The following is a 56646-nucleotide window of genomic DNA, read 5'->3' on the forward strand; positions in this document are numbered from 1 at the left end:
ATACTGAACCAGGCGCGCATCAGAACCTCATTTTTTCAATCGATTTAAGACGATAGTGAAATACCGGGAGTCGCAGAAAGATCCCGCGGATTTCGGCCTGTATAGGCAATCACCCAGGCCAAGAAAACCTTTAAGATCCTGTTAGGTGTTTTTTTCCCGGAGTGGGGCAAAAATCTCATTCGTTGCAAATTTTTAGTTAACTTGTGGCCGCTGATACACTATGCACGGGGTCGCTCAATACTGCGGCGTGACAGAGCGCCTTATTGACAGTTGTTCATAACACCTTTGCGTGTAAAATTATAAATCTGATTGGCCGGAGCCTTCCATGACTGCTGTCATCGCCATTGCCGCCTGTATTGCCAGTGCCGCTGTTGCGATATGCCTCGTGCTGACGCGGAATCTGCACGGACGTTTCACACTTGATAATCAACCCGGAGTGCAGAAGCTCCACGAGCGGCCCACGCCGCGGATCGGGGGACTGGCCCTCATTGCAGGGGCGCTGGTTGGGGTTATTTTTCTTGAACCTGAGGCTGCGGCACTCTGGGGTCTTATCTGTCTGACCGCGGTTCCGGCGTTTGTGTCGGGCCTCATTGAAGATATTACCAAAAAGGTCGGCGTAAAGACGCGGCTTTTCGCAACAATTATCTCGGGCCTGCTGTTTTGCATTTTCACGGGCTATGCGGTGCGCGAAACGTCAATCCCCGGTGTGGATACACTTCTTGGCTTTGCGCCGGTTGCGGTTCTCTTCACCGCATTTGCGATCGGCGGCATTGCCAATGCGATCAATATTATTGACGGGGTGAACGGCCTTGCCTCGGGCGCTGCCATCATCATCCTGCTTGGCTTTGCCGTTGTGGCGGGGAATGCCGGCGATGGCGCACTGCAGGGGATCTGTCTGGTTGCGGCCGGCTCAATCCTTGGGTTTTTCCTGCTGAATTATCCGATGGGGCTGATCTTCTTTGGCGATGCCGGGGCCTATACGGCGGGCTTTGTGGTGGCGGTGGTCGCGGTCCTGCTGCCCGCGCGCAATCCGGAACTCTCGCCGCTGATCGGTCTTCTGGGGCTTTCCTATCCGGTGATGGAGACCATGGTGTCGATCCACCGCCGCCTCGTGCGCGAGGGGACGAACCCCGGCCAGCCTGACCGTCTGCATCTGCACAGCCTGGTCTACCGCAGCTTTGCGCGCCGCGCCGCTCAGGCCATCGGGCTTCCGGCGATGCGCAATCCGATGACCAGCACCGTGATGTGGTTCTTCCCCTTCCTCTCGGCGCTTTTGTGCACCATTGCCGCCGAAAGCACTCCGGCCGTTCTGGTGGCAACCGCCATCGTGGTGGTCAGCTATCTTCTGGCCTACCGCCGCGTGGCACTGCTGCGCAGCCTGCGCCGCAAAGACGATGAAGTTCCGGCCTGAGGCCCTGACGACATCTGACAGAAAGGCCGCCCCACGGGGCGGCCTTCTTCGTCTCAGCCTTCGACAAAGCCGGGCCAGACCGTCGCCATATAACTCACAAAGCGCTCTCCGAGTGCCTGGCTGCGCAGATACTCCGCCGTGACCGGCAGATCGCGCGCCCGAAAGCCCGCATCCGCGGCCATGGCCTGCGGGAAATCAGCATGCAGAATGCCGCCGCGCCCGATCAGCACAAAATCCGCCCCCGCCGACAGGCACGCGCGCACATCCGCCGCTGCGTAAATCTTACCGGCGACCCCAAGGGCGCAGGTCCCGCGCGGCAGATCCATGAAGGCATCCAGAAGCCGCCCCGTTCCGGTATCCTCGGGCGCTTTGGCGTAATCCCACAGCGACACATCGAGATATTCCAGATCGCCCCCGGTCATCATTTCCGTGGCAAAGCGCTGCGCTTCTTCCAGCGCAATCCCATAGCGCTCAGGCGAGAGGCGCAGACCCAGCGTGAAGTCTGCCCCGCAGGCTTTGCGGATCCCGCTGACAATCTCGCGCACAAGGCGGGTGCGGTTGTCATAAGAGCCGCCCCAGATATCGCTGCGGGTGTTCTGATCGCTCAGAAACTGCGTCAGCAGATAGCCATGCGCGCCATGCACCTCAACGCCGTCAAACCCGGCCTTCTGCGCCCGCAGGGCCGAAGCGATGAAGGTGTCGCGCAAAGCCTCCACTTCGGCGCCGCTCATGTCCCGCGCGCCGCGCCCCTCCACCGCCGAGATCATCGGCAGGCCGGACAGCTCCGGCCGTGAGCGGTTGCCGCCGTGCTGAAGCTGCAGCGCGCTCTGGGTGCCGCTGGCTTTCAGGCGCGCGGCAAGCTCTGCCAGACCCGCATCATGCAGATCCGTGGCCGCGCCCAGTTGCCCCTCAAACGACTGACCATCGCGCTGCACATAGGCCGCAGCGGTCATCACCATGGAAAAGCCGCCTTCCCCCCGCGCTTCCAGCCAGCGGATCTCATCATCGCTCAGGACGCCGTCTTCATGGCTCTGCCGGTTGGTCAGAGGGGCCAGCGTGATGCGGTTCTCCCAGGTGACGCCATTGCGCAGGGTAAGCGGTTGAAAAGCAGTCTCAGTCATCGAAATTCGGTCCTCCGTTGCGCGGGCAACAGACACCGCCCTGCCGCGGGCCGCAAGAGGGGGAGGCGCGCGGGACCGAAGCCAATGACGCTACGATGCGACATCCTGTCACGCTAAAGGCTTGTCATCCGGGGTTCCAGAAGCAATAAACCGCAAATATTACCCCATGACCCCGCAATGATTGCAAGAGAGGTGACCTGATGATGAAATTTGCTGCTGTGGCCCTGACGGGCACGCTGATCGCAGGCGCTGCTTTTGCCAATGCGACGGAAGTGAAAATCGGCTACGCCCTGGCCGAGCATTCGCATTATGGTGCAGGCTCCAAAGCCTGGATCGAGGCGACCAAAGCCGCCACCGGTGATCGTTTCACTTTTGTCGAATTCCCCTCCTCGGCGCTCGGCGGTGAGCGTGAGGTGCTGGAAGGCCTGCAGCTCGGCACCGTTGAGGCGACCATCGTCTCCTCGGGCGTGCTGTCGAACTTCGTGCCCGAGATCGGCGTTTTTGACGTGCCGTTCCTGTTTCGCGACTTCGATCACGCCCGCGCGGTCCTTGACGGCCCGATCGGTGCAGAGATGCTGACGAAATTTGCCGACCACGGCCTCGTGGCTGTGGCCTGGGGGGAGCAGGGCTTCCGCCATATCACCAACAACCGCGGCCCGATCGCAGCCCCCGCAGATCTGGCCGGTCTGAAGCTGCGCACCATGGAAAACCCGGTCCATATCAAGGCGTTCCAGACCCTTGGCGCGGCCCCGACCCCGATGGCATGGCCCGAAGTTGTCTCCGCACTTGAGCAGGGCACCATCGACGGCCAGGAAAACCCGCTCTCGGTGATCGTCTCGTCCAAGCTGAACGAAGTGCAAAAGCACCTGACCCTCTCGGGTCACGTCTATGCGCCGAACGTGCTCTTTGTCTCGTCGATCTTCTGGGATGGTCTGTCGGATGAAGACAAAGAGGCCTTCCGCAAGGGCGCCGTTGAAGGCGGTCTCGCGATGCGCGCCTTTGTCGACAATGCAGAATCCACCGGCGCTCAGGCGATGAAAGACGCCGGCATGGCAGTCGGTGAGCTGTCGGCTGACCAGAAAGAGGCCATCAAGGCCGCGCTGGCTCCGGCCTATGAGGATTATGCGAAATCCTTCGGCGCAGATCTGCTGCAGCAGATTGCCGATGTGAAGTAAGCCTGCCCGGGCCCCGCCCGTCCTGTGACAGGCGGCCCCCAGGCGGGGCCGCCTGCTGTCGTTTCCGCAGCCTCTCCGTCCGGGGGCGGCTGCTTTACCCCGGAGTATCCCATGAGCCCCTGGCTTTCCCGTGCGGAACAGCTCTTTCTTGGCGTCAATCGCTGGGCCGTGATCCTTGCCCTTTCGGCGATGGCCTGCCTTGTCTTCGCCAATGTCACGCTGCGCTATTTCACCAATAACTCCATCGTCTGGGCCGAAGAGGTCGCGCGCTATCTGATGATCTGGATGACCTTTCTGTCAGCCGGCCTTGCGCTCAGGGGCGGGCTGCTGGTGGCGATCACCCAGGTGCATCTGCGCTTTTCCCCCTCGGTGGGCCGCGCGATCCGTGTCCTGATGCTGGTGATCCTTGCGGGCTTTTGCCTTTGGATGATCTGGTCGGGCATCGGCTATATGAATCGCATGGGCCGTCAGCTGACGCCCGCCACGCGGGTCTCCTTTTGGTATATCTATCTCGCCATGCCTTTGGGCTTCGGGCTGATGACGGCGCATATCCTGCTGCTCGCCCGCCGTTTTGTGACCACGGGCCGTTTTGATGACGGCCAGGACCAGTCTTCCGCGGTCGGCGGCTGAGGGATAAGATCATGACCCTGACCCTTGTCATAATTTTCGCAGCCCTGCTGATCATCGGCTTTCCGGTGGTCTTTGCCCTTGCGATCTCAGCCTTCGGGGCGGTGCTGATCCAGGGCAAATATCCGGTCGTTGTGGTGGTGAAAGAGATGTTCACCGGCCTCGACAGCTTCCCGCTGATGGCAGTGCCTTTCTTCGTTCTGGCGGCAGAGCTGATGACCGGCGGCGCGATGACCCAGGTGCTGCTGCGCTTTGCCGCGCAGTTCTTTGGCCGCGTGCGCGGTGGTCTTGGCTATGCCAATGTCTTTTCCTCGGCGATGTTTGCGGGCATCTCGGGCTCGGCGCTGGCCGATGCCGCAGGCCCCGGCGCCATGATGATGAAGATGATGGACAAAGAGGGCTACCCCAGGCCCTATGCCGCCGCCCTCACGGCCTCAGCCTCCATCGTGGGGCCGATCATTCCGCCTTCGATCACCATGATCATCTATGCCATGCAGGATGAAAGCGTCTCGGTGGGGCGGCTCTTCATGGCCGGTATTCTGCCGGGCCTGCTGATCTGCGTGATCTATGCGGGGGTGAACTGCATCCAGTCGCACCGCTTTGGCTGGCGCGGACAGACCCCGGTGCCGCCGCCCGGGGTGTTTATGATGAACACGGTGAAGGCGCTGCCGGCGCTGATGCTGATCGTCTTTGTGATCGGCGGGATCCGGGCGGGCTTCTTCACGCCAACCGAGGCCTCGGTCGTGGCGGTGTTCTATGCGCTTTTGTGCGGGATGTTCGTCTACCGCACGCTGAAGCTCTCGGCGCTGCCCGCGATTATCCTCGCCTCTGCGGTGACGTCGGGCGCGATCCTGATGATCCTCGCCTCGGCGCGTGCCTTTGCCTGGGTGCTGATCATTGAGCGGATGCCCCAGGCGGCCGCCGCCTGGATCGTGGCGCTGGAGCTGTCGCCCATCGTCTTCCTGCTGCTCGTGAACGTGATGCTGCTGGTCTTTGGCTGTTTCATGGACCCGCTGCCGGGCGTGATGATCCTGGTGCCGATCCTTGCGCCGATCGCGCATAGCATGGGCATTGATCCGACCCATTTTGCCATCGTGGTGATTGTGAACCTGACCATGGGACTTGTGACCCCCCCGGTGGGGAGCCTGCTCTTTGTGGTCTCTTCGGTGGGCCGGATTCCGGTGCCGCAGATCCTGTCGCAGATGCCCGCCTTCCTGATCGCCAATCTGCTGATCCTGCTGGTGCTGACCTATATCCCCGCGGTCAGCACCTGGCTGCCCCGGGCCTCCGGCATGTAACCGCCCATCCGCGCCCGCCCCTCCGGCGGGCGCGGATCTTTTGCGGAACAGATCCCTTCGCCGCAGCGTTCCTCTCTCATGGACTGCGGAGACGAGAGATGACCCTTGAAAGCCTGATCGCCACTCTCAGCGATCCCGGCCTTGCCCTTCCCATGATCGGCAGCCTTGTCGCCGGTCTGCTGATCGGGGCCGAGCGGGAATTCAGCGGCAAGCCCGCAGGTCTGCGCACCCATACGCTGGTGTGTTTCGCCTCGGCGCTGATGACCCTCGCGGGGGTGCGCATGGCGGAATGGACGGTGGCTCTGCCCGCCGACACCCAGATCGTCTCAGATATGGCGCGGATGCCCCATGCCATCCTGACCGGGATTGGCTTTCTGGGCGCCGGGGTGATCTTTCGCGAAGGCGTCAATGTCCACGGGCTGACCACCGCCGCCTCGCTGTGGTTCACTTCGGCGCTTGGCATCATCTGGGGCACCGGGCTGACCGAGCTTGCGGTGATCGGCACGGTTGCGGCGCTGCTGGTGCTGGCCTTTCTGCGCGCCATCCAGCCCCGTAAAGTTGAGCTGCAAAGCTGGCAGCTTGCGCTGAGCTATTCCTTAAACACCGCCCCGACGACCGCCGATCTGACCGAGCGTCTGCGCGCGGCAGGCTGGACGTCCGGCCCCGCCGGGGTGGAGGAAACCTCAGAACAGCGCCGCTACACCCTGACCCTCAGCCCTGCCGCCCCTGGCGCCCCCGATCCCGCCGCCCTGATCGGCGCTTTGCGGGCGGCGACCCATCCCGAGCATCTGTCGCTGCAGCCGGTCCTGGCCGATCCGGTCTGAGCCGGTCTGGGGCCCTGCCCCGGCCAGAGGGAACGCGGGGGGAACATTTGCGCTTTCCCCCCTCTTTTGTTCCGCTATACTGGCCAGAGGTCCCCTCTGCGCAAAGGCCGTCCATGACTGATCGCTTCCGCTCCGCTCTCAGCCCCCATGCCGCCTCTGAGCATCAGCCTGCGTCGCTCTCAGGTCTGGCGGCCCAGGCGCGCGACTATGCCGAAGCGGCCACTTCAGCCAATACCCGCCGGGCTTATGATGCGGACTGGCGTCACTTTTCCGCCTGGTGCAGGCATGAGAACCTCGACCCGCTGCCCCCCCATCCGCAGACCATCGGGCTTTATCTGACCGCCTGCGCCACCGGGGCAAAATCGGTGGGCGGCAGGCGCAATGCCGTCTCCACGATTGAGCGCCGCCTCTCCGCCCTTTCGACCGTCTATATGAGCAAGGGCCTGGTGCTTGAACGCCGCGACCGCCATATCGCGCTGGTCATGGCCGGGATCCGCAACACGCACGGCCGCCCCCCGGTCCAAAAAGCCGCCCTGATGCCGGAAGATCTGATCGCCATGCTTGCCGTTTGTGAGCGGGAGACGCTGCGCGGGCTGCGCGACCGGGCCATTTTGCTGATCGGCTTTTCGGGCGGGCTGCGCCGCTCGGAAATCACCGGGCTGGACGGCGGGCGCGACCAGACCTCGGACGGCCTCGGCTGGGTCGAGTTCATGGAGAAAGGCCTGCTGATCACGCTGCGCGGCAAAACCGGCTGGCGTGAGGTCGAGATCGGCCCCGGCACCACCCCCGCCACCTGCCCGATCACCGCGCTTCGCGACTGGATGAAACGCGCCGGAATCCGCCAGGGGCCTTTGTTCCGGCGCATCTGGCCCGATGGGATGGAGATCGGGCCGATGCGCCTGAACGACCGCGAAGTGGCGCGGGTGGTCAAACGCCTGGCCGTTCTGGCAGGCGTTGCGGACCCCCGCGATGAGCGGATGTATGCGGGCCACTCGCTGCGCGCAGGCCTTGCAAGTTCGGCTGAGGCCGATGAGCGCCTGGTGCAAAAACAGCTTGGCCATTCCACCGCCGAAATGACCCGCCGCTACCAGCGCCGCCGCGACCGTTTCCGCGTCAACCTGACCCGCGCGGCGGGGCTTTAATCCCCGCGCCCCTCCCCCGTAAAGAGCAGGCCCGTCACAAAACTTTCCTGCAATACGCCCTCGCGAAACGCGGCCATGGCGCTATAGTGCAACCATCGGCCCATGCCCGAGGAGTTTATTGTGACCGTTAAATCCTTTGTATTTGCAGGACTTGCCCTGCCCCTTCTGATCCCCGCCACCGCCTTCGCGCAAAATGCCCCCCCGGCCTGCCTTGCCGGTCGCGAAGCGGTCTGGCTTGGCGGCGCAGAGGTGGCTGAACTCAGCGGCGCGGCGCTGCAAAGCGAGGTGAGTACCGGTTCAGGCGGCAGCCTGCTGGCCGCCTTCCGCGTAACCGGAGACGAGCGGCCGCTGCGCATTGAGCTGGGCAATCACAGCCAGGGCGACCCCCATCTGACGCTCTATACCGCCTCCGGCACCATGATCACCGAGATGGATGATTATGAAGGCACGCTTGCCAGCCGCATTGAGCACAATCTTGCGCCGGGCGATTACTGCGCGCTCGCCCGCGATGTCTCCAACGGTCCGCTGACCGCCACGCTGCGCGTCTCGGAGATGAGCGACACCCCGATCGTCACCGCCCAGGGGCGCGCCTCGATGGCGGCCTGCACCGCCGCGACCGAGGCCGTGACCCTTGATGATGCGGCGCTTGCCAAAGCGCTTGGCGATTACACCTTCCTCTCCGAGACCTTCAGCGCCGATCAGGGGCCGAAATATCTGCGCTTCAACCTGCCCGGCAACGCCGGCCTGCGCCTGACCGCCACCTCCTCTCAGGCCGATCCGGTCATCACCCTCTACAACGCCGCCGGCGAGCAGGTGGCTGAGAACGACGATGCCGATGGCACCAACGCCCGCCTGGATCTTCTCGGCAATCTCGCGGCCGGAACCTATTGCCTTGGCGCCACGTCAATTGGCGGCGGCAGCGGTGAGATCCGCGTCTCCGTGGGCGGTGTCGATCCCGCCGAGGTGCTGCGCGATGCTTACCGCCAGGGCCAGATCCCGCCGCCGTCTTCGGCGAACTACCCGGTTGAGGCGCTCGACCTCACCTCGGCGGAGCCGCAGGTGAAACTGCTCGGCGGCTCGGCGCTGTGGTTCAGCTTTGACATTGAAGAGCGTCAGGTGGTGATCCTGAATGCCTATGCCGCCGCCACCGGCATGGACACCCGCATGGCGCTGTTTGACGTCTCGGGCCGCCAGATCACCGAGAACGACGATGCCAATGGCTCCACCGATCCGCAGATCGGCCCGGTCCTGCTGGAGCCCGGCAGCTACCGCCTGGCGCTTGTGCAGCTGGGCGCGGACAGCACCACCGGCCAGATGCGCGCCGCCTCGCTCAGCGCACAGCGCTATCTGCGCGCGAAATAACCCGCAGAGGGGGCCTTCGGGCCCCCTGCCCTCCCGGCTTTGGCTTTTCTTAAATACTCATCTTCGCCCGTGCCGCCTTCGCCCCGGAATGCGGAAGTCACAACCGCAAAGCCTGAACCATCAACCCTATCCCACGAGAGGGCGGCAGGGTCAGACGCTCAGACCGTCTGACAGGTCCCCCCCCCACTGCCCTGCACCGCCCGCGTGTCGCCAGACCGCAACAGCGATCCGCAACAGCGATCCGCCAAATTCAGCGCAGCCTGCCCACAACAGGTTTTCGGATCACCGCAGGGAACGGACTGAGAGCAAGCCCCCCGCTCAGCTCGCGCAGAAGCTCCGTGGCCGAGGCGGCTTCCCCGCTGCTCCCGAAAGCAGCGGGGCCTGCCACCACGCCCGCAGGATCGGCCTTTTCAGCCCCGATTGCGGGCGGTATAGCCCTGCATCGCCGTAATCCAGGCCTCATAATCGCTGGCCTTTTTCGCCATATAGCGCCGCACGCGCTGATGCGGCGTCACCAGAAACTGCCCCGCCTCCACACCGTCAAAGCCCAGACGCGCCACCTCTGCCGCGCTCATCACACCATCCGCGCGGGTCGCCTCATCCTTCACATCGGCCAGCATCGCGGTATCGACCCCCTGGGGGCACAGCGCCGTGACGCCAATGCCGTCGCCGCCATGAGCAATCGCAATGCTTTCCGCCAGCCCGAGGGCCGCGTGTTTCGTCGCACTATAGGTCGCGGCCCCAGGCGCCGTCAAAAGCCCCGCCGCCGAAATGGTCTGCAACAAATGCCCGCGCCCGCGCGCGATCATGCCCGGCAGTACCGCGCGGCTCAGCCGCACATGCGACAGCACATTCACCTCCCAGGCCAGCGACCAGAGGGCATCGTCGGGCGATGTAATCACACCCGCTTCCACCCAGCCCGCCGCCGTTCCGGCATTGCAGCATAAAATCCCGATCGGCCCCGCGCGCTCTTCTGCATCCGCCACAAGGCGGGTGATAAAGCCCGCGTCGCGCAGATCCCCGGCAAGCGCAAGGCCACCGGTCTCTGCAGCAATCGCCTCAAGCCCCGGCCCCGCCAGATCGCTCAGCACCAGGGCCTTAGCCCCCCGCGCCTTTGCCTCTCGCGCCAGCGCCTGACCAATGCCACCGCCCGCTCCGGTGATCAGCACCACTTCGCCCGCAGTTTTCATCCATTCCCCCCTGGTTTTCGCCTTAGTGAGACCCGGAAGTCCTGCCCTGTCAAATGCTTCGCAGCCAAAAAGCCTGTCCGGCTCCCCTTTGATCCTGGCGCTGCGGTGACTATCTTACCCCCCAAGGCGCCCGCCCGGGCGCTTCATGACGAGCCGCCTGCGGAGACTGCCTTGGAAAAGATCACCCTGACTGAACGCCCCGACCTGAAAGACCAGGCCGAGGCTGCGGGCTTCAGCTTTCACACCATGTATGATGAGCCCTATTGGGATGAAACCTCGGTCTATGCCTTCAGCCTTGAGCAGATCGAGCAGGACCTCGAAGGTCCCGCAGAGGCGCTGCATGAAATGTGCCGCGAGGCGGTGCCCTATATCCTGCGTCAGGAAGCGCTGCTGGACCGGCTGGAAATCCCCCGCGCCCACCGCGGCTGGATCGCCGACAGCTGGACCCGCGGAGAGCCCGAGCTTTATGGCCGCTTTGATTTTGCCTATGACGGCAGGGGCCCGGCGAAGCTGCTGGAATATAACGCCGACACCCCCACCACGCTGTTCGAAGCGGCCTCTTTCCAGTGGAAATGGCTCGAAGACATGCTCGGGCGCGGGCAGCTTCCCGAAGGCTCGGACCAGTTCAACGGCATCCATGAGGCCCTGGTAGAGCGCTTTCGCGAGATCATTGAGCAGGGGGAAAACATGCATTTCACCTCTGTCGCGGGCGCGACCGAGGATTACGGCACCGTTGAGACCCTCGCCTGGATGGCCAATGAGGCGGGGATCATCCCGCATTACATGGAGCTTGATAAGATCGGCCTGACCGAAGAGGGCCAGTTCGCCGACAACGAATCCCGCGTCATCGGCACGCTCTTTAAGCTTTACCCCTGGGAAGACCTGCTGCGCGATGACTTCGCGGCGAATCTCGCCACCTCCGGCTGCCGCTTTGTTGAGCCGCCGTGGAAGGCGCTGCTGTCGAACAAGGGTCTGCTGCCGGTGCTGTGGGAAATGTTCCCGGATCACCCGAACCTGCTGCCTGCGTATTTTGCCAATGATGTGCCGGAAGCGGCACAAAAACTCTTTGCAGAACAGGGCGTTGTCGAAAAGCCGATCTTCTCGCGCGAAGGTCAGGGCATCAAAATCACCGCCCCCGGCCTCTCAGAGGCGGCAGAACCCGGCCCCTATGACAGCCACCCGAAAATCCTGCAGGCCTACCACCCGCTGCCCGAGTTTGACGGCTTTAAACCCGTCATCGGCTTATGGATGGCAGGCGGCGCATGTTGTGGTATGGGCATCCGTGAGGACAAAAGCGCCATCACCGGCAACCTCAGCCGGTTCAAGCCCCATTTTATCCGACCCGGTGCCTGATCTCACAGCCTGATCTGACCGCCTGAGGAGAGTAAGAGATGAAACGCAACCGCCTGACCCGCCCCGCCACCATCGGTCTGATCGGCCTGACCGCCTTTACGCTGGCAGCCTGCCAGGAAGAGGTCATGGATGTGCCGATGATCTCTTCGGCCTCGGAATGCACCACCTCGATCCCGGGCGCCACACCGGCAGAGTGCCAGACCGCGATCGATCAGGCCAATGCCGAGCATCAGGCCACGGCACCGCGCTATGACGCGGTCGCCGTCTGCGAGGCCGAGCATGGCGCGGGCAATTGCGTGGCCGATAATTCCTCGGGCGGCGGGTCGATCTTCATGCCGATTCTGATGGGCTATATGATGGGCTCGCTGATGTCGAAACTCGGCGGCGGCGGCGCGGCGGCGGGGGCGGCCAATGCGCGCTCGGTGCCGATGTATCCCGGGGCCGGCGGCGGCATGCAGACGGCGGATGGCTCGACCAAAGTCGCCGCCGGATCGGGCACCGCGAAAGTCGGCCCTCAGGCCTTTAAGGCCCAGCCCACCACTCTGGGCAAAGCCCCGATGAGCAGCTCTTCGGTGCGCTCTACCGGTGGCTTTGGCAATTCCTCCACCTCGGGCGGGCGCACGTCATCGGGTGGCGGTGGTTTTGGCGGCTGATCTGCCGCCACGTCGGACTTGCCAGCGCGGCAGGTCGTGACACTCTCTCCCCCGGGGCGCATCACCACGCGCCAGGGGGAAAGAGATGACGACGACTGAGACCGCAGGCCAAAGCACTGGCCGCAATACCATTCAAGATGCCCTGTCCCGCGCCGCCCGCCGCTTTGGCGCGGCCACGGCGCTGAGCTATGAAGATCGCAACTGGAGCTTTGCGGGGCTTTATCAATCAGCGGGCCGTATCGCGCTGTCGCTGCAGCAGGCCGGGCTGAAAAAGGGCGACCGCGTTGCCGCCTACGGCACCAATTCCGATGCCTTTTTCCTGTTGTGGCTGGCCTGCGTGCGGGGCGGCTTTGTGCATGTGCCGATCAACTACGGCCTTGTGGGGCGCGAGCTGGAATATATCCTGGCGAACTCCGGCGCCTCTGCGCTTTACTGGGATGCCGCGCTGGCCGACAAGGCCAAAGCCGTCAGCCCCGCCCTGCCCCAGCTCAGCGTCACCGGGCTGCTGAGCGATCTTCTGCCCCTCGCCCTCGCCGGGACCCCGGTTCCCGGGGATCTCTGCCCGGATCTTTGCGACGAGGATCTTGCGCAGCTTCTTTACACCTCCGGCACCACGGCGGCCCCCAAGGGTGCCATGATGACCCACCGCGCCCTGCTGGCAGAATACACCAGCTCAATCATTGAGCTGGACTTCAGCCGCGAAGACCGCGCGCTGGCCGCCCTGCCGCTTTACCATTCCGCGCAGATGCATGTCTTTGTCATGCCGCAGCTTTTGATGGGGGCGCATTCCCGCCTCATCGCCACACCGCAGCCCGAGACCTGCCTTCAGCTGATCGAAGCCGAGCAGATCACCTCGTTTTTCGCGCCGCCCACCGTCTGGATTTCGCTCCTGCGCAGCGCCGATTTTGACCGCCGCGATCTGTCGTCGCTGAAGTTCGTCTATTACGGCGCTTCGATCATGCCGGTCCCGGTGCTGCAGGAGCTTCGCGCCCGCCTGCCCAATGCGCGCCCCTACAACTGCTACGGCCAGTCCGAAATCGGCCCCCTCGCCACGGTTCTTCGCCCCGAAGAACACGACGCCCGCCCCGCTTCCGCCGGAAAACCGATCTTCAATGTGGAGACGCGGCTGGTCGATGAGCAGATGCAGGACGTGCCGCCGGGCACCCAGGGCGAGATCGTCCACCGCTCGCCGCAGCTTCTGACCGGCTATTGGGCCGCACCGGAGGCCACGGCCGAGGCCTTTCACGGCGGCTGGTTTCACTCCGGCGATGTCGGCATCATGGATGAAGACGGCTATCTGACCGTCGTCGACCGCGTGAAAGACATCATCAAAACCGGCGGCACCATCGTCGCCTCGCGCGAAGTCGAGGAGGTGATTTTCACCCATCCTTCCGTCAAAGAGGTCGCCGTGGTCGGCCTGCCGCATCCGAAATGGATCGAGGCCGTGGTCGCCTTCGTCGTGCTGCGCCCCGGTGAGACGCCCGACAGCGCCGCCATTCTCACCCATGCCAAATCGGGGCTTGCCCCCTTCAAGCTGCCAAAAGCGGTGATCTGGCTGGAGGATCTGCCGCGCAACACCGCCGGAAAGATCCTGAAGCGCGAGCTTCGCCGCACCTATGAGGCCGAATTCGCGCAGGCCTGATCCATCGGGGGTTGGATTCCTGACTGTCTTGCCTGCCCCCGGATTGTTAAGCCCGGTCCAGTGATACGGGCTTAACAATTATCCATATGATTACCATAGACCGTCCTTTCGTGCTGATCCGCCATGGACAGACCGACGCCAGCCGCGGCGGCAGTCTCATGGGGCGGCGCGAGGCCCAGCTGACGGATGCCGGCACCAGCGCCGCCGAAGCCCTCGCGGCTCTGCCCTGGGAGGGGCCGCTTTACGTCTTCGCCTCGCCGCAGAAACCCACCCATCAGACCGCCGCCCTCGCCTTTCCCGAAGAAGAGATCCTGCTGCATGAAGGCCTGCGCGCGCAGTCATGCGGCGATCCGGAAGGCCAGCCGATGCCCGGCGGTGAAAGCGGGTCCGATCTGCAGGCGCGGGTGGCCGCCACCATCAGTGATTGCCTGGCGCGCAGCCCGAAACACCATCTGACGGTTCTTGTCGTGCCGTCCGGCATCCTCTGCGCTGCCCGCGCTGTCACCGGCGGCGATCCCGGTGGTGCCGCTCCGGCCCATGCGGTGCCGCGGCTTTTCTCTCCCTTGGGCGGTGGGAAATTTCGCGAAAGCGGGATTTTTTCAAGCCCCCCCGTTTCGGGGGGCTATGCGAAAGTATAGTCACCCTCTAGATTACGGACATTCTTATATCTCTGATTGTTCGCGCCATGAAATTTCTACCTCAGGAATCTGTGCTGCCCGGTCTTCTCATCGGGTTTGCGCTGCTCATCACACCACCGGCTCAGGCCCAGGCCGCCCAGGAAACGGCCCAAAGCCTCTCGCGGCTGGGGCAGAGCCTCTGTCAGATCGCCTTTGAGGGGGGGCTGCCCTCGGTGGACGCTGCGCCTTTGCGCAAGTCTGCCCGCTCTGCGCCGGAGCGCGCCGGGGTTTGCAGCTGCACCGCAAAAAGCCTGTCGGGCGCGGCCCCGTCGCTTTTAAGCGGCCTGCAGGCGGAACTGGCGCAGGATTTCCTCAGCCATGCGCTGCTCGACGATGTGATCGACGATCACCTCACCCCCTGCCTGCCGCAGAACCGCAGCACCGCCGCACAGACCGGGGGGAGCGACGAAGGCGTCGGTGACTATCCTTTCGTGATCCCCGCGCAATGCGAGATGGCCCTTGAGGGAGAGGTCGCCGCCTGGGGCGTGATGCCCGCCCATTTCACCGAAGCTCTGCGCAGCGAAAGCCGCAGCCGTGAGATGTTCTGCGCCTGCACCACCGATCAGATGGTGCAGAACTACCGCGCCCTCTCCCGCGCGATCCAGACGGAACGGACTGAAGGCGAAGCCTTTTCGCGCTATCTCGGGATTTCCATGACCCATTGCCTGCGCTACCCGCAACCCGCCTCTGCGCGCCCCGCCATCAGCGCCGAGGCGCTGGCGATCTGCGAAGCGGCCTTTGCAGAGGGTCTGCTCAATGGTCTCGACACGGTGGAGCTAAGCCGCTGGATGCGCGGCTCGGGCCTCAGTTCTGAACAGCTTTGCGACTGCGCCGCCTCGGGCGCCGTGATCCGCGAGCCCGACGCGCTTGGCCGCGAAGACCGCAGCGAAGTGCTGCGCGCGGTGGCCGATTGCCAGCGCATGCTCTGGCGGGGATGACCGGATGCCTGAAACCCTGATCCATCGCAGCGCACCGCCTGTCGCCCGGCCGCCCCCCACGCCCGTTACGGCCCTGGTTGCGCGCCCCCGGCTGACCACGGCGCTGCTGAACGCGGCTCAGGGGCTGACCGTGCTCGCCGCCCCCCCGGGCTGCGGCAAGACCAGCCTTCTCACCCTTCTGGCCGCAGAAGCGGAGGCGCGGGGCATGGTGGTACACCAGCTCACCGCGCCCTGTCCCCAGGCCCTGCTGGCCGGGCTCGCAAAGCCGGGCGTCACGCCGGGCCTCTGGCTCATCAGCGGCACGGCCGGGATCGACGACGACAGCTTCGCCGCCCGCATCGCCCCGGCCCTGCTGCAGGCCGCCGCCACGCAGCGCCTTATCCTGGCAGAGCCGCGCCTGCGCAGCGCCGCCCTGCGGCAGGCCTGGCTGCGCCAGGACCTCAGCGTGATCAGTGCCGCCGATCTGCGCTTTGATGAGACCGAGGCCCGCGCCCTGCTGGGCCCCGATCTCAGCGCCGCGGATCTGCGCCATCTGCTGGACCTCAGCGGCGGCTGGATCGCAGCCCTGCGCCATCTGCCCCCCGGCACCGGCCGCGAAGCCCCCCTGCCCCCGGTGCTTTCCGCCTGGTATGAAGAGGAAATCTGCGCCCGCCTTGATCCCGCCACCCTGCGGCTGGTGATGGATCTGGCCCTGGCGCAGCGCTTTTCGCCCGCGCTTCTCGACGCCCTGCCCCCCCACCCGGAGGGGCCGCTTGCCGGATGGGAGGGCCTGGCCCCCCTTCTGCGCGACGGCGTTCTTTTGCAGCGCCACGGGCGCAGCCCCGGCGAATTCCGCCTGCAGCCCGCCTTCGCGCACCACCTGCGCGAGCGGCTGCGCAGCCATCTGCCGACCCGCGCCACCCTGATCGGGGACCTCATGCTCCGCTGGTGGGAGAGCCGCGACAACCGCGCGGAACTGGCCCGTCATGCCCTCAGCCTCGACGACACCACCCGCGCGGCCGAACTGCTGGAGGCGGCGGGCGGCATCACCACCGATATGAGCGACGGCCCCGATTTCGCCCGCGATCTGCCGGTCTGCACCGAACTGGCCCGCGATCTGCCGCTGCTCTTTTTGTCGCAGATCTATCACCGCAGCCGCACCGGACGGCTGGCCGAGGCGGAGCTGCTCTTTGAACACGCCCGCCGCGGCACGAAGGGCTTCACCGACCTGCGCGGCACCGCAGATCCCGCAGAGGTTCTCGCCTGGGCCCGGATGCTGGAGATGATCTTCGTCTCGGGCTCTGACCGTCCGGTGCCTGCGTCGCTGATCACCGATCTGCGCGACAGCCTTGCGGCCTTTGTCGGCCGTCACCCGGTGGTGGCGCTCTCCATCGCCTCGGTGCTTGCCTGGGCAGAAGTCGAGGATAAGGATTTCTGCAGCGCCCGCCGGACCATCACCCTCGGGCAGCAGCTTCTGACCCGCGCACCTCAATCTAAGTGCATGATATTTCTGAATATCTATCTTGCCCGCTGCGAGCTGGCCACCGGCAGCCTGCCAGAGGCGCTCAGCGCCGCTGCGCGCGCCGTGGCCCAGGCCGAAGCCTGGTGCACCCCCGGCGGATATGAGGTCATCAACGCCCGGATCTGGCAGGGCATCTGCCTTGCAGAAGCCGGTCAGACCGCCGGCGCGCGCCCCATCCTGAGCACCGCTCTGGCGGCCGCCCCGCGCGTCTTTGGCTATGTCACCCTCTATGCCGAGGGCTGGAGCGCGCTGGCCCGCATCCTGGCAACAGAGGACGGCCCCGAGGCGGCCCGCGCGGGTCTCAGCGCGGCGCGCCGCTTTGCGCACAACAGCGAACTCCCCCGCCTGGCGCTTTGTCTGGACCAGCTGATCGCCCTGAATTGCGACGGCCTTCTGCCCCCCGCTGCGGCGCCCCTGGCCCAGGCTGCGCTGGCGCTAAAGGCCGGTCGCGCGGCTGAGGCGGCACAGCTCCTCGACACCCTGCCTGCCGCGATCCCCGATCAACGCGAGCGGATCACCGCCCTCATCCTGCGCATCCGCGCCGGGCTTGGCCAGCGTCGCTATAGTGCGGCCCTGACGGCGGCGGAAGAGCTGCTGCCGCTTCTCAGCCAAAGCGGCAACCGCAGGCTTGCGGCGGAGGCCATGCCCTGGCTTTTGAGTGTGCGCAGCCAGTGTCATCGCGGCGGCCGTGCCCTCAGCCCCCATGCGCTGGCAATCCTCGACCGGCTGAGCGCCGAGCTTCCCGCCGCCGCGGAAGCCGCGGTGCCCAGCGTCAGCGGTGCGGGCCTTCTTTCCCCGCGCGAGGGCGAGATTATCGCTCTGGTGGCTGAAGGGCTGATTACCAAAGAGATCGCCCGGCGGCTCGGGATCTCTGAAGGGACCGTTAAAAGTCACCGTAAAAAGATCCATGAAAAGCTCGATGTCACCTCACGCTCGCAGGCGATCCTGAAAGCGCGGGAACTGCAGCTGATCTGACCTTCCCCATGGGGAAGATTTCACGCCTGCAGCCGGACCGGCCCGCCCCAGAGATGCTCAAGCCGCGTCAGATAATGGGTCTGCACATAGCTGGCATGAAACCCCGAGGGCGCGCGCAGGATCAGCTCCCCCTCTTCGCAAATCGGCGTCAGCCCCGCAAACCAGGCCTGCCAGACCGCGCGGTCCTGTTCTGCCAGCACCCGCGCAATCCGGCCCCAGCGGGTGTTGCCGATCTGCGGAAAGGCAATCACCTTTTCCTCAACCGCCGTCACCGCCACAGGCGCAGGCTTTTGCAGCCTCCGCGCCAGCGCCGTGCCGCTGACCTCCCAGGTCTCAGCGGTATCCGCCAGGATCCGCGTCACATCCAGCCCCAGCCAGGCCGCCTGCCCCCGCACCGAGCGGCGCTTCTCATAAAGCCAGCCTCTTTCACGAATGGCCGCCAGTTCGCGCTTCACCGTGCGCACATCCACAGACCAGAGTTTCGCGATCAGGAGCTGGCTGACGCTCAACCGATCCTCCTGCCAGTTGTAATGCGCGGTGATCAGACAGATCAGCCGCAGAACCTGCCGCTGCAGAGTCCGGTCCTGCGACAGCCCCCAGGCCCCGAGCGCCGTCAGAAGGTCATATTTCTGCACCGCGGACAAAGCTGCGCCAGTCGCCCTCGTCATTCCTCACGCCCCCCACTGGCGCTGTTTCCCCACATCCGTGGCTGAAACGTCTCACTTTCGATTTGCCCCGACCTCTGCGCTGAATCACTCAACGCTGTTGCCGGGAATTTCTTCATTTGCGTCCTGTAACACGATTCTGTCAAGCGCTTCAGAGCGGGTAGCACGTGGTTTCCTGTTTTTTGATCTCTTTGTAAGAGTTTTAAAGGTATTTAGGTAATAGGGGACATATATGATGTCACCAAATAGGGCGCATAATGTCACCCTATTTGCCCTTGGACGGCCTAAGATGTCCCCCCGGACAGGATACCTCTCAGCTCATTCTAAGACGAAGTGCCATCTCCGGGGATGGATCAGGCGTAAAATCCGGAGTTCGCTGTATTTACGCTTTAGTGAAACTTTCTCTTTTGCGCTTTCATTGTTTTGCGCGTAAATTGGAGCGCAGAAACAATCTACGTCCAGAAACGGGATCGGGCATGTATAACCATGAGAGCCTCGCGGCGCTGCAGGCGCAGTCGCTGAAGATGCAGAGCCACATCCGGCGGCAGACCTTTTCTCCCGAGCATGAGAAGACCCTGCGGCGCTTCTCGTCCTGGGAGGTGTCGGAGCTGATCTTCCGGATCAATCAGTCCACCTTCCGCGGCCGCCTTGGCGCTGACCCCGACCTTCCCGGCGGGGAAGTTGAGGAGGATGGCCGTCAGCGCTGGTTCACGCTGCAGGAAATCAATGAGCTGCGGCGGAAGATGAAGATCAACCGCACGTCTTTGATGCCCAAGCGCCCGGCGAACAAGCGCGCGATCCGGGTTGCGATCTCGAACTTTAAGGGCGGGGCGGGCAAGTCAACTGTCGCCCTTCATATGGCCCATGCGGCGGCTCTGGATGGCTACCGGGTGCTGGTGGTCGACTTTGATCCGCAGGCAACGCTGACCCATGCCATGGGGCTTCATGATGTCTCAGAGGAGCTGACGGTCTGGGGCATCATCGCGCGCGATCTGGTGCATGAGACTGACCGGATGAACTCCGCCCCCCGCGCGGCAGAGAGCGGCACGGCGATCCCGCAGCGTCGGTTGCCGGCTTCTGTTCGGGATCTTGGGCTGGGGACGTTGCGGGTGACGGACTTTATCAAGCCAACGGCCTGGCCCACGATTGATATCGTGCCCTCCTGCGCCAATGCGGCCTTTGTGGAGTTCGCTTCGGCGCAGTATCGGCACCTGAATCCGGACTGGTCGTTCTTTGCTTCTGTCTCGCGCTATCTCGATCAGATCCCGGACGACAGCTACGACCTGATCCTTTTCGACTGCCCGCCGGCGATTGGCTATCAGTCGATGAATGCGGTCTTTGCGGCCGATGTCCTCTATATCCCTTCGGGACCGGGCTATTGGGAATATGACAGCACCACAAGCTTTATTGGTCAGCTGGCCGAAGCCCTGGGGGATCTGGCAGAGGGGTTTGACGGCGCCTTCCCCACGGGGAAGATGGCGCTGCCGAAAGCCTTCCTCGACCTGCGCTTTCTGATGACGCGGTATGAGCCGGGCAATGAGCTGCACCGCGCCATGTTTGAGGCGTTCCGCAAGGTCTTTGGCGACACGGTCGCGAAAGAACCCATTGAAATGACACGGGCTGTTGAGCAATCGGGGCGGTTTTTGTCCTCGGTCTATGAGATCGATTACCGCAGCATGACGCGGGAAACCTGGCGGCGGGCGCGCGCCTCTTTTGACCGCGCTTATATCGAGTTTCGGGACTGCTTCCAGAATGCCTGGGATAAGGTGGAGGAGACAAAATGAAAAAGCGCCGCACCTTTGGCATTGATCTGCCCGATGAGGAGGGCGTGAACACCTTCCCCGCGGGGAAGGAAACGCCTGCGCCCGCGCCTGGGGCTCCGAGCCGCCGCTCGCCGATGGCGGCGGCAATCACGGAAAATGCGGACAGCCTGCGCGATCGTCGCGCGATGGAAGAACAGATCCGCGCCGAAAATGACGCCCTGGCGGCGGAACATGTGCGGATGAAAAAGCTGGGCCTGATCGTGGATCTGGTGCCGCTCGATCAGATTGAGACCTGGAAGCTGGTGCGCGACCGGGTTCAGGGCGATGACTTTGAGCTGGCGGAGCTGGTCACCTCGATCCGGGATCTGGGCCTTTCGAACCCGATCCGGGTCGAGCTGCGCGAAGATGGGCGTTATGAACTGGTTCAGGGGTTCCGGCGGCTGAGTGCCTATCGCCAGCTTCTGGCGGAGACCGGCGATGCGGACCGCTGGGGGGTGATCCCGGCGGGCATTCTTCCCCGCGGGGAAGACCTGGAGGGGCTTTATCGGCGGATGGTCGATGAGAACCTGGTGCGCAAGGACATCTCTTTTGCTGAGATGGCGATGCTGGCGCTGAACTACGCGCGCGATCCGCATACCGGTGAGAACGACCCGGATAAGGCGGTGGCGCAGCTCTTTCAGTCGGCGGGCTATCAGAAGCGCAGCTATATCCGGCAGTTCATCCGCCTGATGGAGCGGCTGGGGGAGGATTTGCAGTTTTCGCAGCATATTCCGCGCGCGCTTGGGCTGCAGCTTGTCACGGCGCTGGAGGACAATCCGGAGCTGGCCGATGAGATCCGGGCGCGGCTGAAGGGCTGGGACAACCGTTCGGTGAAGGATGAGCTGGATATCCTGCGCCGCGTTCTGGGCCGAGGCACCCCGCGCGAGGGGGCGGTGGTCGAGGATGAGGGCGCGGCCCCGGCGAAGCCCGCGACGCCGAGCGGCAAGGCCAAGACCACCTTCCAGCTGCCCTCCAGACTAGGGCAGGCGAAATGCACCGCCGCGAACGGGCGGCTGGAGATCCGGCTGCCGCAGGACTTCACCACCATCGAGCGGCGGCGGCTGGAACTGGCGCTGGAGCGGATGCTGAACGACCTCAGCTGAGGGGCAGGGATCTTCCCCACGGGGAAGACGGAGGGGCATCCATCTGCCGGGTGCCCCTTTCGCATGGCAGGCCTTCCCCGCGGGGAAGGGGGGGCTGTGGGGAGCCGCCCTGGTGGGGCGGGGGCTTAAATGATTAAAATTGAGAATATCGCTGTTAGCGCTATCACTGCGGGCGATCTCGGGGACGGGCAGAGGTGGCGCGACGGTCTTTGGCGGGGCAGGGGAACCGTTCGGGCGGCAGCTGTGTTGCCGCTCAGGCCGGTTCTGACCCGGGCCTCAGGGGGGCGACCTCGGGCCGCCTGTCGGTTGATTGACGCTAACATGTCCGCACTTTATTCTGATGCATCGAAAATTTACCACGCGCCTGCCAGGACGGGTTGATCCCGTGCACCTGCGTAAAGGAGAGAACATGACACTTTCGGCGAAATTTTTTGCCGCCACGGCTTTTGCTGCCCTGATGGGCGCGAGCTCTGCACAGGCGCTTGTGGTCTATAGCACCACCGAAGAAGGGTCGGCGGCGCGGCTGCTGGCGGCCTTTACCGCAGAGACCGGCGTGAAGACGCAGATGGTCTTTCTGTCTTCCGGCCCGGCGCTGTCGCGCATTGAGGCGGAATCGGATCGCCCCCAGGCGGATGTCTGGTTTGGCGCGCCCTCCGAGAACCATATCCTCGCGAAAGAGCGCGGCCTGACCCAGGCCTATGTCTCGACCAACGCGGGCGATCTGGGGGAGACGTTTAAAGACGGCGAGGGCTTCTGGCACGCCATCTATACCAACCCGCTGGCCGTGGGTGTGCGCACCGACATTTTGGAAAAGCGCGGCGCGCCGATCCCGGCCTCCTGGGAAGATCTGAAAAATGAGGCTTATAAAGGTCTGATCCAGATGCCCTCGCCGCAGTCTTCGGGCACGGGGTATACCTTCCTTCTGACCCTGCGTGAAATCATGGGCGAAGATGCGGCCTTTGAGTTCATGGCGGCGATGCACCCCAATGTGCAGACCTATACCCAGTCGGGCACCGCGCCCTCGGGTGCGCTTGGGGTGGGGGAGACGCCGATCGCGCTGCAGTTCTCGCCGGGCTTTCTGAAGCTGGTGGATGAGGGCTTCCCGGTGAAGGTGGTCTTCCCGACCGAAGGCGTGGGCGCAGAGGTTTCGGCCATGTCGATCCTGAAGGGCGCGCCGAACCCGGAAGAGGCGCAGACCTTCGTCGACTGGATGACCTCGGCCTCGGGCCAGGAGCAGCTGTCGGTGGCGAAGACCTATTTCATGCCGATCCGCTCTGATGTCAGCGCGGGAGAAGGTGTGCCGGCTCTTGATACCATCAAGCTGATCTCTTACGACCCGGCCTTCGCCTCGGAAAACCGGGAGCGTCTGGTCGACCGCTGGGTCGACGAAGTTATCAGCCAGTAATCCTGACGAGGGTCCTTGTGTTTTCCAAATCCCGCTCGCAGTTGCGCATCATGGCGCGCGACCCGGTGCTGCTTGCCCTGGTCGTCGTGATCTTTGTTGCCATCGCGATTTTCGTAGTCTTCCCGCTGGCGAAGGTGCTTATAGCCAGTCTTCAGGTGCGGGGCGCCTGGACTCTCGACAACTATGGCCTGCTGGCTGAGCGCCGTCTGTATCGGACGGCGCTTGCCAACTCGTTGACGGTGGGGGTGCTTGCCTCGCTCTTCAGTGTCTTCATCGGCTATGTCGCGGCCTTTACGCTGACGCGCCTTGATGTGCCGGGCAAAAAGATCCTGCATCTGGTGACGATCCTGCCGATCGTGTCGCCGCCGTTTGTTTCGGCGGTCTCTATTCTTTTCCTGTTTGGTTTCAATGGCTTGATTACAAATCAGCTGCTGGGCCTGCAGGATTTCAACATTTATGGCTTCCATGGCGTGCTCTGGAGCCAGGTCTTTACCTTTGCGCCGATTGCCTATCTGGCGCTGCGCGGGGTTCTCGCCTCGATCAGCCCGACGCTTGAAGATGCGGCGCTGAATGTGGGCGCGTCCAAATGGCAGGTGTTCTGGAAGGTGACCTTTCCGCTGACCCTGCCGGGGATCGCTTCGGCTTTCCTGATCGTGCTGATTGAATCGCTGGCCGATTTCGGCAATCCGCTGGTGCTGGCAGGGGCGTCCTTCCCGATGCTGGCCCCCCAGGCCTATCTGGAGATCACCGGCTCGTTCAACCTTGCGCGCGGTGCGATGCTGGCCATGGTGCTGGTGGTGCCTTCGCTGACGGCCTTTGCCATTCAGCGCTATTGGATCGCCAAGCGGCAATATGTGACGATCACCGGCAAGCCCACGGCCTCGACCTCAAAGATCGTCTCGGCGCCGGTGAAATGGCTGCTCTATGGCATCGTTCTGGCTTTTGCGGCTGTGGTGGTGATGTTCTATGGCGTCATCATTATGGGCTCGCTGACCAAGGTCTGGGGCTCGGATTACACGCTCTCGTTTGATCACTTCCGCTATGTGCTGACGATCGACTGGGAGACGGTGACCGATACGCTGCTGGTGGCTGTGGTGACCACGCCGATCTCGGGCGTGCTGGCCATGCTGATCGCTTTCCTGATCGTGCGGCGGAACTTCCCCGGCAAGTGCGCTTTGGAATTTGGCTCGATCCTGTCTTATGCGGTGCCGGGCACCGTGATCGGGATCGGCTATATTCTGGCCTTCAACGGCGCGCCTTTCTATCTGACGGGCACCTTTGCGATCCTCGTTTTGTGCTTTGTCTTCCGCTATATGCCGGTGGGCATTCAGTCGGGCGTGGCGGTGCTGCGTCAGATTGACCCCTCCATCGAGGAGGCGGCGCAGAATCTTGGCGCGACCACGCTGCAGGCCTTCCGCAAGGTGACCCTGCCGCTGATCGCACCGGCCTTCTTCTCGGCGCTGGTTTACGGCTTTGTCCGCGCCATGACGGCGATTTCGGCGGCGCTTTTCCTGGTGTCGGCGAACTGGAACCTGATGACGGCGCAGATCCTGGCGCAGGTCGGCTCTGGCCGACTGGGGGTGGCTGCGGCCTATTCCATGCTGGTGATCCTGATCGTTCTGGTCGCCATTGTCGTCATCAACGCCATTGTCACGCGCATGACGCGGCATACGAATAATGTGAGGTTCTGATGGCACAGCCCGTCGTAATCCGTAATCTGAATAAACTTTTCGACAGCCCCGACGGCAAGGGCAACCGCGTTCATGCGGTGCAGGACATCAATCTGGTGGCCAAAGCCGGGCAGCTGGTGACGCTGCTCGGGCCTTCGGGCTGCGGCAAAACCACGCTTTTGCGGATGATCGCAGGCTTTGAAGAGCCGAGCTCGGGCGATATCCTGTTCGGCGAAAAGCGCATGAACGACATCGCACCGAACCGCCGCGATGCGGCCATGGTGTTTCAGTCCTATGCGATTTTCCCGCATCTGACGGTCTATGAGAATGTGGTCTTCGGCCTGCGTCTCAAGGGTCTTTCGGCGGCAGAGCTGAAGACCCGCGCCGAGAGGGTGATGGAGCTGACCGGCCTGACCAAAATGGCGCAGCGCTCTCCGAACCAGATGTCGGGTGGCCAGCAGCAGCGCGTGGCGCTGGCGCGGGCGATCGTCATGGAGCCTGCGGTGCTGCTCTTTGATGAGCCGCTCTCAAACCTTGATGCCAAGCTGCGCGAGACCATGCGGGTTGAGATCCGCGCGATCCAGCAGCGCCTGGGGATCACCGCGCTTTATGTGACCCACGACCAGGTTGAGGCCATGAGCATCTCGGATCTGGTTGTCGTGATGAACGGCGGTGTGGTGGAGCAGATCGGCGCGCCGATTGAGATCTACACCCGTCCGGCCAGCCGCTTTGTCGCTGATTTCATTGGCAAAGCGAATTTCGTCGCGGCCCGGGTGACCGGTGCAGGGGAGCTGGAGATTGCGGGCAACCGCTATGTCACCGGCCAGGACGATCTGCCCGCGGCGGGCAGCGAGGTTTCGGCCGTGCTGCGCCCGGAGGCGATCACCCTGAGCGCTGCGGGCGGCGAGTTCCGCGGCAGCGTGAAGCGCGTGACCTTCCTCGGCAATGTCGCGGAATATCTGATTGAGGTGGAGGGCCAGGGCGAATGGCTGGTCGATATCTCTAATCCAGGTATGGCGGGCGTCTTCCCCGAAGGCAGCCAGGTCGGGCTGAGCCTCGTGGCCCGCTCGATCCACGCGCCGGCGCGCTGAGCCGCCAACGACGGATGACAGACAGGGCGCCGCGGATTCCGCGGCGCCTTAATCATTTTTTAACCCTGAAGCAGCAGTCTGAGACCGGGCGTTGTGTCGGCTGACACTTTGTCCGGAGTTTGACGCAGGTCTGATGACGGGCCCTGCCGGAGTTTGTTGCGGGCCTGCCAGCGGGCTGGCAGGGGCTTGCGGACACAGATGCTGGAACACCGCTATCTCCTTGCCCCCGAGGTCAAGGATGTGGCCAGACTGACCTATTGGGCACTGCGCACCAACTCCCTTGTTTTTGTTGAGAAAACACCCTTCGGGACGCTGCCGGATTATTTTCTGAAGCCCTGGCTGCATTCTGTGCCGATCGCGCCCGGGCTGACGGATCTGCGTGAGACATTTGAGTTCTGCCAGTCTGATCCGGGTTTTTGTCAAAGGATCATGGCTCAGGCTCAGGCGGCCGCCCGTCGGATGCACGACAGCAGGACCTGGCAGGAGGCGGAGTTGAAGATCCTGGACCGTCCGGGGCTGCGGAAGTGCGGCTCAGCTCAGCCCAGAAGCTGACGCAGATCGCGGGTGGGCAGCTGGCCCCCTGAGAGATCGAGCGTATCTTCGACATGGCTCAGGTGATGCTGCATGGCGCGCAAAGCCCCCGCCGCGTCCCGGCGCGCGATGCAGGCGACCACTTCGGCGTGCTCATCCGGGCCGCAGTCGTGCTGGTGGCGAGGGCCATACATGGTCGAGATCAGCGAGGTCCGCGAGACCAGATCGCGCAGCACATCATGCAGATAGGCCGAACCTGCAAGCTCTGCGATCAGGATGTGAAACCCGCCCGAAAGGCGCACGATGCTGGCGAGATCGCCCTCGGCAGCCGCTTCACGTTCCTGGGCAATGTGATCGTGCAGATCTTCGAGATCGGTCTCGGTGGCGGTCTCGCAAAGCCGCTCCAGCAGACCGCCTTCGACGAGGCGGCGGGCGAAGAAAACGTCGCGGGCCTCTTCAATGGTGGGCTCGGCGACGAAGCCGCCGCGGTTCGGGATCAGGGTCACCAGGCGGTCACGTTCGAGCAGGGTCAGGGCCTGACGGACGCGGGCGCGGGAGGAGGAAAAAATCTCGGCCAGTTCTTCTTCTTTCAGCCGCGTGCCAGGCTTCAGACGGCGTTCGGCAATGGCAAGCCAGAGCTTATCGCGAATCTCACTGACGCTGGCGGTCGACGACGAAGAACTCATGCTGAAAATCGCTTTCTTTTCCTGTGCCACAGTGCTGGCACGTGGGTCGGTCAGCTGTCAACATCTGCGCAGAGAGATCAAGGAACAGGCAGTCGCGTTATTTTTAACAATATCGCCAACTGAATTGTTAGCAATCTCGTTGGCAAATTTTTAAGCAGTTCATAAGCTGGTGTCAGACCATGAGGATCGTGTGATGGATTTTGATTTCTCTGCCCTGGCACCGGAGGAGCGTTACCGGCTGCTGACCAATTTCATCGGGCCGCGCCCGATTGCGCTGGTGACGACCGAGGATAAGGACGGTCGCCGCAATGCCGCGCCGATGAGTTTTTTCAACGTGTTTGGCCATGACCCGGCGATCCTGGCGCTTGGCATCCAGCCGCGCCTTGACGGGCGCGAGAAAGACACCGTCGTCAATATCCGCGCGGGGGGTGAATTTACCGTTCATGTCGTTGATAAAGATCTGGTTCAGGCCATGCTGGTCACCGGTCTGGGCGTGGAGCCTGAGGTGGATGAATTTGACCTCGCGGGGCTTGAAAGCCTGCCGGGCACCCAGGTGCGCGCGCCGCGTATCAAGGGCGCGGCCGTCGCGATGGAATGCCGGGTGGAGCGCATCATCGACTGGCCGAAACGCGCGCTGATTTTGGGCGAAGTGGTGCATATGCATGTGCGCCCGGACTGCCTTGATGCTGAGGGGCGCTATGTGAACCCCGAGGTTTATCAACCCGTTGCCCGGCTTCATGCCGATAATTATGTGACCTCTGAGCGCCAGCATGTCTGGCCTGCCGCAAATCTGGCCGATGTGCTGGCGGCGAAGAAAGACGCCTGATGAAAATTCTGCTGGTAAACCCGAATTCCACCGCCTCGATGACGGAAACGGCCCGGCTTGCGGCCCTGCGCGTGGTGGCACCCGGGACTGAGATTCTGGCCCGCACCGTCAGCACTGCGCCGGTCAGCATCGAAGGCCATGCCGATGAGGCGCGCGCCGTGCCCGGCATGCTTGAGGTGATCTGCGCGGCTGAGGCCGAGGGGGCGCGGGCCACGGTTCTGGCCTGTTTTGATGATCCGGGCCTGGGTGCGGCGCGCGAAGTGGCGGCGGGTCCGGTGATCGGCATTGCTCAGGCGGCGATCCAGGTGGCGGTGACGCTTTCGGCGCGGTTCTCGATCATCACCACGCTGCCGCGCTCGGTGCCGATCATTGAGGATCTGGTGGATCACTACGGGGCCGGGCGGCAGTGCCGCAAAGTGCGCTCGGTCGATCTGCCGGTGCTGGATCTGGAGGAACATCCCGAGCGCGCCTATGCAAAACTGCGCGATGAGGTGCTGGTCGCGGCGCGCGAAGACGGGGCAGAGGCCATCGTTCTGGGCTGCGCGGGCATGGCTGAGATGTGCGGTCGCCTGGAAGAAGAGACCGGTCTGCCGGTGATCGACGGGGTGGTCGCGGCGGTGAAACTGGCCGAGGCGCTGGCCGGGGCGGGCTATCGCACCTCGAAAGTGTCCAGCTATGCCTGGCCGCGCGTGAAGGGCTGAGAGCCGCAGAACCGACAAAGCCGCCGGTTTCCCGGCGGCTTTTTTGTTTGGCTTTTGCCCCGGGGCAGGGGGATCAGGCGCTGAGGCTGTTCGGCCCGGTGAGTTCGCGGGCGCTGTCGCCTTCCGCTTCTTCGACGCGGTGGCAGGCGACGCGGTTGCCGTCTTTCAGCGTCAGAACGGCCGGACGTTCCGCGGAACAGCGCGCATCGGCCAGCGGGCAGCGCGGATGGAAGGCGCAGCCTTTCGGCGGATTGAGCGGTGAGGGGACCTCTCCGGTGGTGACCTCGCGGGCGCGTTTGGGATGCTCGATATTGGGGATCGTCTGCATCAGCAGCTGGGTATAGGGGTGACGCGGATTGGCAAAAAGCGTTTCCGTTTCAGCCTCTTCCACGATGCGCCCGAGATACATCACCGCGATACGGTCCGACATATGCCGCACGACCGACAGGTCATGGCTGATGAAGAGATAGGTCAGCCCCATCTCATCCTGCAGGCGGCGCATCAGGTTCAGGATCTGCGCCTGGACCGAGACATCGAGGGCCGAGGTCGGCTCATCGCAGACCAGAAAGCGCGGCTCGGTGGCCAGCGCCCGGGCGATGGAAATGCGCTGGCGCTGACCGCCTGAGAACTCATGCGGGAATTTGCCGCCGTCATTGGGCGAGAGGCCGACGGTGGTCAGCAGCTCGGCCACGCGGGCGAGGATCTCTTCCTCAGTCTCGCGCAGTTTCAGCTCGCGCAGGGGTTCTGCGATGATGTCGCGGACCTTCCAGCGCGGGTTCAGCGAGGCATAGGGGTCCTGGAAGATCATCTGCGCCGAGAGCGGCGCGCCGTTGATATCGGGGGTGAACTCCAGGCTGCCGTTTGAGGGCGGGTAAAGCCCGGTCACGAGGCGGGCGACGGTGGATTTCCCGCAGCCCGATTCCCCCACCAGCGACAGACAGCCGCCTTTGGGCACGTCGAAGGACACATCGTCCACGGCCATAACATATTGTTTTGGCTTGCGTTCCACGACGCGGTTCAGCCAGGGGGCCGAGACGTCGAATTTGCGCGAGAGGTTGCGGACGCGCAGCGCGAAGGGTCGGGTCATTGCACACCCCCTTGAACATGCCAGCAGGCGGCCTGGCCCTGGCCTGCGGGGAAAAGATCAGGACGATCCTGAAAACAGCGCGGCCCCGAGACCTGGCAGCGCGGGTTGAACGCACAGCCCTGCGGGATGGCATTCAGCCTCGGCATCGAGCCGTCGATCTGGCGCAGCATCTTCACCCGCGCGCCAAGCGCCGGGATCGAGCCCATGAGGCCACGGGTATAGGGATGCGAGGGGTTCGACAGCACCTCGCGCACCGGGCCGATTTCCGCCAGACGCCCGGCATACATCACCGCCACGCGGTCGGCGGCCTCGGCGATCACGCCCATGTCGTGGGTCACCAGCATGACGGCGGTGCCGAGGTCATCGCACAGCCGGCGCAGCAGCGCGATGATCTGCGCCTGGATCGAGACATCGAGCGCGGTGGTCGGCTCATCGGCGATGATGAGTTTCGGGTTGGCGGCCAGGGCCAGGGCGATCACCACCCGCTGGCGCATGCCGCCGGAGAACTGGTGCGGATAGTGGTTAACGCGCTCTTCCGGGGCGGGGATGCCCACCTGTTTCAGGAGTTCCACCGCGCGGGATTTCGCCTCGCGCTTTGACATATCGAGATGCAGGCGGATGGTTTCCGAGAGTTGCGCGCCCACGGTAAACAGCGGGTTCAGCGAGGTCAGCGGGTCCTGAAAGATCGCGCCGATCTCGCGGCCGCGGATCTTTTGCATCTCGGTTTCCGACAGATGATCGATGCGGCGGCCGTTCAGGATCACCTCGCCCCCGGCGATGCGGCCCGGCGGCTCCAGCAGGCTTTGCACCGCAAGGCCGGTCATGGATTTGCCCGCGCCGCTTTCCCCCACGACGCCGAGGATTTCGCCCGCGCGGATCTCGAGCGAGACATCGTTCAGCGCCGTCAGCACACCGCCGCGCACGGGAAATTCGACGCGCAGATTGCGCACCGAGAGGACAGGTTCAGTCATCACAGACCTCCAGAGGGTAGGACGGAGGGAAAATTTCCGCGACCTTTGGGTGACCCCAGGTCCGGTCAGGGTAGCGCTCAACCAGGCCGTCGAACTGCTTTTGCGCCTGAATGCGGGCGGCCTTCAGATCAAAGCCCGCCACTTCGCCGTCGCGCATTGAAAGGCGGCCGTCGACAAAAGTGGCCTTCACCACCCGGCCTGAGCCGCCTGCGATCAGCGTGGTGATCGGGTCGATCGTCGGGGCCATATAGATGTCACTGAGGTCAAGCACCGCGATATCGGCGCAGGCGCCAGGCTCCAGCCGCCCCAGATCGGGGCGCTGCAGCGCGCGCGCACCGCCAAGGGTGGCGGCATCCCACAACTCAGGCGAGAAGACGGCATCGGCGCGGCCTTCAGTCATCCGCGCCATCATCATCGCGGCCTGCAGGTTCATCACCATATCGGCGGGCGCGGTATCGGTGCCCATGGCGATATTGACGCCCATTTTACGCAGTTTGCCGAAAGAGTTCAGCCTGCCGCCAAAGCGCGAGGAGACCAGGGGGCAATGGATCACCGAGACGCCGTGCTGCGCGTAAAGCGCCAGATCTTCTTCGGTGGCCCAGGTGGCATGCGGCGCCAGCAGGCGCGGCGACAGAAGCCCGAGAGAGGCCAGCCACTCGGGCGCGGTTTTGCCGTGTTGCAGCGCCATGGCCTCGCGCTCCATCAGCCCCTGGGCCATATGCAGGCGAACCGGGACATTCAGGGCCTCAGCCGCTTTGAACGTGCGCTTCAGCAGGTCTTCTGAGCAGGTCTCCACCCGGTCGGGGGCGAAAAGGCCGCGGATCAGGCCTTCGCCCGCGCCGTCCCATTTTCTCACAAAGGCCTCAGCCTCGGCCAGACCTTCAAGGCCACGGGCCTCATTGAGGATGGGCTTCAGCACGCCCGGTTCCGTGCAGACCATGCCGCCCGCGCGGTAGGCGGGGCCGAGATAGACCCGCAGGCCGAGATCCATCGCGGCCTCAGCGGCGGCGTCAAATTCCGCGGTGGTCTCACCCCATTCGCGATAGAACAGCGAGGCAATGGGGGCTGCGGTGGTGATGCCTGAGAGCAGGAGTTGCGCGAAGGCGAATTTCTTCTGAAAGGCCAGCTCTTCGGGGGAATACATCTCATAGGGGCCGCGGGTGATATAGCTTTGCGGCCAGACCCGGCCCGCTTTCCAGCCCACCGGATGGTCGATGGCCAGCACCGTGGTGTCGAGGTCAGAGAGCGCATCAAGGTCGATAAAGCCCGGCGAAATCAGCACATTGCCCAGATCGATGCGCCGCGCGACTTCACCTTCAAAGCGGCGGCCGATGTGCAGGACTTTGCCGCCTTCGATCACCACTTCGGCGTTTTTGAGAAGGCGGGGGCCGCCCTCTCCATGACCCAGAACATAAGCTGCGCCCAGAGCGGTGCGGCCCGTAGGGCGCGCACCAAGGGTGAGATCCGAGAGCGTCACGGCGCCTCCACCACGGCTTTGCCCGCGCGGGCCACCACTTTGCCGCCCTTGATGACCAGCGGGCGCGGATCGCGCAGCACCACGGCATGGGCCAGGGTCTCGCCGGTCAGCAGGGTCAGATCGGCCAGCGCACCCACCTTCACCTCATGGCCATAACGACCGCAGGAGGCCGCACCGCCGGTCGAGGCGATATCCATCAGCAGTTCCAGCTCATCATCGCGGCGGAAGCGGTTCTTCATGCCGACGATGCGGGCGCGCTCCAGCATATCCGGATCGCCCCAGGGGCCCCAGGTGTCGCGGATGCCGTCGCAGCCGATGCCCACGCGCACACCCGCCGCGCGAAGCTGTGCCAGCGAAGGGGTGGTGGCCGAAGGATGACCGGTCGAGAAGATCGCCACATCGAGCTTCGCCAGACGATCCACCAGCCCCGCAGCGCGCGACTCGGAAACTGAGCCGAGGCAGAAGGCGTGGCTGACGCCGACTTTGCCCTGCATGGACAGGGCTTCGGTGCGATTGAGGATCTCTTCCATGGTGAAAGCGCCGAGTTCCCCCGGCTCATGCAGGTGAATGTCGATCTGCGCGCCGTATTTATCGGCAAGCGCGAAGATGAAATCGAGCTGGCCCTTCGGGTCGCGGTCCATCGACGAGGGGTCAAGCCCGCCCACCACATCGGCGCCCGCTTTCATCGCCGCTTCCATCAGCCTGTCGGTGCCAGGGCGCACCATCAGACCCGATTGCGGGAAGGCGACGATCTCAATATCGATCAGGCCCTTCAGCTTGTTGCGGGTCTCAATCTTGCCCTCCAGCAGCGAGAGGCCGTGGTCGGTGTCGATATCGACATGGCTGCGGATATGGCAGGTGCCGGTCTCAATCAGGCCCACCGCATGGCGCATCGACTGGCGGTGCACATCAAGGCCGATGGGATTGCGCTCATTGCGCTCATTGTCGATCAGATCCTGCAGCACGCCGCCCTTGCGGCCCTGATACCAGGGCATGCCCCAGGTGGTCTTGTCGAGATGGGTATGGGCCTCAATCATCGCGGGGATGACGATCTGGCCTGCGCCCTCCTCTACCGCCACGCCCTCGGCGGCGAGACCTGCGCCCATGGCGGCGATTTTGCCGTCGCGGATCAGGATATCGGTGGTGGCGCCGGCCAGCGGGCGGACATTTTTCAGAAGAAGATCAGACATGTAAGCCTCCGGAACGATCAGCGCAGTTTGGGGTTGAGGGCGTCGCGCAGCCAGTCACCCAGCAGGTTCACCGAGACGACGAGCAGGCAGAGTTGCAGCACGGGGAAGATGACCATCCACCACATCCCTGAGAAAAGATACTGATTGCCAAAGCGGATCAGCGTGCCAAGCGAAGGCTGGCTCGGCGGCATGCCGATGCCAAGGAACGAGAGCGTGGCCTCGGACAGGATCGCCATGCCGAAGTTCAGCGTGGCGGCGACCAGGATCGGCGTCATGGTATTGGGCAGGATGTGGTTGAACATGATCCGCCGCGCCGGAACCTTCAGCAGGCGGGCGGCCTGGACATATTCCTTGCCGCGCTCAACGGCGGTCTGGGCGCGCACGGTGCGGGCATATTGCACCCAGGCCGACAGCGAGAGCGCGAGGATCAGCACGAAGCCTGCGCCCACATCCTTCAGATGATCGGGCAGCGCCGCGCGGGCCACGGCCGAGACCAGCATGGCGATCAGGATCGTCGGCACCGAGAGCAGCACATCGCCAAAGCGCATCAGCGCATTATCGACCCAGCCGCCGAAGAAGCCCGCAATCAGGCCCAGCCCGATGCCGACGAAAAGCGACAGCACCACCGTGCCCACGCCGATCAGGATCGACATCCGCGAGCCGTAGAGGATCGCCGACAGGATATCGCGCCCCTGGTTGTCGGTGCCAAGGATAAAGGGCCATTGGCCGTCCTCCATCCAGATCGGCGGCAGCTCTGAGTTCCACAACTCCAGTTGCGCCGGATCAAAGGGGTTTTGCGGCGTGATCCATGGCGCAAAGACGGCCGTCAGCACCAGGATCAGCAGCAGCAGGGCTGCGCCCTGGGCGGTGCGGTGGCGGGTGAAGCTGTACCAGAGGTCCGAGGATTTCACGCGGGCGAGGAAAGTGGTTTCCGTAGACATCGGGACCTCAATGCGTGGCATTGCGCAGGCGCGGGTCAATCAGCGCATAAGCGATATCAACCAGCGTGTTCAGCGTCACAAAGATGAAAGAAACAATGACCAGATAAGCGGCCATGACGGGAATATCGACGAAGGTCACTGCCTGGATGAAAAGAAGCCCCATGCCCGGCCATTGAAAGACCGTCTCGGTCACCAGCGCAAAGGCGATCAGCGAGCCGATGTTCATTGCCGTCATGGTCACCACCGGCATCAGGCAGTTCCTGAGTGCATGGCGGTAATAAAGACGGTGCGCAGGCACGCCGCGGGCGCGGGCGAATTTCACGAAATCCGAGCGCAGCACTTCCAGCATCTCGGCGCGCACAAGGCGCATCACCAGGGTGATCTGATAAAACGACAGCGCCACCGAGGGCAGGATCAGCGCCAGAAGGCCCGATTTCGTCAAAAGACCCGTGCTCCAGAAACCGAAGTCCACCACCTGGCCGCGCCCAAAGGCCGGAAGCCAGCCCAGGTTCACCGAAAAGGCAAGGATCAGCAGAATGCCGATCACGAAAGACGGCAGCGAGACCCCGATGATCGAGGCAAACTGGATGCTTTCGGTGAACCATTTGCCGCGGTGAATGGCGGTGATGACCCCCAGCGGCAGACCCACCACCAGCGAGATGATCGTGGCCAGCAAAACCAGCTCCATGGTGGCGGGGAAACGCTCACCGATCAGCGACATAACGTCGGTCTGGTTGCGGTAGGAAATGCCGAAATCGCCCTGCACGGCCTTGCCGACAAAGCTGGCGAATTGAACCAGAACCGGATCATTCAGGCCCATGCGCTCGCGCAACTCAGCCCGCTGCGCCTCGGTGGTCTGTTCATTGACCATCAGTTCCACCGGGTCACCGACAAAACGGAAGATCGTGAAAGCCATCAGCGAGACGGCCAGCATGACCAGCGCCGCATTGGACAGGCGTTTGATCAAAAAGACGAGCATGGGGTCCTCCGGGGAAACAGAAAAGTGGCGTCAGAGACCCGGGAGCGGGGCCTCTGACGCGGGGGGAGGGCTTACTTCGCCATCACAGTGAGCCAGTGGCGGGGCTTGTTGTCCGCCTGCTGCAGGATCTCGGTGACCTTTTTCGAGGTGGCCCAGGCCATCGGCTGCTGGTGCAGCGGCACAAAGAGCATCTCGTCACGCGCCTGTTTCAGCACTTCGGTCTGATAGCCAAGGCGGGTGTCGCGATCGAGTTCGACCGAAGCCTTCTGGATCAGAGCGTCCCACTCGGGGTAGTTCCAGTCACCCCAGTTGAAAACGCCCGCGGTGCCGTCACGCGAATGCAGGGCCTGCACCAGGATCGAATAGCTGTCGAGCATCGGCTCATTGGCCCAGCCGAAGATGAACATATCCGACTTGCCGGAAGACATTTTCGGCGACTGCACCGCGCGCGGCCCGATATCAAGGGTCGGTTGCAGACCCACACGGGTCAGCATGGAGACGGCGGCTGAGCAGAGCTCTTCTTCGTTCACCCAGGATTCGTAGGAACACGACAGGCTGAACTTCAGCCCCTCCGCCCCGGCGTCCTTGATGAGCGATTTCGCCAGATCGGCGTTATATTCCACCGGCACATCCAACTCGGCCTGATAGCCGGGGATCTGCGGCGCGACCAGGGTGCCTGCATTGCGCGAGGACCCGCGCATCACGCGCTTCTGGATCAGGTCGAGATCAATGGCATGGGCCAGGGCCTGACGCAGCTTCAGATCGTTGAAGGGGTTGTCGCGACCGTCCTCCAGCTTTTCGCGGCGGTTAAAGCCGAACATCACGGTGCGCAGGGCATTGCCCTCGATCACCTGCACATCAGTTGAGCCTTTGAGGCGCGGCAGATCCTGGATCGGCGCGCCCTCAATGAAGTCGATCTCATTCGACAGGATCGCCGCCACGCGGGTCGCCGCCGAGGTGATCGGGGTAAACTCGATGCGGCTGATGTTATGGACCGGCTTGTCCCACCAGGCCGCGTTCACATTCATCGTGGTGCGGCTTTCGGGCACGCGCTCATCGATGACGAAGGGGCCGGTGCCATTGGCGTTGAAGGTCGCATAGCCCTCGACACCTTTGGTGACATCGGTCGGCAGTTCCGCGCCGTTGTCTTTCAGCCAGGTGGCGTCGAAGATAAAGATATTGGTCAGATCGTTCAGCAGCAGCGGGTAAGCGCCGGTCAGCTTGATGTCGATGGTGTGGTCATCAACGATCTCAGCCGATTTATAGGACGGCAGGTTGCCGCGCAGGGGCGAGCTTTCGTGGCTGACGCGGTTCAGCGAGGCGAGCACGTCTTCCGCCGTGAACTCAGCGCCGTTGTGGAATGTCACGCCCTGACGCAGCTTGAAGCGCCAGGTGTCATCCGAGAGGATCTCCCAGGATTCCGCCAGCGCCGGTTCGATCTCAAGATCGCCGTTGTAGCGCACGAGGCCTTCATAGACGTGGTTCAGAAAGGCCAGCGTGAAGGTCGAGCCATAGCTGTAGGGGTCCAGCGAGGTGACATCCTGCGAGCCGCCCCAGCGGATGGTCTCAGCTCCGGCAGCTCCGGCAATGAGGCTCAGCGCGGCAGCGCCGCCGAGAATGTGACGTTTCAATCCGGCCATGATCCTGCAGTCCTTTCGATCCCTGTGAACGCCGCCTTTTTGTTGCGGCCTGAGATCATGTTGCGAAGAACGCCGGAGAGTTGGAAACGATATTGGGAAAATGGGTAACAAAATTGCTAACAATTTTGTTCAGAGCCGGGTTGGGCGCCTGATGAGGCGGCTTTTTGCCTGATTATTGTGCAAATCCCGCACAGCGGGCCTCGGGAAGCACCCTCTTCGCCGGGTAAAACCAGCCTGAGAGCCTTGGTAGGAAGGGGGAGACGCCCCCACGGTCCCTCTCTTTGAAGACGAAGGAGATGAGCCTTGCCCGTCTTTGAACCGCGAGATCCGCCATGCCGGATCCCTGCGGTCGCGGGGCCTCGGGGAGACGTGATGCGAGGGAGGGCCCCGGCTGACAGAACGAAGCGCGTTCTGTTGGCTTGCGGGCAATGAGATGTCATGTGCCGACTACGGCCAGGCAGGTGGCGCTGGTCGTAACCTTTGGTGGCGGGCGGTTTCGGAGGGACAGGCGGTGTGGCGCTGGCCCCATTGGTCCCGGCAGATCCGGTGGCCTTCGCGCGCCAGGCTGCGCGGAAGGGGGACCGCGAGCATTCGGGCGGCGCTGTGATATCAGCAGGACCCGAGGCGGCCTGAGGTCGGGCCGCGGGATCCGATCCGGCCTCAGGTGCGGTGCCGTGCGAGGGGAATTATCCGGCCTTTCCCTCTTTCAGCGCCTCAAGGCAGGCCGCTTCGTCACCGGCTGCAAGGGCGGCTCGGGCCTTTTCCACTGCGGCGCTGTGGTCCTTTGCTGTGCCCTTGTCGGCGGTTTCTGCTGCCGTTTTACCGCCGCTTTGCTGTGCCTGGGCGTCCTGGCCGGACATGGCCTGCCCGGGGCTTGCGTTCAGTGGCGTGCCGGAGCCGTCTTTTGCCGCACCGGCGGTATCGGTGGCGGATGGTGCCTCAGTTGCGCTGCCTGCCGTGCCGGTGGCTGCAGGTGCCTCCTGCAGCGGGGCAAGCGTGCCGTCTTTGCTGATGCCGCCGCCCGTCCGCCCTGCCTCTGCCTCAAAGACGGCGAGTTCGGATTTGCAATCGGCATAAGCGGCCGCAGAGGTCAGGGTGAGCGCGCAGCCCGTCATAAGAGAGATGTACCAAGTCATGATCGCGTCCTTCCATGAGGTCCCGGCTCATCACCGGTGCCTCAGAAATCGACCCCGCGCGCGATTGTTCCCGCAGATAAAGCGGCTGCGCGGCGGCTGGCCTGGTGCGGCGGGACCCAAGGGCGCCTGACAGGCACCCTGCCGCCGATTTCAAAGATCGGTCAGGGTTCCGAGGTAGCTTTCTGCGGCAAAGGCGAGGGTTTCTGAGAGCGTGGGATGGGCATGGATGGTGAGCGCGAGATCCCCGGCCGTGGCACCCATTTCAATCGCAAGGCCTGCCACGGCGATCAGCTCTCCGGCGTTCTGGCCTGAGAGGCCCGCGCCCAGAATGCGGCCCGTGGCGGGATCAAGGATCAGCCGGCTGGTGCCGGGCCCTGCGCCCGCCGACAGCGCGCGGCCAGAGGCGGCCCAGGGGAAGGCGGCGACTTTCACCGCGATGTTCCGGGCCTTTGCTTCGGTCTCTGTCAGGCCCGTCCAGGCCACTTCGGGGTGGGTATAGGCCACCGAAGGGATCGCGCGCGGGGCAAATTCGACCTTTTCGCCGCAGGCCACTTCTGCCGCAACCTTGGCCTCATGCACGGCTTTATGGGCCAGCATCGGGCCTTCGGTCACATCACCGATCGCAAAGATATGCGGCTGTGCGGTGCGTTTGTCGGGCGTGGTCGGGATGAAGCCGCGCTCGGTCAGCGCAATCCCCGCCGCCTCCGGGGCCACCTCTGCGCCGCGCGGGCGGCGGCCGATGGCCACAAGGATGCGGTCAAACCGACCGGGATCCTGCGCCCCCGCGGTGACCCAAAGCCCGTCTGCCTCTGCCCGCACCGCGCTGACAAGGGTCGACAGATGCACCTCCGTGCCCTGCTGCAGCCGCTCGGTCAGCGGGGCCAGAAGGGCTGGATCCGCGCCTGGGATCAGCTGCGGCCCGGCCTCGGCAATCACCACCTTCGCGCCAAGCGCGTGATAGACCTGGGCCATCTCCAGCCCGATGATGCCGCCGCCGATGATCAAAAGCCGCTCCGGCACATCCGCCAGCGCCAGCGCCCCGGTGCTGTCCATGATGCGCGGATCCTGCGGCAGATGGCCAAGGCGGATCGGCTCAGATCCGGTGGCGATGATCGCCTGTTGAAAGCGCATCCGCGCGGGGGGGGCACCGGGCGCAGTGACCTCCAGCTCATGGGGCGAGGTAAAGCGCGCCATGCCCTGCACCACATTGATTTTGCGCCGTTTTGCCAGCCCCGCAAGCCCGGTGGTCAGCCGGGTCACGACGCCGTCTTTATGCGCGCGCAAAGCGCCCAGATCGATCTGCGGTGGCCCAAAGCGCACCCCGGCCCCGGCGGCGGCAGCGGCGCTCTCAATCCGCTCGGCGACCGAAAGCAGGGTCTTGGACGGAATGCAGCCGCGGTTCAGGCAGACGCCGCCCAGACGGTCCTCCGCCTCAATCAGCGTCACGCTGCGGCCGAGATCAGCGGCACGGAAGGCGGCGGTATAGCCGCCCGGGCCACCGCCGATGACAATCAGATCATGCTCAGACATCGCAGGGCCTCACAGCAGAATGCGGCGAAAATCGCCCAGATAGTCCGAGAGGCTGCGCAGGAATTTCGCCGCCGCCACCCCGTCTGAGGCGCGGTGATCCCAGGACAGCGCCATGGGCTGCATCAGCCGCGGCACAAAGCCCGCCCCATCCCAGACCGGGCTGATTTTGGCCCGCGCAAGACCAAGGATCGCCACCTCAGGTGCGTTGATAATCGGCGTAAACCCGGTGCCGCCGATCCCGCCCAGCGAGGAGATCGTAAAGCCCGCGCCCTGCATGGCGGCGGGCTTCAGCCGCCCGGCGCGGGCATCGGCGGCCAGCTCTGCCATCTCATCGCTGATCTCGCGCACCGATTTGCGGTCGGGATCGCGCAGCACCGGGACCACCAGCCCCTCAGGGGTATCAGCGGCGATGCCGATATTGATATAGCGGCGCAGGATCAACTCTCCCCCGTCAAGCACTGCGTTGAATTTGGGATGCGCCTTCAGCGCCGCGGCACAGGCTTTGGCGATATAGGGCAGGATCGAATCCTTGCGCCCCTCTGCGGCATTGACCGCTTTGCGCAGGGCATCAAGGTTGGTCAGATCGGCCTCATCGAAATTGGTGACATGGGGGATCAGCACGGAATTGCGCTGCAGCGCCGGCCCCGAAAGCCTGCCGATCCGCGAAAGCGGCAGGCGCTCAACCGGGCCGAAGGCCTCGGGGTTGAGTTTGGGCCAGGGCGCAAGGCCGAGGTCTGCGCCCCCTGGCGCGGGCGGTTGCGAGAGGCGGGTTTTGACAAAGCCCTCAACATCTTCAGGCGTGATGCGACCATTGCGGCCGCTGCCCGTGACCTGCGCCAGATCAGCCCCCAGACGAAAGGCCATCCGCCGCACGGAAGGAGAGGCATAAAGTGCTGCCTCCGGATCCGCCGGGGGTTTTGACGCAGGGGTAAGGACCTGAGCGGTGGCCTGGGCCTGTACCGGCTGAGGCGCAGGTGCCGCAACTGGCGCAGGCGCGGGGGGGACAACACCCGCCTCTGCCGCAAGGCGCAGCATGGGCTGACCGGCGCTGATCTGATCGCCAACCGCCACCAGCACCTCGAGCACCCTGCCGCCGCTGTCGGAGGGCACATCCAGCGTGGCCTTATCAGCCTCGATGACCAGCACCGTCTCGCCCGCGGCGATGATCTGCCCGGGCTTCACCGTCACTTCCACCACCGGAAGCGCGCCGGGAACACCCATATCGGGAATGAGGATTTCTTGCATCATGTTCCCCTCTCTCAGCGCGTCCAGGAGGCGGGCTGCTGCGGCGCCTGGGCCCGCGCCGTCTCATAAAGCCCGGCGTCGATTTTGCCGTCGCGGGCCAGGGCCTCCAAAGCGGCCAGCACCACCGAGGCGCTGTCGACCTCAAAGAAAGCGCGCAGCTGCTCTCGCGTGCCCGAGCGGCCAAAGCCATCGGTGCCAAGCGCGATGAAGCGCGCGCGGAGAAAGGGCGCGATCAGCTGTGGCAGGGCGCGGATGTAATCCGTGGCGGCGATCACCGGGGCATCCCCGGGCAACAGGCGCTCAATATGGCTGAGGGTCTGCGCCGACAGCCCCTGCAGGCGGTTGTCGCGCTCAATGGCTGCAGCCTCGCGGGCCAGTTCCGACCAGGAGGTGACGCTATAGACCTCAGAGGTCACCCCCAGAGCGGCCAGGGCCTGAGCCGCAGCGAGTACCTGCAAAAGGATCGTGCCCGAGCCCAGCAGCCGGATCTGCGGCGCGCCTTCGCCGTGGCGGCTGTGCAGATACATCCCCTTCAGCAGATCCCCTTCGGCGCCTTCGGGAAGCGCGCCCTGCGGATAATTCTCATTCATTACGGTGATATAGTGGAACTCGTCACGCTCCTCCTCCATCATGCGCCGGGCGGCATGATCCATGATGACCGCCAGTTCCGCACTGAAGGCCGGATCCCAGGAGCGGCAGTTCGGCACGCTGTGCGCGACCAGCAGGCTGGAGCCGTCCTGATGCTGCAAGCCCTCACCCGAAAGGGTGGTGCGCCCCGCCGTGGCCCCCAGAAGGATCCCCCGCGCGCGCTGATCCGCCGCCGCCCAGATCAGATCGCCGATGCGCTGAAAGCCGAACATCGAGTAGTAAATATAGACCGGCAGCAGCGGCAGATTATGCACCGAATAGGATGTGGCCGCCGCCGTCCAGGACGAGATCGCCCCCGCCTCGGTGATGCCTTCTTCCAGAAGCTGGCCATTGGCCGCTTCTTTGTAAAACATCATCGAGCCTGCATCTTCGGGCTGATAAAGCTGGCCCTGGGGGGCATAGATCCCGATCTGGCGGAACAGGTTATCCATCCCGAAGGTGCGCGCCTCATCGGCGACGATCGGCACGATGCGCGGGCCGAAGTCTTTGTCCTTCAACAGATTTCCAAGCATCCGCACCACCGCCATAGTGGTGGAGCCTTCGCGCCCGTCGCCCTGCAGCGCAAAGCCCGCCCAGGCCGCGCGCTCGGGCACCGCCACGGCCCCTGCGGCCCCTGGCGAGCGCTGCGGCAGCGCGCCGCCAAGCGCCTGGCGGCGGGCGCGCAGATAGGCCATCTCGGGGCTGTCGTCGGCTGGCTTATAGAAGTTCAGATCTTCGATATCGCGGTCGGGGATCGGCAGGCCAAAGCGGTCGCGGAAGGCCCGCAGCGCCTCGGTGTCGAGCTTTTTGGCCTGATGCGCCACCATGCGGCTTTCGCCCGCAGCTCCCATGCCATAGCCCTTTTTGGTCTTGGCCAGGATCACCGTGGGGCGGCCCTTATGGGCTTTGGCGGCGGCAAAAGCGGCGTGGAGTTTGCGCAGATCATGGCCGCCGCGCTTCAGCGCATTGATCTCGGCATCGGTCATATGCGCGACCAGCGCTGCGGTCTCGGGATTGGCCTCAAAGAACTTCTGGCGGTTGTAATCGCCGTCTTTCGAGCCGAGGTCCTGATAGGCGCCGTCCACCGTCTCTGAAAACCGCTTCAGCAGCGCATTGCCGCTGTCACGCGCAAAAAGCCCGTCCCAATCCGAGCCCCAGAGCACCTTGATGACATTCCAGCCCGCGCCGATAAAAAGCGACTCCAGCTCCTGGATGATCTGGCCATTGCCGCGCACCGGACCATCGAGCCGCTGCAGGTTGCAGTTGATGATAAAGGTCAGATTATCAAGGCCTTCGCGCGCGGCCAGCGTCAGGCCCGCGATGGATTCCGGCTCATCCATCTCTCCATCGCCAAAGACGCCCCAGACGTGGCGGCCCGCGGTCTCTGCCAGCCCCCGGCCCTCAAGATAGCGCAGGAAGCGCGCCTGATAGACCGCGCTGATCGGCCCGAGCCCCATGGAACCCGTTGGGAACTGCCAGAAATCGGGCATCAGCCAAGGGTGAGGATAGGACGACAGCCCCGCGCCACCAGTCTCCTGGCGGTAGTTTGAGAGCTGCTCTTCGCTCAGCCGCCCCTCAAGAAAAGCCCGCGCATAGACGCCGGGGGCGGAATGCGGCTGGAAATAGACCAGATCTCCGCCGTGGCCGGGACGCGGGGCCTCGAAGAAATGGTTAAAGCCGGTCTCAAAGATCTCGGCTGCTGAGGCATAGCTCGCGATATGCCCGCCGAGCGAGCCATAGGCCTTATTGCCGCGCAGCACCATCACCAGCGCGTTCCAGCGCATGATCGCCGTCAGCCGCTCCTCCATGGCGAGATCGCCGGGGTAGGCCCCCTGGGCGCTCAGCGGAAGGGTGTTGCGATAGGCCGAAAAGGGCTGGCTTTGCGCAAAAAGCCCCGAGCCGCGGGCCGCATCCTCTAGGCGGCGCAGCAGATAATGCGCGCGGGCGGAACCGGCGTGCAGTTCCGTGGCGCGGAAGGCCTCAAGCCACTCCTGGGTTTCCTGCGGATCGGTGTCGGGGGGCTGGACGGCGGTGGCCTGGCTCATCTGAAGCGTCTCTGAAAGGGCTGCTCAAAGACGCTAGGACAAAGCCCGCAGCAGAGGTTGCTGATCTGGCCGCCTTCCCCCTGAGGTTGAGGCGGGTCTGCGGTGTAAATGCCGGTGCAACAGCATAATCTGCCGCAGATCAGCTCTCCATCGGCAGGGCGGTTTTATAAGAGATCTGCCGCAGCGCAAAGCTGGAGCGGATGTTCCTGACGCCCGGGATCTCGGTCAGATCCTGCATGATGAAGGTCTGCAGCGCCTCCATATCGGGCACCACCACCCGCAGCAGATAGTCGCTGTCGCCGGTCATCAGATAGCATTCCATCACCTCGGGAAATTCGGCCACCCGCGTTTCAAAGCGGCTGAGAGCGGCTTTGTGCTGCATTTCCAGGCTGACCTGAATGAAAACCGTGATGCTCAGGCCAAGCGCCTCGGGCGGGACCAGCGCCACATAGGCCTTCAGAAAGCCCTCCTGTTCCAGCCGTCGCACCCGCGCCAGACAGGGCGAGGCCGAAAGCCCCACCCGCGCCGCAAGCTGCACATTGCTGATCCGCGCATCGCGCTGCAGCTCATCCAGAATACGCCGGTCGATGGCGTCAAGTTTTGCGGCCTTCATCGTGATCTCCCGTCCCCGGCGCCATTAGGCTTCAGAGCCATTGATTGTGCAATGATTTCAGGATCCGCATTGCGGCGGAGAGGCCCGTTTTATACGTGATCTGTTCTGTGTGGGATTATCGTCAGTCAACACAACGGCTGCCGCCGGCCATCCGCAAAGCGCTGCCCGAAGACCTGCCCCCCCTGAACGCCGGCCTTAACGGGAGCCGCTTTCATCAGCGGCTCCTGGCGGATGCGCCGCGCTGAGCCTCGCAAGGATCCACCGCTCAGCGCCCTCCGGCCGCCCCGCCAGACGCCAGAGGGACAGCAGACTGCCCGCGTAGATCAGCGCCCCAATGGCGCAAAGCAGCCCAAGCCGCAGCACGCCACCCGGGGCCTGTTCCGGCACCGGCAGAGCCTGGCCCGCCAGTGCAACCCCCGCCACCATCAGCGCGAGGGCGGGAAAGATCCGCGCGCAGTGCCGGATCTGCTGTGTCGCTGAGATCCCGATTGCCCCCCCCGCAAGCGAGAGCATGACCGCAATCATCACCAAAGCGGCCAGGGCCCGGGCTGCCGCCGCTTCAACCAGGCCAAAGGCCAGCGCCGCAAACAGCGTGACCGGCAGGCGCAGCAGCAGCGACAGCCCTTCGCGTGCCGCCAGCACCCGCGTGCGCCCAAGCGCCATCAGAAGCGCCTGACCCGGCAAAGTGAGAACCTGCAGCGCGATCACCGGGGCCAGCCACCAGATGATCGGCACCATCGCCCCCCAGCCCGCGCCCAGCACCAGGGGCACCAGATCGCCCGCCAGGGCTGCGAACAAAAAGCCAGCCGGGGCGATCACGGCCAGCAGGATCTGCTGTCCCAAAAGATAGGTATCGCGCAGCCGCAAAGGCTCGGCCTGCAGCGCGGCAAACCCCGCAAAGAGCGGCTGAGAGACCGGGGCGGCCAGGGTATAAGTGGCCAGCGACGCCAGATCCCCGGCCATGGCATAAAGCCCGAGCTGCGGCCTGCCGAGGATCGCGCCGACGACAAAGCGGTCGATCTGCTGGTTCAGCGTGAAGATCATCCGCGACAGCGTCACCCAGCCCGCAAAGCGAAAGATCCCCCTGACGCCGGTCAGAGACAGGCGCAAAGACCAGGGCGCAAGGACATGCGTGCTGAGCGATGCGATCACGGGGCCGGTCACCAGCCCCGCCACCAGCGCCCAATAGCCGCCTCCGGCGGCCGCCACCGCCAGCATGGCGACAAAAGCGGCGAGCTTGCCGTAAAGATGACTGCGCGCCAGAGCCGCGTAATTCAGCGCCCGCAGCGCGTGAATCATCGCCGGACTGGCACAGCCCTGGATCAGCGGTGCCAGCGCCAGGGTGTTCAGGATGGCCGCAAGCCGCGGCTCGTCAAAGAGCCCTGCAAGGGGCGCGGCCATGCCCAGCAGCAAAAGCGCGATCAAAAGACCGCGCAGCAGCGTCAGGGTGAAGGCTGCGCTGACCTCTCCCGGGGACAGCGCGCCGCGTTGAATAAGCGCCTCGGTCACCGGCACTTCCGTAAGCGAGCCGACAATCACCATGACCCCCGCAGCCAGGGCAACAAGGCCGAAATCCTCCGGCGTCAAAAGCCGCGCGAGGATCAGGATGGCACCAAAATCAAGGCATTTTGAAACCAGTTGCACCGCCGCCATCAGCCCGGCGCTGCGCGCGATACCGCCCCGCCTCATCCCGCTTTCCGCCAGAGGCTGAGGGCCAGGCGGCGCAGTCTGCGCAGCACCCGCCGCATGAGGGGGCCGTGAGTCTGCCGCCTCAGGCGGCGCAGAAGGGGCGCGAGCTCCGCCTCAAACTGCCCGATATTGCCAGAGGCCCGTGCCGCGCGGAAAGCAGGGTGGCAGGCGAGGGCGATCTCATGTCGCAGATCATAGATCGCGCGCCGCGCCCGGTCGGGGGCCAGCGAGGGAACAACACGGCGGCGCGGCAGCCAGGCGCTCTGCGCTTTGCGCTTTGCCAGCCGATGGGCCAGACCTTCGCGGCGGTGGCGCAGACCGCCCGCCTGACTTTGCGCGACACGCTCCGGCGTCAGCGGGGTGACCGCCAGATCACCGCGCAGGCGGCCCTCTTCAATCAGGGCGGCCAGGGCGGGGCTGCGGGTCACGACGATATTCTCTCCGCGCGGGTCCTGCACAAACTCCGGCAGCCAGGCATCGCCGATCGCCACATCGGCGCATTCGGCCAGAACGTCATCGCAAAACTCGCAGGCGGGCAGACGAAAGAGCCCCTCGCCCCAGTCATGCCCGTTAAGAGCGCGCATCGGCACCACCTCAGGCGCGGTCCCCGGCGGTGCCCCGCGGCGGCGCAGCGCAAAGCCATATTCCGATGCCGGGCGGTCGGTCAGCTTATGGCGAAAATCGCACCCCCCGAGCCCGCCCGGAGGCACATCGCGCTGCCAGGCAAGATAGTCGGCAAAGCGCGCCGATTTCAGATGGCCGCAGACAAGGCCGATCAGCACCGGTGCCCGCTCGGGCGCCAGCGCACCATCCCTGATTGCGCCGCGCAGGCCCTTGATAAAGCAGGGCAATGCGATGATGGCCGCCCGCTCCTGCGAGGCGGCCAGATCCGCAAGGACGCGCGACATCTCAACCGGATAGTAGCGCGATTTCTTCCCCTCAGAGATCTCGTCCCGGCGGCGCGAAACCCGGTAGCTGAAGAGCGGATCAGCGGGGTCGGCCTGCGCGCTTTGCGGTCGGACATGCAGCACGCAGTCCACGGTTTTGCGGGCCAGCAGCTCGGCGGCCAGCCAGCTGACCAGACCGCCCGAGCCGCTGGAGAGCCGCGCGGGATCATCGGTCAGATGAACGGCGGCTGTCGTCAGATGCCGCCCGATCTGCGGGTCGGCGGGCAGCTCAGGCCAGAGGCGCGCGGCGATTGCTGTCTCATCAGGCCCCTCGCCCGACATCGGGCATTGCGCCGCGGGGGGAAGCGCATCGCTGTCCCCGGCCCCCCGCCGCTGCGGCCGGAACTGCCCCTCTTCTGAGAGCGCCATTTTCAGCGCATCCGGCGCGCGAAACGCGCAAATCCCGCAGCCGGTGCAAAAGCCCGCTTCCGCCAGATCGAGAACGGTCTTCATACCCGCAAAACCCGCACAGACAGGACCAGCCAAAGGCCCCTGCGGCCTTTGCGCCCGACCTCGGTGGCACGCCGCAGGCGGTCAGGCAATGCGCGCAATTGTGTCAGATAAGCGGGGCGGTCTGCGGCGGGGATTGCGCATCGCCGCTCCGGTTCACCGAAGGACGGGCTGGGCGTTGCGCGCAGCCTTTCGGCCCGGCGGGATCCGCGCCCGCCCGCCCTCAGGGCTGCGGCAGGCTTGTCTTATGCTGTGGTGCTGCGGGATTGCCCGGGCGGGATGCCGGAGAGGGTGTTTCTGCAGGGCGATCTGCTGATGCAGGTGCAGCCATATCGAAACACGCCGGTTCTGGTTTCGCGCGGTGTCAGCGCGGACACGGCCTGAGCCCTGCAGGCAAAGGGAGGGTAAGCTGACACTCAAAGCAAAATTTATCGGTCAGCAGGCTGCAGCTTGCCCGGCTTTCATAAGTTCCGCACGCCCCGCATTGGGGCAGGGCGTGCGGAGGGTCTCAGCCGTTCAGCGGAAGCCAAATCCCAGGCCTTCGAGAGTGCTGCGCAACACATGCCGTCCGCTCAACCCCTTCAGCGAGCCGAGACGGCCCTTCAGCAGCGCGGTCCAGGGCTGCGGCGAGAGCCCCTGTTCGGCGCGGAAGGTCAGGGTGGCGGCGTCATGGCGGGCGACGGCGTCTGCCTGATCGGCGTTGTAGCGCTCATGATGCAAAACGGCGTCCTGGGGCAGGCGCGGCTTGACGGCGGTGGCGACCGAGGGGTCGGGGTGGCCGACCACAAGCCCCGCCACCACATAGGCGCGTTTGGGCAGGCCGATCAGCTCTGCGAGTTCTGCCGGGTGATTGCGCAGGCCGCCGATATAGACCGTCCCGAGGCCCAGAGATTCCGCCGCCACCAGCGCGTTTTGCGCCGCCAGCATGGCGTCAACCGAGGCCAGCAGGAAAGCCTCGGTGTGATCGAGCGCTTCGGTCCCGGTGCCTTCCGCCTGCAGGATGGTCTCTGTCCGCGACAGATCCGCGATCCACAGGAAGCACAGCGGCGCCTCGGCGATGTGTTTCTGCCCGCCCGCAAGCTCTGCGAGCTTTGCCCGGGTGGCGGCGTCCTGCACGGCCACCACGCTCCAGACCTGAAGGTTGGAGGAGGTGGGCGCCGAAGAGGCCGCGGCCACCAGCAGTTCCACCGTGCCCGCGCTCAGCGGCTGCGGCAGGAAATTCCGCACCGAGCGATGCGCCAGCAGGCTCTCAATCACCGGGGTGGGTGCTGCGGTGCCAGCCAGGGCTTCGCCGTAGCGGGTGGCGATCGGGCAGGTCTGTTCCGTCAAAGTCATCGTCCTTAAAGTCCTTTAAGATCAAGCAGATTGAGGTCTTCCGGGGTCAGCTGAAGCAGCACCCCTTCCAGCAGCGCGGTCAGCTGCGCCACCGAGGTCACCGAGGCCAGCGGCGCCACCACGCCCGGTTGATGCAGCAGCCAGGAAATCGCCAGCGCCGCATGGCTCGCGCCGCGGGCCTCTGTCACCTGGTCCATGGCGGCCAGCACCCGCAGCCCGTCATCATTGAGATAACGGCTGACGCTGTTGCCGCGCGGGCTTTGCGCAAGATCGGCCTTTGTGCGGTATTTCCCGGTCAGAAAGCCTGCCGAAAGCGAGTAAAACGGGATCAGGCTCAGCCCCTCAAAGAGCATCAGATCCTGCAGATCGCCCTCATATTTATGCCGGGTGCGCAGGTTATATTCGTTCTGCACGGTCTCATAACGCGGCAGGCCTTGATCCTGGCTCAGGCTCAGGGCCTCGCCCAGCTGGTCCGCGTTGAAGTTTGAGCAGCCGATGGCGCGGACCTTGCCCGCAGCGATCAGCCGCTCATAGGCCTTCAGCGTCTCGTCCTGCGGCACCCCGGCATCAAAGAGATGGCTTTGATAAAGATCGATATAATCGGTCTGCAGGCGGCGCAGAGAGGCCTCCGCGGCGCGCTCAATATGGGCGGCGGAAAGCCCCTTGCCCCCGGCCCCCAGATCCATGCCGACCTTGGTGAAGATCTGCACACGGTCGCGGTTGCCGCGCGCTTTCATCCAGCGGCCAAGGATCCGCTCGCTTTCGCTGTCATTGCCGGGCACCCAGCGGGAATAGACATCGGCGGTATCAAAGGCGCCAAAGCCCTGGTCGGTGAAGGCGTCGAAAATGTCGAAAGAGGTCGCCTGATCTGCGGTCCAGCCTGCGGTATTGGTGCCGAGGATGAAGGGCGCGATGGAAAGTCCGCTGCGGCCGAGGGCGCGATGGTCCATGGATGCGAAGTCCCTGCTGTTATCTGACAGCAGGTATAGCCGCTCAGTCGCGGGGGGCCAGCCCTTCCGGACCTGGCGCGCCGCTTTCAAAGCCTGGCTGCGCAAGACATCGGCAGTCTGCAGGCGAAGGCAGCACCCTGCCTGCAGATGCGGGGCGCTTCAGCCCAGAAGGGCGGTCCACACGCGGTAGCGCCCGCGCCCGGTCAGCTCGCGGATCAGGCCGCGTTGCGTGAAGAGATCAAGGTTGCGCTGCACTGCGGCGCGCGAGGCCCCGGTCTCCTGCTCGGCCATCGGCGCAGAGATGCTCGGCCAGTCCTTCAACAGCCCCAGAAGCCGCGGCGGCGTGCGCCCTGAGAGATCCGAGATCGCCTCTTCCGCGCGCAGGCTCCAGGCGGCCAGACGGTCGAGATGCATCAGCGCCGCGAGAACCGCCTGATGCGCGCCAAGGATCCAGCCCTGAAGCCGCGGTCCCGCGCCGCCCTGGGCCACCAGCCCCGGAAAGCCCGCCAGCGACAAAGGCAGGAAGCCATGGCCCGAGGCCGGAGCCCCGCCCAGCCGTGCGGCCAGAACCGCCGCCTCCAGATCGCGCGCCGATGAGGGATCGGTCATGCGCCAGAGATGGAAAAGCACCGCCGACTGCACGATGGGATGCAGCGACGACAGGCTTTCCAGCACATCACAGGCGTCCTTCACGCGCGGCGAGGGCGGCGTGCCGGGGGCGTGCCCGAGAAGCTGGCTCAGCGCCTCGGCCCGCTCAGATCCCACCGGGGCGGGGCCGGTGGTCAGACGGCGCACCGCCCAGGCTCCGCGTGCCAGCGCCTGGGCGTCGGTTCCGGTCGCGCCGATCTGCAGCGAAATCCACAGCACCAGACGATCCGCAGGCAGCCGGTCGCCGCTCCACCAGCCAAGGCTGGCCACTTCCTGCAGCGCAAGACGGCGGCGCGCGCCCTCACCATGCAGGCGCAGACGCTCTTCCAGGCGGCCGAAATCAAAGCTCAGCGCCGCCAGATCCAACGCCTGTTCGGCTTCTGCCGCCCGCCACTCCTGGAACGGGAAAAGCGCGCTTTCCACCCCGGCCGAAACCTCTGAGGCGTCAAGGTTATCCTCCGGATCGGGGGGGAGGAACCACAGATCGCCGTCACCGTCCTCGGTGTCGTCGTTATAGGGATCAAACGGGGGGTCATCGGTAAATCTGGCCATGCTGCGCATTATGTCCGCAGAGCGCCTGGCCAGCAAGCGGGTGTTGCGGGCTCTGACCCTGTGATGCGGGCGTTTTTGGCGCCGCAAAACCTCTGGCCCTCAGGCGGTGTCCCCGATGGAACAAGCGCGGGGAGGGGCGCCCGTCATATGGTGCCGGGAGAGCAGGCAGGCCGCCTGGGGCTGAGCGGGTCTTTCGCGCGCCGCCGCGCTCAGGCCCTTCCAGGCCCTGAGGCAAAACGGCACATGGAAGGGCGTTCGCGGCCCCGAACTCTGAGCGCTGCCGGAATCCCCCGGGCTTACGGCGTCAAAAAGCGACGATCCTGCGGCAGGGGGGCGATGTTTTGCCGGGCTGATGCGAAAGGGCTGAGACTATTAGGGCCTTCTTCATCGCTCTCGGGCCAAATGAGCCTTCGGCCGACCGCTCGGCACCCCGTGGGATACAGAATTGACAAGGAAAGTGAAAATGGCATGGTGAAGCGCATCAGGGACCCGTAAGGCTGCCCTTCGGTCTGACGAGTGACAGGGATAGCAGAACCCATGCAGCAACCGCGCCTGACGGGCCCCGGGGCGGGGTCTGACAGATATGATGTCCTGACCGCGCTTTCCGTGGCGGCGCTTGGCACGGGCGGGCATCAGCAGGTTCTGCTGCTGCGCCTGATGGCGCTGGTGACGGCGCGTTATAACTGGGCGCAGGATGAATTGTCGCTGGGCCAGAAGGATATGGCGCTGATGTGGTCGGTGGATCAGCGGACGGTGAAGCGGGAGATCCGCAAGCTGATTGATGCCCATCTGCTGGTGCTGCTGCGCCCTGGTGTGAAGGGACGTGTGGCGACCTACCGGTTGAATTTGCGCAAAATTGCCGAGTTGACCGAAGGCTTCTGGGGCCGCGTCGGCTCCGATTTTGAGGCACGGATGACCGAGCGCTATGCCCGCCGCGCCGAGCCGGAAGACCGGGTGGTGCGGCTTGATTTTACCGCCAGACCGCAGCCTGCGGACGACAGTCCCTGGCAGCGGGTCCTGCAGCGACTGCGCGGCGCGGATCCGGCGCGGGCGGGGGCCTGGTTCGACAATCTGGTGGTTCTGCACGACACTTCACCTGACCTTGCCCTTGAGGCCCCCTCGCTCTTCGCGCTGCGCTATATCGAGACGCATCTGCTTGCTCAGATGAAAATCGCGATGCGACAGGAGCTTGGCCCTGGATGGCGGCTGAAGGTGACGGTGCGGCAATAATCCGCCTGCTGCAGGTGCGAAAACCGGCAGAAAACGCACCTTATGTTACATTCCATCAACTGCCTTTGAACGCCGCTTGCGTGCCATGCGGCGGCAATCGTATATGAGAGCAGCAGTCCACACCCAGTCCCCGAGCAAGCATAGGGTTTTCTTAACGAATGTCCCGCGACATTATCAGTGACGTCACCTTTACGCGCCGTACCCTTTTGATCTCGGGGTCAGTCTTTGCGCTGAATTCAGCCGGTGCGGTTCCGGCACTCGCCGGCAATGCTGCGGTGCAGCAATTCTCCTGGGATCTGCTGAGCGCCGAAATGCAGGCGCTGGCTGCGCAGGCTCATCGCACCCCGGCGGGGGTTGAGGGTTTTCTGGCGGGTCTGAACTATGATGATTACCGCCTGATCCGCTTTCGCCCGGACCGGCTGCGCTGGTCTGCGCCGACGAGCCCTTTCCGGCTTGCGGCTTTCCCTCCGGGCTGGCTTTTCAAAGAGCCGGTGGTGCTTTTTGAGGTCACGGGCGATGAGGCGCGGGAGATGCGCTTCAGCACCTCGGATTTTGAGTTTCTCAACAATCTGCTGGACCGCGCCCCCGAACTGGACGCGCTTCCGGGTGTGGCGGGCTTCCGGCTGCACAGCTATCTGAACCGGCCCGATGTGCTGGATGAACTGGTGGCCTTTGTCGGCGCGAGTTACTTCCGGGCGCTTGGCCGCAATTCGGCCTATGGGATTTCGGCGCGCGGTCTGGCGCTGAACACCGCCACGGCCAGCGGTGAGGAATTCCCGCGCTTCAGCCGCTTCTACATCGACCGCAGCGGCGCGCCGGCTGAGATCACCGTTTATGCAGCGCTCGAAAGCCCTTCGGTGACGGGCGCTTACCGCTTTGTCATTCGCCCGGGCACCGCGACGCAGATGGATGTGACCTGCCGTCTGTGGTTCCGCAGCGATGTGGAGGAGCTGGGCGTGGCCCCGCTGACCTCGATGTATCTCTTCTCCGAGAAAAGCCGCGCGCAGTTTGATGACTTCCGCCCCAAGGTGCACGACAGCGACGGTCTGCAGATCATCCGCGCCGATGGCGAGCGGATCTGGCGACCGCTGTCGAACCCCTCGCGGCTTTCGGGCAGCTATTTCGCAGAGACCTCGCCGAAGCGCTTTGGTCTGCACCAGCGTGACCGCCGCTTTGAGAGCTTCCAGGACCTGGAGGCGAATTACCACCGCCGCCCCTCGCTGGATGTGGAGCCGCTGGGCGACTGGGGTCCGGGGCATGTGCGTCTGGTCGAGATCCCTTCGGATTCAGAGGCCAATGACAATATCGTCGCCTATTGGGTGCCCGAGGCCAAAGTGAAGGCCGGTGAAAGCCGGGAATTCGCTTACCGGCTGCACTGGGGCGACCTGCCGCTTGATCTGAGCGAGCCGCTTGCCCATGTAGAAGAGACCAGGGCAGGCCACGGAGGCGTGGCAGCCGGGGGTGTACGCAGCGGTGAGCGGAAGTTCGTGATCGATTTCCGTGGCGGTCTGCTCGACAATCTCGGCGCGGATGCGCAGATCGAGGGTATGGTCTCGGTCGCCAATGCGCAGGTCCTGTCGCGCGTGGTACAGCGCGTCCCTCTCACCGGGGCGTGGCGCCTCTTTATCGATATCGCGGCTGAACCTGACGCCGTGGTGGAACTCTCTGCGCATCTGGCCGGATACGGCCGTAAGCTTTCTGAGAACTGGCTTTACCAGTGGATCAACAGCAAATGAACGATACCTCTGACGTCAATCTTTCCCCGGCCCGTCCGGTTGTGACCGACCGCGGTGCGCTGCCCGACGCCCCGATGGCCATGCCTGCGCAGCGCCTTGAAGCGCTGCCGCGCGGCCGGTTCGGCTGGCTGTCGCTGCGCGCCATCGCCCGCGGAGCATAATTTATGCACTCTCCCGCTGCTAAGGTCCGGGTCTGGCTGATCCGGACCCTTTTGCTGTCTGTCAGCCTGCTGGCGGGGGTCGGGGGCTTCACCCTGTTCCTGCGCTACGGCATGGCGGATGGCTGGGATGTGATGGATGTGGTGCGTGCGGCCCTGATCCTGATCTCCACCTTCTGGCTGACCTGGGGCGCGGTGCAGGCGCTGGCGGGGCTGACCACCCGCCCGCCCGGGGCTGCGCGCAATGCGGGGGCGCTGACGGGCCGGACGGTCGTGCTGGTCCCGGTCTACAACGAAGAGCCGACGATCACCTTTGCGCGCATCGCTGCGATGCTGGATTCGGTCGATGCCACGGGGCAGGGCGCGCTTTTTGATTTCGCGATCCTGTCGGACACCCGTGACGCCAAAGTCGCCGCGCAGGAGCGGGCCTGGTTTGAGAAGCTGCTCGATGATACCGGCGCGGAGGGGCGGATTTTCTACCGCATCCGCGAGACCAACCGGGGCCGCAAGGCGGGCAATATTGAGGATTTCTTCACCCGCTCGGGTGCAGGCTACGAATTTGCCGTGATCCTCGATGCCGACAGCCTGATGGAAGGCGAAACCCTCGTCGAGATGGTGCGCCGCATGGAGGCAGCCCCCGATCTGGGTCTCTTGCAGACCCTGCCGGTGGTGGTGAATGCGCGCTCCTCCTTCAGCCGCATTCAGCAGTTTTCGGCGGCGTTCTATTCGCCGATCTTCTGTCGGGGCCTTGCGATGATGCAGGGCCGCACCGGGCCGTTCTGGGGCCATAACGCCATCGTGCGCGTGCGCGCCTTTGCAGAAAGCGCAGGCCTGCCGGAGCTGACGGGCAAGCCGCCTTTCGGGGGCCATATCCTCAGTCATGACTATGTTGAGGCCGCCCTTCTGGCGCGGGCCGGCTGGACGGTGCGGGTCGATGATGATCTGGGCGGCTCTTATGAAGAGGGCCCGGAGAATATGGTCCTTCACGCCAAGCGCGACCGCCGCTGGTGTCAGGGCAACCTGCAACACGGGCGGCTTTTGTTCGCGCCGGGGCTGAAACTCTGGAGCCGCTTCGTCTTCATTCAGGGTATTCTTTCCTATCTCTCGCCGGTGCTCTGGCTGATGTTTCTGCTGGCCTCCATCGCAGCGCCGCTGTTCGTGCCGCCGGTGAACTACTTCCCGATTGAGGGCTGGTCCTTCCCGGTGATCCCGGTCTCTGAGGCTTCGCGCGCGATTGCGCTGGCGATCGGGGTCTTCAGTCTGCTGTTTCTGCCCAAGCTCCTTATCCTGCTGGATGCGATCCTGCGCGGGCGGGCGAAGGGCTATGGCGGGGCCTTCCGCGCCGGGGCTTCGGTGCTGACGGAGCTTTTGTTTTCGGCCATCGCGGCGCCGGTCTTTTTGATGTTCAACACCCGCTCGGTGCTGCAGGTCCTCTCAGGCCGGGATGGCGGCTGGCCTGCGCAGTCGCGCGGCGACGGCTCGCTGACCCTGCGCGAGGCCTGGGCCACGGGTGCCTGGATCGTCTCCTCGGGGGCTTCGGGCTTTGGTCTGGCCTTCTGGTTTGCGCCCGGCCTTGTGCCCTGGCTCAGCCCGGTGCTGCTGCCGATGTTCTTTGCGCCGCTGATCCTCTGGGCCTCGTCGCAAAAGGGTAGCCTGTGCCGCTTTCTCACCCCCTCTGAGACCAGCCGTCCCGCGATCCTGCGCCGTCATGAAGCCTGGATCACCCGCTGGACCGGCCCGCAGGCCTGAGCACAGCCGCGCTTGAATGCAGGCGGGGGCCGCGCTATATCGGCAGTCACGCGCAGGTGATCCTGCGCGTGAAACCTGTTCGATGACCGGGCCCCTCTGGCGAAAGTGGCGGCGCTTTCGTGATGTCGGCATCGCAACATTCATTGCCGCCGGACTTCATCATCATGTCGAATAAGACATCGCTTCAGGCAGGGTCAGACAAACCGCTGCTCGCTTATCTGAAATGGGCCCTCATCACGACCGTTCTCGGCCTCGCGCTTGGCGCATGGCTGGGCTGGGAGACCACCGGCACCGTCAGCGGTACGCTGACGATCTTCTTCATCTGCGCTGTGCTTGCCGTGCTGGAAATCTCGCTGTCCTTCGATAATGCGATCGTAAACGCGAACAAACTCAAAGACATGACCCCGGAGTGGCAGCACCGCTTCCTGACCTGGGGGATCCTGATTGCCGTCTTCGGCATGCGGATTGTCTTCCCGCTGCTGATCGTGGTGATCGCGGCCAATGTCGGCCCCTGGACCGCGCTGGTCATGGCCGCCACCGATCCCGATCAATATTCGCAGATCATGATGGACGCCCATCTGCCCATCGCGGCTTTTGGCGGCACCTTCCTGATGATGGTGGCGCTGTCCTTCTTCTTTAACCACGAAAAAGACATCCACTGGGTCCGCTGGGTGGAAGAGAAAGCGGTGTCTTACTCTTCGGTGAAGGGCATTGAGATTGCGGTCGTGCTGATCGTGATGATGATTTTCTCCAAGATCATCGCGGGCTCGGATGATCCGAAACTGGGTCCGGTCGCGGCCAATACCTTCTTTTATTCGGCCGTCTGGGGTCTGCTGACCTTCCTGATGGTTGAAGTGCTGGGCGGCATTCTGGACCGCAGCCAGCAGATGCTGGAGGGCGCGGCCAAGGGTGGTCTGGGCGCGTTCCTTTACCTCGAAGTGCTGGACGCCAGCTTCTCCTTTGACGGTGTGATCGGGGCCTTCGCGCTGACCTCGAACCTCTTTGTCATCGCCATCGGCCTTGGCATCGGCGCGATGTATGTCCGCTCGATGACCATCATGCTGGTCGAAAAGGGCACGCTGACCGAGTACCGCTTCCTTGAGCATGGGGCGTTCTATGCGATCCTGATCCTGTCGATCATCATGTATGTCCAGTCGCTGTTCCATATCCCGGAAGTGATCACCGGCATGGGCGGGGCGGCGCTGATTGGTGTGGCGCTCTGGTCCTCGATCCGCTGGAACCGGGTGCATGGCAGCGAAGACTAAGAGCCGCTGATCTTCTCAGACGGTCTGAAAGCCCCGCCCCCTGGCGGGGCTTCTCTATTGGGTGCTCATAAGTCAAGCTCCGTTTTG

General features: G+C 64.3%; 48 protein-coding genes (1 of these 48 running past the window's edge). 26 read left to right on the forward strand and 22 right to left on the reverse strand.

Annotated features, from left to right (window positions below):
- Positions 1 to 20 carry the beginning of a polysaccharide export protein gene (locus EG244_RS01980; RefSeq protein WP_124963326.1) on the reverse strand. Its footprint begins 1060 nt before the window's first position, so the window shows 20 of its 1080 coding nt (coding positions 1-20); the start codon lies at positions 18 to 20; the stop codon falls past the left edge of the window.
- A 305-nt stretch (positions 21 to 325) separates the two neighbouring features.
- Between EG244_RS01980 and EG244_RS01985 the strand changes: the two genes are divergently transcribed.
- Positions 326 to 1411, forward strand: a complete 1086-nt coding sequence (locus EG244_RS01985; RefSeq protein ID WP_124963327.1) for an MraY family glycosyltransferase — start codon at positions 326 to 328, stop codon at positions 1409 to 1411.
- Positions 1412 to 1464: 53 nt separating this feature from the next.
- Here EG244_RS01985 and EG244_RS01990 read toward each other — a convergent pair whose 3' ends face one another.
- A complete protein-coding gene (locus EG244_RS01990) occupies positions 1465 to 2532 on the reverse strand; it encodes an NADH:flavin oxidoreductase (protein WP_124963328.1) in 1068 nt (355 codons plus the stop codon).
- Positions 2533 to 2732: 200 nt separating this feature from the next.
- Here EG244_RS01990 and EG244_RS01995 point away from each other — a divergent pair, with 200 nt between their 5' ends.
- The 6 genes from EG244_RS01995 (at position 2733) to EG244_RS02020 (ending at position 8960) form a co-directional block, all read left to right on the forward strand.
- Complete coding sequence (locus tag EG244_RS01995) at positions 2733 to 3707, forward strand: TRAP transporter substrate-binding protein (RefSeq protein WP_124963329.1); 975 nt, start codon at positions 2733 to 2735, stop codon at positions 3705 to 3707.
- Between the two features lie 111 nt (positions 3708 to 3818).
- On the forward strand, positions 3819 to 4337 hold the full coding sequence (locus tag EG244_RS02000) for a TRAP transporter small permease (protein ID WP_124963330.1): 519 nt from the start codon (positions 3819 to 3821) through the stop codon (positions 4335 to 4337).
- 11 nt (positions 4338 to 4348) lie between these two features.
- The gene (locus EG244_RS02005) at positions 4349 to 5632 is read left to right on the forward strand and encodes a TRAP transporter large permease (RefSeq protein WP_124963331.1); all 1284 of its coding nucleotides are present in this window, start codon (positions 4349 to 4351) and stop codon (positions 5630 to 5632) included.
- A gap of 98 nt (positions 5633 to 5730) precedes the next feature.
- A complete protein-coding gene (locus EG244_RS02010; RefSeq protein ID WP_233588888.1) occupies positions 5731 to 6456 on the forward strand; it encodes an MgtC/SapB family protein in 726 nt (241 codons plus the stop codon).
- A 113-nt stretch (positions 6457 to 6569) separates the two neighbouring features.
- The gene (locus EG244_RS02015; RefSeq protein WP_124963332.1) at positions 6570 to 7598 is read left to right on the forward strand and encodes a tyrosine-type recombinase/integrase; all 1029 of its coding nucleotides are present in this window, start codon (positions 6570 to 6572) and stop codon (positions 7596 to 7598) included.
- A 120-nt stretch (positions 7599 to 7718) separates the two neighbouring features.
- Positions 7719 to 8960 (forward strand): hypothetical protein, encoded by a 1242-nt coding sequence (locus EG244_RS02020; RefSeq protein ID WP_124963333.1) that lies wholly within the window; start codon positions 7719 to 7721, stop codon positions 8958 to 8960.
- Positions 8961 to 9370: 410 nt separating this feature from the next.
- Here EG244_RS02020 and EG244_RS02025 read toward each other — a convergent pair whose 3' ends face one another.
- The gene (locus EG244_RS02025; RefSeq protein WP_124963334.1) at positions 9371 to 10150 is read right to left on the reverse strand and encodes an SDR family NAD(P)-dependent oxidoreductase; all 780 of its coding nucleotides are present in this window, start codon (positions 10148 to 10150) and stop codon (positions 9371 to 9373) included.
- A 171-nt stretch (positions 10151 to 10321) separates the two neighbouring features.
- On the opposite strand from EG244_RS02025, the gene EG244_RS02030 reads away from it, so the two are divergent.
- The 6 genes from EG244_RS02030 to EG244_RS02055 all read left to right on the forward strand — a co-directional run bounded on the left by EG244_RS02030 (position 10322) and on the right by EG244_RS02055 (position 17889).
- A complete protein-coding gene (locus EG244_RS02030) occupies positions 10322 to 11503 on the forward strand; it encodes a glutathionylspermidine synthase family protein (RefSeq protein ID WP_124963335.1) in 1182 nt (393 codons plus the stop codon).
- 38 nt (positions 11504 to 11541) lie between these two features.
- Positions 11542 to 12156, forward strand: a complete 615-nt coding sequence (locus tag EG244_RS02035; RefSeq protein ID WP_124963336.1) for a DUF1190 domain-containing protein — start codon at positions 11542 to 11544, stop codon at positions 12154 to 12156.
- Positions 12157 to 12241: 85 nt separating this feature from the next.
- Positions 12242 to 13798, forward strand: a complete 1557-nt coding sequence (locus tag EG244_RS02040; protein ID WP_124963337.1) for a fatty acyl-CoA synthetase — start codon at positions 12242 to 12244, stop codon at positions 13796 to 13798.
- 86 nt (positions 13799 to 13884) lie between these two features.
- The gene (locus EG244_RS02045) at positions 13885 to 14436 is read left to right on the forward strand and encodes a histidine phosphatase family protein (RefSeq protein ID WP_124963338.1); all 552 of its coding nucleotides are present in this window, start codon (positions 13885 to 13887) and stop codon (positions 14434 to 14436) included.
- A 47-nt stretch (positions 14437 to 14483) separates the two neighbouring features.
- The gene (locus EG244_RS02050) at positions 14484 to 15413 is read left to right on the forward strand and encodes a hypothetical protein (protein WP_124963339.1); all 930 of its coding nucleotides are present in this window, start codon (positions 14484 to 14486) and stop codon (positions 15411 to 15413) included.
- A gap of 4 nt (positions 15414 to 15417) precedes the next feature.
- Positions 15418 to 17889 carry a helix-turn-helix transcriptional regulator gene (locus EG244_RS02055; RefSeq protein ID WP_124963340.1) on the forward strand — a complete coding sequence of 824 codons (2472 nt, stop codon included), beginning with the start codon at positions 15418 to 15420 and terminating at the stop codon, positions 17887 to 17889.
- A 20-nt stretch (positions 17890 to 17909) separates the two neighbouring features.
- On the opposite strand, the gene EG244_RS02060 is transcribed toward EG244_RS02055, so the two are convergent.
- Positions 17910 to 18557, reverse strand: a complete 648-nt coding sequence (locus EG244_RS02060; RefSeq protein ID WP_124963341.1) for a DnaA N-terminal domain-containing protein — start codon at positions 18555 to 18557, stop codon at positions 17910 to 17912.
- Between the two features lie 473 nt (positions 18558 to 19030).
- On the opposite strand from EG244_RS02060, the gene EG244_RS02065 reads away from it, so the two are divergent.
- The 6 genes from EG244_RS02065 to EG244_RS02090 all read left to right on the forward strand — a co-directional run bounded on the left by EG244_RS02065 (position 19031) and on the right by EG244_RS02090 (position 26177).
- On the forward strand, positions 19031 to 20338 hold the full coding sequence (locus EG244_RS02065; protein WP_124963342.1) for an AAA family ATPase: 1308 nt from the start codon (positions 19031 to 19033) through the stop codon (positions 20336 to 20338).
- Positions 20335 to 21459 (forward strand): ParB/RepB/Spo0J family partition protein, encoded by a 1125-nt coding sequence (locus EG244_RS02070; protein ID WP_124963343.1) that lies wholly within the window; start codon positions 20335 to 20337, stop codon positions 21457 to 21459. Before EG244_RS02065 ends, EG244_RS02070 begins: the two co-directional genes overlap by 4 nt.
- A 409-nt stretch (positions 21460 to 21868) precedes the next feature.
- The gene (locus tag EG244_RS02075; protein WP_124963344.1) at positions 21869 to 22864 is read left to right on the forward strand and encodes an ABC transporter substrate-binding protein; all 996 of its coding nucleotides are present in this window, start codon (positions 21869 to 21871) and stop codon (positions 22862 to 22864) included.
- Between the two features lie 17 nt (positions 22865 to 22881).
- Positions 22882 to 24555 (forward strand): ABC transporter permease, encoded by a 1674-nt coding sequence (locus EG244_RS02080; protein ID WP_199737731.1) that lies wholly within the window; start codon positions 22882 to 22884, stop codon positions 24553 to 24555.
- Complete coding sequence (locus EG244_RS02085; protein WP_124963345.1) at positions 24555 to 25625, forward strand: ABC transporter ATP-binding protein; 1071 nt, start codon at positions 24555 to 24557, stop codon at positions 25623 to 25625. Before EG244_RS02080 ends, EG244_RS02085 begins: the two co-directional genes overlap by 1 nt.
- Positions 25626 to 25823: 198 nt before the next feature.
- Entirely contained in the window at positions 25824 to 26177 is a 354-nt protein-coding gene (locus EG244_RS02090; protein ID WP_124963346.1) for a hypothetical protein, read from the forward strand.
- Here the strand turns inward: EG244_RS02090 and EG244_RS02095 are convergent.
- Positions 26162 to 26842 (reverse strand): GntR family transcriptional regulator, encoded by a 681-nt coding sequence (locus tag EG244_RS02095; protein ID WP_124963347.1) that lies wholly within the window; start codon positions 26840 to 26842, stop codon positions 26162 to 26164. The two genes, EG244_RS02090 and EG244_RS02095, sit on opposite strands and share 16 nt — an antisense overlap.
- A 193-nt stretch (positions 26843 to 27035) precedes the next feature.
- On the opposite strand from EG244_RS02095, the gene EG244_RS02100 reads away from it, so the two are divergent.
- Together EG244_RS02100 and EG244_RS02105 are read left to right on the forward strand one after the other, a co-directional pair.
- Positions 27036 to 27668 (forward strand): flavin reductase family protein, encoded by a 633-nt coding sequence (locus tag EG244_RS02100; protein WP_124963348.1) that lies wholly within the window; start codon positions 27036 to 27038, stop codon positions 27666 to 27668.
- Positions 27668 to 28369 (forward strand): aspartate/glutamate racemase family protein, encoded by a 702-nt coding sequence (locus tag EG244_RS02105; RefSeq protein ID WP_124963349.1) that lies wholly within the window; start codon positions 27668 to 27670, stop codon positions 28367 to 28369. The genes EG244_RS02100 and EG244_RS02105 overlap by 1 nt, the downstream gene beginning before the upstream one ends.
- A 73-nt stretch (positions 28370 to 28442) precedes the next feature.
- Here the strand turns inward: EG244_RS02105 and EG244_RS02110 are convergent, their stop codons facing one another.
- The 17 genes from EG244_RS02110 to EG244_RS02190 form a co-directional block, all read right to left on the reverse strand.
- Positions 28443 to 29456, reverse strand: a complete 1014-nt coding sequence (locus EG244_RS02110; RefSeq protein ID WP_124963350.1) for an ABC transporter ATP-binding protein — start codon at positions 29454 to 29456, stop codon at positions 28443 to 28445.
- Positions 29453 to 30427, reverse strand: a complete 975-nt coding sequence (locus tag EG244_RS02115) for an ABC transporter ATP-binding protein (RefSeq protein ID WP_124963351.1) — start codon at positions 30425 to 30427, stop codon at positions 29453 to 29455. Before EG244_RS02115 ends, EG244_RS02110 begins: the two co-directional genes overlap by 4 nt.
- On the reverse strand, positions 30420 to 31904 hold the full coding sequence (locus EG244_RS02120; protein WP_124963352.1) for an amidohydrolase family protein: 1485 nt from the start codon (positions 31902 to 31904) through the stop codon (positions 30420 to 30422). The genes EG244_RS02115 and EG244_RS02120 overlap by 8 nt, the downstream gene beginning before the upstream one ends.
- Positions 31901 to 33094: an amidohydrolase family protein gene (locus tag EG244_RS02125; RefSeq protein WP_124963353.1), complete on the reverse strand. Its 1194-nt coding sequence runs from the start codon at positions 33092 to 33094 to the stop codon at positions 31901 to 31903. Before EG244_RS02125 ends, EG244_RS02120 begins: the two co-directional genes overlap by 4 nt.
- A 17-nt stretch (positions 33095 to 33111) precedes the next feature.
- Positions 33112 to 34035 carry an ABC transporter permease gene (locus tag EG244_RS02130; protein WP_199737733.1) on the reverse strand — a complete coding sequence of 308 codons (924 nt, stop codon included), beginning with the start codon at positions 34033 to 34035 and terminating at the stop codon, positions 33112 to 33114.
- Between the two features lie 7 nt (positions 34036 to 34042).
- Entirely contained in the window at positions 34043 to 35014 is a 972-nt protein-coding gene (locus tag EG244_RS02135) for an ABC transporter permease (protein WP_124963355.1), read from the reverse strand.
- Positions 35015 to 35085: 71 nt separating this feature from the next.
- Complete coding sequence (locus EG244_RS02140; protein WP_124963356.1) at positions 35086 to 36654, reverse strand: ABC transporter substrate-binding protein; 1569 nt, start codon at positions 36652 to 36654, stop codon at positions 35086 to 35088.
- 686 nt (positions 36655 to 37340) lie between these two features.
- Positions 37341 to 37790, reverse strand: coding sequence for a hypothetical protein (locus tag EG244_RS02145; RefSeq protein WP_124963357.1), 450 nt, complete (start codon positions 37788 to 37790; stop codon positions 37341 to 37343).
- A gap of 150 nt (positions 37791 to 37940) precedes the next feature.
- The gene (gene lpdA / locus EG244_RS02150) at positions 37941 to 39320 is read right to left on the reverse strand and encodes a dihydrolipoyl dehydrogenase (RefSeq protein ID WP_124963358.1); all 1380 of its coding nucleotides are present in this window, start codon (positions 39318 to 39320) and stop codon (positions 37941 to 37943) included.
- A 9-nt stretch (positions 39321 to 39329) separates the two neighbouring features.
- A complete protein-coding gene (locus tag EG244_RS02155; RefSeq protein WP_199737735.1) occupies positions 39330 to 40568 on the reverse strand; it encodes a 2-oxo acid dehydrogenase subunit E2 in 1239 nt (412 codons plus the stop codon).
- Between the two features lie 11 nt (positions 40569 to 40579).
- Positions 40580 to 43237: an alpha-ketoglutarate dehydrogenase gene (mdeB, locus tag EG244_RS02160; protein WP_124963359.1), complete on the reverse strand. Its 2658-nt coding sequence runs from the start codon at positions 43235 to 43237 to the stop codon at positions 40580 to 40582.
- Between the two features lie 139 nt (positions 43238 to 43376).
- Complete coding sequence (locus EG244_RS02165; RefSeq protein ID WP_124963360.1) at positions 43377 to 43850, reverse strand: Lrp/AsnC family transcriptional regulator; 474 nt, start codon at positions 43848 to 43850, stop codon at positions 43377 to 43379.
- A gap of 195 nt (positions 43851 to 44045) precedes the next feature.
- Positions 44046 to 45539, reverse strand: a complete 1494-nt coding sequence (locus EG244_RS02170; RefSeq protein ID WP_124963361.1) for an oligosaccharide flippase family protein — start codon at positions 45537 to 45539, stop codon at positions 44046 to 44048.
- Complete coding sequence (locus EG244_RS02175; protein ID WP_124963362.1) at positions 45536 to 46939, reverse strand: Coenzyme F420 hydrogenase/dehydrogenase, beta subunit C-terminal domain; 1404 nt, start codon at positions 46937 to 46939, stop codon at positions 45536 to 45538. Before EG244_RS02175 ends, EG244_RS02170 begins: the two co-directional genes overlap by 4 nt.
- A gap of 513 nt (positions 46940 to 47452) precedes the next feature.
- Positions 47453 to 48271, reverse strand: coding sequence for an NADPH-dependent oxidoreductase (locus EG244_RS02180; protein WP_124963363.1), 819 nt, complete (start codon positions 48269 to 48271; stop codon positions 47453 to 47455).
- 5 nt (positions 48272 to 48276) lie between these two features.
- Complete coding sequence (locus EG244_RS02185; RefSeq protein WP_124963364.1) at positions 48277 to 49221, reverse strand: aldo/keto reductase; 945 nt, start codon at positions 49219 to 49221, stop codon at positions 48277 to 48279.
- A gap of 159 nt (positions 49222 to 49380) precedes the next feature.
- Entirely contained in the window at positions 49381 to 50421 is a 1041-nt protein-coding gene (locus EG244_RS02190; RefSeq protein WP_233588889.1) for a helix-turn-helix domain-containing protein, read from the reverse strand.
- Between the two features lie 537 nt (positions 50422 to 50958).
- On the opposite strand from EG244_RS02190, the gene EG244_RS02195 reads away from it, so the two are divergent.
- The 5 genes from EG244_RS02195 (at position 50959) to EG244_RS02210 (ending at position 56559) form a co-directional block, all read left to right on the forward strand.
- Positions 50959 to 51651, forward strand: a complete 693-nt coding sequence (locus EG244_RS02195) for a hypothetical protein (protein ID WP_124963366.1) — start codon at positions 50959 to 50961, stop codon at positions 51649 to 51651.
- Between the two features lie 158 nt (positions 51652 to 51809).
- The gene (locus tag EG244_RS02200; protein ID WP_124963367.1) at positions 51810 to 53387 is read left to right on the forward strand and encodes a glucan biosynthesis protein; all 1578 of its coding nucleotides are present in this window, start codon (positions 51810 to 51812) and stop codon (positions 53385 to 53387) included.
- Positions 53384 to 53548 carry a hypothetical protein gene (locus EG244_RS20305; protein ID WP_158617219.1) on the forward strand — a complete coding sequence of 55 codons (165 nt, stop codon included), beginning with the start codon at positions 53384 to 53386 and terminating at the stop codon, positions 53546 to 53548. The genes EG244_RS02200 and EG244_RS20305 overlap by 4 nt, the downstream gene beginning before the upstream one ends.
- A gap of 3 nt (positions 53549 to 53551) precedes the next feature.
- A complete protein-coding gene (gene mdoH / locus EG244_RS02205; RefSeq protein WP_124963368.1) occupies positions 53552 to 55294 on the forward strand; it encodes a glucans biosynthesis glucosyltransferase MdoH in 1743 nt (580 codons plus the stop codon).
- Between the two features lie 164 nt (positions 55295 to 55458).
- Positions 55459 to 56559: a DUF475 domain-containing protein gene (locus EG244_RS02210; RefSeq protein ID WP_124963369.1), complete on the forward strand. Its 1101-nt coding sequence runs from the start codon at positions 55459 to 55461 to the stop codon at positions 56557 to 56559.
- Positions 56560 to 56646: the final 87 nt, after the last annotated feature.

This window comes from Falsigemmobacter faecalis (assembly GCF_003863335.1).
Classification (GTDB): domain Bacteria; phylum Pseudomonadota; class Alphaproteobacteria; order Rhodobacterales; family Rhodobacteraceae; genus Wagnerdoeblera; species Wagnerdoeblera faecalis.

What these genes read in the sequence shown, in the direction of transcription:
- EG244_RS01985 (WP_124963327.1), top strand. Translation starts at nt 326, where the DNA reads ATGACTGCTGTCATCGCCATTGCCGCCTGTATTGCCAGTGCCGCTGTT.
- EG244_RS01990 (WP_124963328.1), bottom strand. Translation starts at nt 2,532, where the DNA reads ATGACTGAGACTGCTTTTCAACCGCTTACCCTGCGCAATGGCGTCACC.
- EG244_RS01995 (WP_124963329.1), top strand. Translation starts at nt 2,733, where the DNA reads ATGATGAAATTTGCTGCTGTGGCCCTGACGGGCACGCTGATCGCAGGC.
- EG244_RS02000 (WP_124963330.1), top strand. Translation starts at nt 3,819, where the DNA reads ATGAGCCCCTGGCTTTCCCGTGCGGAACAGCTCTTTCTTGGCGTCAAT.
- EG244_RS02005 (WP_124963331.1), top strand. Translation starts at nt 4,349, where the DNA reads ATGACCCTGACCCTTGTCATAATTTTCGCAGCCCTGCTGATCATCGGC.
- EG244_RS02010 (WP_233588888.1), top strand. Translation starts at nt 5,731, where the DNA reads ATGACCCTTGAAAGCCTGATCGCCACTCTCAGCGATCCCGGCCTTGCC.
- EG244_RS02015 (WP_124963332.1), top strand. Translation starts at nt 6,570, where the DNA reads ATGACTGATCGCTTCCGCTCCGCTCTCAGCCCCCATGCCGCCTCTGAG.
- EG244_RS02025 (WP_124963334.1), bottom strand. Translation starts at nt 10,150, where the DNA reads ATGAAAACTGCGGGCGAAGTGGTGCTGATCACCGGAGCGGGCGGTGGC.
- EG244_RS02035 (WP_124963336.1), top strand. Translation starts at nt 11,542, where the DNA reads ATGAAACGCAACCGCCTGACCCGCCCCGCCACCATCGGTCTGATCGGC.
- EG244_RS02040 (WP_124963337.1), top strand. Translation starts at nt 12,242, where the DNA reads ATGACGACGACTGAGACCGCAGGCCAAAGCACTGGCCGCAATACCATT.
- EG244_RS02045 (WP_124963338.1), top strand. Translation starts at nt 13,885, where the DNA reads ATGATTACCATAGACCGTCCTTTCGTGCTGATCCGCCATGGACAGACC.
- EG244_RS02050 (WP_124963339.1), top strand. Translation starts at nt 14,484, where the DNA reads ATGAAATTTCTACCTCAGGAATCTGTGCTGCCCGGTCTTCTCATCGGG.
- EG244_RS02055 (WP_124963340.1), top strand. Translation starts at nt 15,418, where the DNA reads ATGCCTGAAACCCTGATCCATCGCAGCGCACCGCCTGTCGCCCGGCCG.
- EG244_RS02060 (WP_124963341.1), bottom strand. Translation starts at nt 18,557, where the DNA reads ATGACGAGGGCGACTGGCGCAGCTTTGTCCGCGGTGCAGAAATATGAC.
- EG244_RS02065 (WP_124963342.1), top strand. Translation starts at nt 19,031, where the DNA reads ATGTATAACCATGAGAGCCTCGCGGCGCTGCAGGCGCAGTCGCTGAAG.
- EG244_RS02070 (WP_124963343.1), top strand. Translation starts at nt 20,335, where the DNA reads ATGAAAAAGCGCCGCACCTTTGGCATTGATCTGCCCGATGAGGAGGGC.
- EG244_RS02075 (WP_124963344.1), top strand. Translation starts at nt 21,869, where the DNA reads ATGACACTTTCGGCGAAATTTTTTGCCGCCACGGCTTTTGCTGCCCTG.
- EG244_RS02085 (WP_124963345.1), top strand. Translation starts at nt 24,555, where the DNA reads ATGGCACAGCCCGTCGTAATCCGTAATCTGAATAAACTTTTCGACAGC.
- EG244_RS02090 (WP_124963346.1), top strand. Translation starts at nt 25,824, where the DNA reads ATGCTGGAACACCGCTATCTCCTTGCCCCCGAGGTCAAGGATGTGGCC.
- EG244_RS02095 (WP_124963347.1), bottom strand. Translation starts at nt 26,842, where the DNA reads ATGAGTTCTTCGTCGTCGACCGCCAGCGTCAGTGAGATTCGCGATAAG.
- EG244_RS02100 (WP_124963348.1), top strand. Translation starts at nt 27,036, where the DNA reads ATGGATTTTGATTTCTCTGCCCTGGCACCGGAGGAGCGTTACCGGCTG.
- EG244_RS02105 (WP_124963349.1), top strand. Translation starts at nt 27,668, where the DNA reads ATGAAAATTCTGCTGGTAAACCCGAATTCCACCGCCTCGATGACGGAA.
- EG244_RS02110 (WP_124963350.1), bottom strand. Translation starts at nt 29,456, where the DNA reads ATGACCCGACCCTTCGCGCTGCGCGTCCGCAACCTCTCGCGCAAATTC.
- EG244_RS02115 (WP_124963351.1), bottom strand. Translation starts at nt 30,427, where the DNA reads ATGACTGAACCTGTCCTCTCGGTGCGCAATCTGCGCGTCGAATTTCCC.
- EG244_RS02125 (WP_124963353.1), bottom strand. Translation starts at nt 33,094, where the DNA reads ATGTCTGATCTTCTTCTGAAAAATGTCCGCCCGCTGGCCGGCGCCACC.
- EG244_RS02130 (WP_199737733.1), bottom strand. Translation starts at nt 34,035, where the DNA reads ATGTCTACGGAAACCACTTTCCTCGCCCGCGTGAAATCCTCGGACCTC.
- EG244_RS02135 (WP_124963355.1), bottom strand. Translation starts at nt 35,014, where the DNA reads ATGCTCGTCTTTTTGATCAAACGCCTGTCCAATGCGGCGCTGGTCATG.
- EG244_RS02140 (WP_124963356.1), bottom strand. Translation starts at nt 36,654, where the DNA reads ATGGCCGGATTGAAACGTCACATTCTCGGCGGCGCTGCCGCGCTGAGC.
- EG244_RS02145 (WP_124963357.1), bottom strand. Translation starts at nt 37,790, where the DNA reads ATGACTTGGTACATCTCTCTTATGACGGGCTGCGCGCTCACCCTGACC.
- lpdA (WP_124963358.1), bottom strand. Translation starts at nt 39,320, where the DNA reads ATGTCTGAGCATGATCTGATTGTCATCGGCGGTGGCCCGGGCGGCTAT.
- EG244_RS02155 (WP_199737735.1), bottom strand. Translation starts at nt 40,568, where the DNA reads ATGATGCAAGAAATCCTCATTCCCGATATGGGTGTTCCCGGCGCGCTT.
- mdeB (WP_124963359.1), bottom strand. Translation starts at nt 43,237, where the DNA reads ATGAGCCAGGCCACCGCCGTCCAGCCCCCCGACACCGATCCGCAGGAA.
- EG244_RS02165 (WP_124963360.1), bottom strand. Translation starts at nt 43,850, where the DNA reads ATGAAGGCCGCAAAACTTGACGCCATCGACCGGCGTATTCTGGATGAG.
- EG244_RS02170 (WP_124963361.1), bottom strand. Translation starts at nt 45,539, where the DNA reads ATGAGGCGGGGCGGTATCGCGCGCAGCGCCGGGCTGATGGCGGCGGTG.
- EG244_RS02175 (WP_124963362.1), bottom strand. Translation starts at nt 46,939, where the DNA reads ATGAAGACCGTTCTCGATCTGGCGGAAGCGGGCTTTTGCACCGGCTGC.
- EG244_RS02180 (WP_124963363.1), bottom strand. Translation starts at nt 48,271, where the DNA reads ATGACTTTGACGGAACAGACCTGCCCGATCGCCACCCGCTACGGCGAA.
- EG244_RS02185 (WP_124963364.1), bottom strand. Translation starts at nt 49,221, where the DNA reads ATGGACCATCGCGCCCTCGGCCGCAGCGGACTTTCCATCGCGCCCTTC.
- EG244_RS02190 (WP_233588889.1), bottom strand. Translation starts at nt 50,421, where the DNA reads ATGGCCAGATTTACCGATGACCCCCCGTTTGATCCCTATAACGACGAC.
- EG244_RS02195 (WP_124963366.1), top strand. Translation starts at nt 50,959, where the DNA reads ATGCAGCAACCGCGCCTGACGGGCCCCGGGGCGGGGTCTGACAGATAT.
- EG244_RS02200 (WP_124963367.1), top strand. Translation starts at nt 51,810, where the DNA reads ATGTCCCGCGACATTATCAGTGACGTCACCTTTACGCGCCGTACCCTT.
- EG244_RS20305 (WP_158617219.1), top strand. Translation starts at nt 53,384, where the DNA reads ATGAACGATACCTCTGACGTCAATCTTTCCCCGGCCCGTCCGGTTGTG.
- mdoH (WP_124963368.1), top strand. Translation starts at nt 53,552, where the DNA reads ATGCACTCTCCCGCTGCTAAGGTCCGGGTCTGGCTGATCCGGACCCTT.
- EG244_RS02210 (WP_124963369.1), top strand. Translation starts at nt 55,459, where the DNA reads ATGTCGAATAAGACATCGCTTCAGGCAGGGTCAGACAAACCGCTGCTC.